Here is a 57,671-nt window from a genome sequence, read left to right as displayed (position 1 = left end):
CCGCCTCCTCGAGGAGTTCGCCGCCGCCGCCCGCCACCGCGGGGCGGTGGTCGCACTCGGCGGCTGCGTGGAGATCGGCGCCGACGGGTTGCCCTTCGCCCCCTTCTCCACCGCCCTGCGCGCCCTGCGCCGCGAACTTCCCGGCGAGCTGGCCGCGGCGGCCGCCGGCCAGGAGGAGGAACTGGCCCGGCTGCTGCCCGAGCTGGGCGAGTCGAGGGCCGGGCGGCACGACGAGGACGGCATGGCCCGCCTCTTCGAGCTCACCGCACGCCTGCTGGAGCGCGTCACCGCCGAGCACACCGTCGTCCTCGCCCTGGAGGACCTGCACTGGGCCGACGCCTCCACCCGCCATCTCCTCTCCTACCTCTTCCGCACCCTGCGCACCGGCCGCCTGGTCGTCCTCGCCACCTACCGCTCCGACGACATCCACCGGCGCCACCCGCTCCGGCCCCTGCTCGCCGAACTCGACCGGCTCCGCACGATCCGCCGCCTCGAACTCGCCCGCTTCACCCGCGACGAGGTGGGCCGCCAGGTCGCCGGGATCCTCGCCCACGAACCCGAGCCGGACCGGATCGACGCGATCTTCGAACGCTCCGACGGCAACGCCTTCTTCGTCGAGGAACTCGCCGTCGCCGCCCACGAGGGCTGCCGGACCGGCCTGACCGACTCCCTGCGCGACCTGCTGCTCGTCCGCGTGGAAGGACTGCCGGAGACCGCCCAGCAGATCGCCCGGATCGTCGCCGAGGGCGGCTCCACCGTCGAGTACCGGCTGCTGGCCGCCGTCGCCCGCCTCGCCGAGGACGATCTCATCGAGGCGTTGCGGGCCGCCGTGAACGCGAACATCCTCACCCCCGCACCCGGCGGCGACGGTTACCGCTTCCGCCACTCCCTGGTCCGCGAGGCGGTCAGCGACGACCTGCTCCCCGGCGAACGCTCCCGCCTCAACCGCCGCTACGCCGAAGCCCTGGAGAGCGACCCGGCCCTCGTCCCCGCCGACCAGCGGGCGACCCGCCTGGCCAGCTACTGGTACCACGCCCACGACGCCGCCAAGGCCCTGCCCGCCGTCCTCGAAGCCTCCGTCGAGGCCCGCCGCCGCCACGCCTACTCCGAGCAACTCCGCCTCCTGGAGCGGGCGATGGAACTGTGGGACGCCGCCCCCGACGCCGTCCGCCGCACCCTGCGCCCCGTGGACGACGCCGAGGTCTACCCGCCCTGCGGCTGCGACCCGGCCACCACCGCGCTGCGCTACCTGGACCTGCTGGCCGAGGCGGCCGTCGCCGGGCGGCTCTGCGGGGAGCGCGAGCGCGCCCTGAAGATCACCAAGCGGGCGCTGCGTCTGCTGGAGGACGAGGACGACCACCTGCGCACCGCCTGGTTCTGGATCCAGCGCTCCCGGCTGGTGCAGGGACTGGCCCGGGGCGACGGCTGGAAGGAGATCGCCACCGCCCAGGAACTGGTCCGTGGCCTGCCGCCGTCGGAGGTGCACGCGGAGGTGCTGGCCACGGCCGCCCACTGGTCGATGCTGCACGAACCGGGCCCGGACGCCCTGACCGCCGCCGAGCGGGCCGTCGAGTACGCGCGCATGGTCGGCGCCGACGACATCGAGTCCAACGCCCGTCTCACCCTCGGCGGGCTCATGGTCGACGCCGGGCAGATCGACGCCGGGCTCGGCCACATGTACGACGTCAGGGACGAGGTGATCGCCCGCGGCCTCGCCGCCGTCGTGGGCCGCAGCCATGTGAACCTGCCCTCCGTCCTCGAAGGTGTCGGCCGCTCCGAGGAATCCGTCGGCATCCTGCGTGAGGGCCTGCGGCTGACGGGGAGGATGGGCCTGCGGGACGCCGAGGCCTGGATCTGGAGCAACCTCGCCGAGTCGCTCATCTCCCTCGGCCGCTGGGACGAGGCCGCCGACGCCGCCGGCAACGCCCAGCGGCGCGGCCAGACGGCAGGTCCGCACGGGTCCGGCGCCAACTGCCTGGCCTACCTGGCGCTCGCGCGCGGGCAGGTGCCCGAGGCGGCCCGGCATCTCGCCCAGGGCCGCGCCGCCTACGGCTCGCACGACCCCATGCCGCAGCACGACCTGCCGATCTCCTGGCTCACCATCGCGCTCGCCGCCGCCGAGGGCCGCCTGGCCGACGCCCGCGCCGAACTGGCCCGCACCCTGGAGCCCGGCTTCCCGCTCGGCACCCAGCGCTACGCCTGGCCGCTGCTGCTCCAGGCGGCCACCGCCGAGGCCGACGCCCGGGCGCTGCCCGCCGCCCGCGACGGCCGCGAGCAGGTCCTGGACGGCATACGCTCCACCGCCAAGCGCCTCACCACCCACGCCCCCGTCTGGCTCGCCCACGAGCGGTGGGTCCGCGCCGAACTCCACCGTGCGGAGGGCCGGAGCACCCCGGACACCTGGTCGGAGGTGGTCACCGCCTTCGAACCCCTGGGCCGTCCCTACGACCTCGCCCGCGTCCGGCACCGCCTGGCCGAGTCCCTGCTGACGGGCGCCGGCGAGGACGATCGCGAGCGCGCCACGGAACTGCTCCGCCTCGCCCACACCGTCGCCCGTCACCTCGGCGCCCGGCCGCTCGCCGACGCCGCCACCGCGCTCGGCCGACGCGCCCGCCTCCCGATCACCCCCGCCCCGGAACCCGGCCCCGCGCCCGCCGACCCCGCCGATGCCCTCGGCCTCACCAGCCGGGAACGGGACGTACTGCGCCTGGTCGCCGCCGGCCACACCAACCGCCGCATCGCCCAGGAGCTGTTCATCTCCCCGAAGACGGCGAGCGTGCACGTCTCCAACATCCTGGGCAAGCTCGGCGTCTCCGGGCGGGGCGAGGCGGCGGCGGTGGCGCACCGGCTGGGGCTGTTCCCGGCCGAAATGCTCATGCCCGGTCCGGCGGGCTGAGGCATACGCTGTAAGGGACGTCGCGGATGCCATGAACCCCGCGGCCCAGGGAGGCACCAGTTGTTCAACGTGTTCGAGGAACTGTTCTCGCCCGGGCGCAAGCACACCCGCGACGAGCAGAACCGTCTGGAGCTGACCCGCGAGGACGTCGGGGACGGCGATCCCGGACGCGGGCCGATAGATCTCGCGTCCGGAAAGGTCGTCGTACGCCCGCCCGACGAGGAGTCCGAGAACCCCGGCAGTTAGGGGCCGTTACGTCACCCGCAGTTCCAGGATCCGGTCGTCCCCGGCCTTCGGGCCGCCCCGGCCATCCGTGTTGCTGGTCACCAGCCACAGCCGGTCGCCGCCCGCCGCCACCACCGTGCGCAGCCGGCCGTACTCGCCCTCCAGGAAGGCCTGCGGTTCGGCCGAGGCCTCCGTGCCGTTCAGCGGGATGCGCCAGAGCCGCTTGCCGCGCAGGCCCGCCATCCAGATCGAGCCCTCGGCGTAGGCGATGCCGCTGGGGGAGGCCTCCGCCGTCGTCCACTGGTCGATCGGGTTGTGGAACCCCTTGGCGTCGGACCGGCCCTCGGCCTCCGGCCAGCCGTAGTTGTCGCCCGGCTTGATCGCGTTGAGCTCGTCCCAGGTGTCCTGCCCGAACTCCGAGGCGAACAGCCGCTGCTTGCCGTCCCAGGCCAGGCCCTGCACGTTGCGGTGGCCGTACGAGTACACCGGCGAGTCCGGGAAGGGGTTGCCCGGCGCCGGCTCGCCCTCCGGCGTCAGGCGCAGGATCTTGCCACCCACGGAGTCCTTGTCCTGGGACAGACCGGTGTCGCCGCTCTCGCCCGTGCCCACGAAGAGCATCTTGTCGGGGCCGAACTGGATGCGGCCGCCGTTGTGGATGAAGCCCTTGGGGATGCCCTTGTAGACGGTGTCGGGCGCGCCGAGCTGCTCGCCGGCCGGCTTCTGCTCGTCGTAGATCATGCGGACGATGCGGTTGTCGGACGCCGAGGTGAAGTACGCGTAGACCATGTGGTCCGAGGCGTAGTCGGGGGAGAGTGCGATCCCGAGGAGGCCGCCCTCGCCGGCCGCCGAGACCCCCGGCACCTCGCCCAGTTCGGTCTTCTTGCCGGTCTTCTCGTCGACCCGGACGATCGTCGCGTCGTCCCGGGAGGAGACGAGCAGACCGCCGCCCGGCAGCGGAGCGAGTCCCCAGGGGGAGTCCAGGCCCTCGGCGACGGTGCGTACCACCTTCACCGACCCCTGGGCGGGAGGCGTCTCCTCGGCGGCCTGCCCCGGCGGCGCGGACGACCCGGCTGCCGTACGACTCGGGGTGGTGCTCGCCTGCGTGCCGGACGAGCCTCCGCTGTCGGAGGAACAGCCGGCCGTCAGCAGGAGCGCGGCGGCGGCCAGCACGGCCGGGACGGCTCGACGTTGCACGATCATGGTCCCTTCGACGGGGCGGATCCTCTCCCTGTCATACACCGCCGGCGGCTCCCAGGTTCCCGATCACGGAACCCCGGACCGGGAAGGACGGGGTTTGCCCGAAACGCACCGGAGGCGGAACCGGGCCTCAGTCCCAGGACCCCTGGGCCGGCGGCAACCCGGCTATCTCCTTGAGATCGTCGGGGGTCAGGCGCACCGCCGTCGCGGCCGTGTTCTCCGTGACCCAGCGCTCCTGCTTCGTGCCCGGCACCGGGACCACGTGCGGGCCCTGGGCCAGCACCCACGCGAGGGCGACCTGGCCGGGCGTCACGTCCGTGCCGTGCCGGCGGGCGACGCGGCGCAGGCCCGCGACGACCGGCTGGTTCGCGGCCATCATCTCGGCCGTGAAGCGGGGGTGCCAGGCGCGCGGGTCGTCCGCCTCGAAGCCGGCGCCGGGCCGCAGCCTGCCGGTCAGGAAGCCGTTGCCGAGCGGCATCGCGGCGAGGAAACCGACGCCCCGCGTCCGGCACCAGGGCAGCAGGGTCTCCAGTGCCTCCGGTGACCACACCGACAGCTCCGCCTCGACAGCGCTCACCGGGAAGACCTGCTGCACCCGCTCCAGCTGGCGGATCGTTCCGTCGTGCAGCCCGGCCCCGGACCGGCGCCCGGCCCGCGCGCCCACCGCGCACAGGCCCAGCGCCCGCACCTTCCCGGCCTGGACCAGCTCCGCCATCGCGCCCCAGGTCTCCTCGACCGGCACCTCGGGGTCGGCCCGGTGCAGCTGGTAGAGGTCGATGACGTCCGTCTGGAGCCGTCGCAGCGACGCGTCGCAGGCGCGCTTCACGTACCCGGGGCGGCCGTTGGCGACGATGTGCTGGTCGCCCACGAGCAGCCCGACCTTCGTCGACACGAACGCGTCGGACCGTCGCTCCTTCAACGCCCGCCCCAGCAACAGCTCGTTGGTGAAGGGCCCGTACATGTCGGCCGTGTCCAGCAGGGACGCGCCCAGGTCCAGCGCCCGGTGCACCGCCCTCAGCGACTCGTCTCCGCGCCGCCTCGACGCGCTGTAGGCCCAGCTCATCGGCATGCACCCGAGTCCGACGGCCCCCACCGCGAGCGCCGCCGCGCCGATCGTCCTGCGCTCCACCTGGTCGTGACCCTCCCTGTTCGAGCCACCCCAACCTAACCTCTGCCGTCGCACGCTCCTGACATAGCCTCCAGAGCATGACTGCTGACGTGTGGCTGCCCATCCCGCCGGACGAGATCGAGGGTCTCCCCGAGGGCCCGGACTACCGCTTCTGGAACGGGGGGGAGGACTTCCCCGCGGACCCCGCCGACTGCGCCTTCTACGTCGTCCCCTACATGAAGCCCAGTCCGCTGTGCGTACGTCCCATGGGACGGATGGGCAACGTCCGGGTCGTACAGACCCTCTCCGCCGGGATCGACCACGTGGAGCCCGGACTCGGGCAGCTGCCGGCGGGCGTGCGGCTGTGCAATGCGCGCGGGGTGCACGAGGCCAGTACCGGCGAGCTCACCCTCGCGCTGATCCTGGCCTCGCTGCGCGGGATCCCCGACTTCGTCCGCGCGCAGGACCGGGGGGAGTGGCTCGGCGGGTTCCGCCCGGCGCTCGCCGACAAGAACGTCCTCATCGTGGGATACGGCTCGATCGGCGAGGCCATCGAGGACCGGCTCGTTCCGTTCGAGGTGGCGCGGGTGGCGCGCGTCGCGCGCTCCGCGCGCACCACGGCGCGCGGTCCGGTGCATCCGCTCACCGAACTCCCCGCGCTGCTGCCGGAGGCGGACGTCGTCATCCTCTCCACCCCGCTCAACGAAACCACCCGTGGCCTGGCCGGAGCCGACTTCCTGTCCCGGATGAAGGACGGCGCGCTCCTCGTCAACGTCGCCCGCGGCCCGGTCGTCGACACCAAGGCCCTGCTCGCCGAGCTCGAGACCGGCCGCATCACCGCCGCCCTCGACGTCACCGACCCGGAGCCGCTGGCGCGCGAACACCCCCTGTGGCGTGCGCCGGGGGTACTCATCAGCCCGCACGTCGGCGGACCCACCTCCGCGTTCCTTCCGCGCGCCAAGCGGCTCCTGGTGGACCAGTTGAACCGTTATGTGAACCGGGAGCCGCTCCGCAACGTGATCCTTACGACGGGTGCATCAACCGACTGAGAGACCTTCGAGTACCGTCCGCAATCCTTCGGGTGCGGTGGGTACTCATATATCTGTTGATCGTCACGGAGCGTAGAGAACCTATGTCCCTGAGTGACGAGACTGGTGTATCGTCCCGACAGGGGCTGCGCCGGGGACTGTTCGGCGCCGGGGACGGACACTTGGGACTGTGAGGGGGGCGACAGGCGATGCACGGCCTTTGGACGAGCGATCCGACGGGGCGGGGCTGCCGGCGGCGACCCTGGCGGACGGCCGCGGGCAGACGCGGTCAGCACGCCGATCACGTCGGCCACCACACCCACCACGGCGAACACCGCGCCGAGCGCGGCCATCACCACCTCAGGCCCGGCAGCCGCAGAAGGCATGACCAGCCGGTCCACCGGGACCCGCGGGACCCGGGAGTGGCGCGGACCGGGAGGGCCCGGTGACCGCGCCCTCCACCCCCACGCTGGACGGAGCGCTGCGGGCACAGCCTCCGTCCCCGGGCGCGCTGCTGCCTCGTACGCCGGCCCCCGGCCACCGGCCGAGCCTGGCCCTCCAACTCGTCCTCGCCCTGGCCTGCGCGGGCTACGTCGTCGGTTCCGCGTTCGGCTGGGGGTCGTACGAAGTGGCCCTGTTCATGGGCGACTTCGGGTTGAGCGCCGCGGCCGGCACCGCCGCCGTCTCGTGCTTCCTCTACGCCCGCAGCCGCCGCACCCGCTTTCGACCCGCCTGGCTGCTGTTCGGACTCTCCTCGACCATGGCCTCCCTGGGCAACCTGGTCTGGGGATGGTACGAGGTGGTCCTCGGACTGCCCGTGCCCAGCCCCAGCTACGCCGACCTGTTCTTCCTCTGCTTCGCGCCGCCCGCGATCGTCGGACTGCTCGTGCTCGCCAAGCGGCCGGTGACCAAGGCCGGCTGGGTCTGCCTCGGGCTGGACGCCTGGCTGATCGGCGGCTCGCTGCTGACGCTGGCGTGGAGCCTCGCCCTCGCCCAGGCCGCGAAGTCGGAAGGCCCCGGGGTGGCGCACATCGCGCTGTCGCTGGCGTATCCGCTGCTCGACATCGCGCTGGTCAGCATGGTGCTCGCCCTGCACTTCAGGCGGTCCGCGGTGAACCGCTCCGCGGTCAACACCGCCATCGGCGCGCTCGCGCTGACCGTGATGTGCGACGCCCTGTTCACCTCGCCGCTGCTGCACCACGACTACCGCTCCGGGCAGCTGCTCGACGCGGGCTGGTTCGCGGGCTCGCTGCTCCTGGCGTACGCCCCGTGGGCGGCGCCCCGCGCGGAAGGCGACCGGCACGGCCCCGACCGGCACGTCGGCACGGGCCGCACCCGCGTGGTGCACGAGCACGTGCCGGGGCAGCGCAGCGGACCCCACCACCAGGCCCTGCCCGGAGCCGAGCACAGCCGGTACCCGGCCGCCCGGCCCATCGCCGGCTCCCTGGCCGCCCTCACGCCGTACCTCGCGGCCGCCGTGTGCACGCTGGGGATCCTCTACAACGTCCTCAACGGCCGCAGCGTCGACCGCGTGGTCCTGCTGACCGGAGGCACGGTGGTGCTCGCGCTCGTCGTGCGCCAGGGCATCATGCTGCTCGACAACATCACCCTCACCCAGGAACTGGCGCAGAAGGAGAACCACTTCCGCTCCCTGGTGCAGGGCTCCAGCGACGTCATCATGATCGCCGCGCCCAGCGGTGTCCTGAGGTACGTCTCCCCGGCCGCCGCAGGCGTGTACGGCCGCTCGGCGGAGGAGCTGGTGGGTACGGAACTGGCCAACCTCATCCACCCCGAGGACCTGGGCTGCGTCGTGCACGAGGTGCGCAGGTTCCTCGCCGCCAACCCGGTCGAGGAACCCACCACCCGCATCGAGTGCCGCTTCCGCTCGGGCGACGGCGGCTGGCTGAACGTCGAGTCGACCGTCAACCGGCATCACGGCGGCCTCATCTTCAACAGCCGCGACGTGACCGAACGGGTGCGGCTCCAGGCCCAGTTGCAGCACAACGCCGAGCACGACCCGCTCACCGACCTGCCCAACCGCGCCCTGTTCACCAAGCGCGTCCAGCACGCCCTCTCGGGCCGCCGCGCCTCCGACCGGGGCGTGGCCCTGCGGAACACGGCCGTGCTGTTCATCGATCTCGACGGCTTCAAGGCCGTCAACGACACCATCGGACACCAGGCCGGGGACGAACTGCTCGTCCAGGCCGCCCGCAGGCTCCAGGACTCCGTCCGGCACGGCGACACCGCGTCCCGGCTCGGCGGGGACGAGTTCGCGGCCCTGATCGCCGGGGACAACACCCGCGACCGGGACGCCCGGGAGCGGCACATACTGGAGCTCGCCGACCGGCTCAGGACGACGCTGTCCCAGCCCTACCTCATCGACGGCAACGATGTCCGGGTCAACGCCTCCATCGGCGTGGCCTTCGCGGAATCCGGCCTCGGCGCGGGCGAACTGCTGCGCAACGCCGACCTGGCCATGTACCGCGCCAAGGCCGGCGGCAAGGGCCGCGTCGAGCTGTACAAGCCTCAGATGCAGCAGGACGTCGTCCGCAAGGCGGAGCTCGCCACCCGCCTGCGGGCCGCGCTGCACGACGGGGAGTTCGCCCTGCTGCACCAGCCGGTGGTGTCCCTGGGGGACGGCCGGATCGCGTCGGTGTCCGCGCAGGCCCGCTGGCGTTCCTCGCAGGGGGTGCTCTTCACCCCGGCGGAGTTCCTGCGGGTGGCCGAGGACAGCGACAAGGCCGCCGAGCTGGGCCGGTGGATGATCGAGGAGGCCGTCGAGCAGGCCGCCGAGCGGCACGCGGCCGGGCTGTCCGTGCCGGTCGTCGTGCGGATGAGCGCCCGCAGGCTGCTGGACCGCTCCATGCCGCTCGGCACGATCGAGGCGCTGCTCACGCGGCACGGGCTGCCGTCCGGGTCGCTGATCATCGAGCTGTCGGACGCCGACCCCAGGGTCTCCCTGGACGAGCTGGAGCGGCGTCTGGGCGCCCTGCGGCGGGTCGGCGTACGGATCGCGCTCGACGGGTTCGGCAGCGGCTACGCGGCGATCACGGCGCTCCGGCGCCTCCCCGTCGACGTCCTGAAGCTCGACCGCGGTCTGGTCGAGGGCGTCGTCGAGTCCGCCCGCCTGCACAAGATCACCAGCGGGCTGCTGCGCATCGCGGGCGACCTCGGGCTGAAGTCCGTGGCCGAAGGGGTGGATCTGCCCGAGCAGGTCATCGCCCTGCGCGCGATGGGCTGCACACACGGACAGGGCATGGCGTTCTCCGGGCCGCTCGACGAGTACCGGCTGCGCCGGGCGCTCGCCACCGGCCGGTACCCGGTGCCGAACGGACCGGCCGAACCGGCGTTCGCGGGCGGCTCCCCGCGGCTGTACAGCTCGGGGGTCTCCGCCGTCATCGGAGGCGGGACGGTCCTCCGCTCACATAATGAGACTCCCGTCCCACCCACTTGACAGTGGGTGCGTGCCGGGGGGAGGGTCAGTGCCATGCGCACCCGAATTCTCGTACTTGGAAAGCGCGTCGGCTGACGCTGAGCCTCGACCGCTCAGCGACCCCACCCGGCGCGCTCCCCTCGCTTGCCTTATGGCACGAGGGGTTTTTTGTTGCACAGGCACCCCTGGTGCAGCAGCCGCAGACCGTACAAACCTCGCAAAAACCCTCAGCATCTGAGAAGAGAATGCCGATGACCGAGCAGGCCACCGGGGCCCACCACCCGCAGCCCCGGCCCCGATCCGGAGGACACTCCGCCCCCGAGCAGGTGACGGGCGCGCAGTCCCTCATCCGCTCTCTCGAGGAGGTCGGCGCCGACACGGTATTCGGCATTCCCGGCGGTGCGATCCTCCCGGCCTACGACCCGCTGATGGACTCGACCCGGGTGCGCCACGTCCTGGTCCGGCACGAGCAGGGAGCCGGTCACGCCGCCACCGGCTACGCGCAGGCCACCGGCAAGGTCGGCGTCTGCATGGCCACCTCGGGCCCCGGCGCCACCAACCTGGTCACCCCGATCGCCGACGCGCACATGGACTCGGTGCCGATGGTCGCGATCACCGGCCAGGTGGCGTCCAAGGCGATCGGCACGGACGCCTTCCAGGAGGCGGACATCGTCGGCATCACCATGCCGATCACCAAGCACAACTTCCTCGTCACCAAGGCCGAGGACATCCCGCGGATCATCGCCCAGGCGTTCCACATCGCCTCCACCGGCCGCCCCGGCCCGGTGCTGGTCGACATCGCCAAGGACGCCCTCCAGGCGAAGACCACCTTCTCCTGGCCGCCCGCCATGGACCTGCCCGGCTACCGCCCGGTGACCAAGCCGCACGCCAAGCAGATCCGCGAGGCCGCCAAGCTGATCACCCAGGCCAAGCGGCCCGTCCTCTACGTCGGCGGCGGTGTCATCAAGGCACACGCCACCGCAGAGCTCAAGGTTCTCGCCGAGCTCACCGGAGCGCCCGTCACCACCACCCTGATGGCGCTCGGCGCATTCCCCGACAGCCACCCGCTGCACGTGGGAATGCCGGGCATGCACGGTGCGGTCACCGCCGTCACCGCGCTGCAGAAGGCCGACCTGATCGTCGCCCTCGGAGCCCGCTTCGACGACCGCGTCACCGGCAAGCTGGACAGCTTCGCCCCGTTCGCCAAGATCGTCCACGCGGACATCGACCCGGCCGAGATCGGCAAGAACCGTGCCGCCGACGTGCCGATCGTCGGTGACGCCCGCGAGGTCATCGCCGACCTGATCCAGGCCGTCCAGAAGGAGCACAGCGAGGGTCACCAGGGCGACTACAGCGCCTGGTGGAAGGACCTGAGCCGCTGGCGCGACACCTACCCGCTCGGCTACGACCAGCCCGAGGACGGCTCGCTCTCCCCGCAGCAGGTCATCGAGCGCATCGGACAGCTCGCCCCCGAGGGCACGATCTTCGCGGCGGGTGTCGGCCAGCACCAGATGTGGTCCGCGCACTTCATCCAGTACGAGAAGCCCGCGACCTGGCTGAACTCCGGCGGCGCCGGAACGATGGGCTACGCCGTGCCGGCCGCCATGGGTGCCAAGGCCGGCGCCCCGGACAAGGCGGTCTGGGCGATCGACGGCGACGGCTGCTTCCAGATGACCAACCAGGAGCTCACCACCTGCGCCCTGAACAACATCCCGATCAAGGTGGCCGTCATCAACAACGGCGCCCTCGGGATGGTCCGCCAGTGGCAGACCCTCTTCTACAACCAGCGGTACTCCAACACCGTCCTGCACTCCGGCCCGGACGACGTCAACCCGACGGCCCGCGGCACCCGCGTCCCCGACTTCGTGAAGCTGTCTGAGGCCATGGGCTGCTACGCGATCCGCTGCGAGTCCCCGGACGACCTCGACAAGGTCATCGAGGAGGCGAACTCGATCAACGACCGCCCGGTCGTCGTCGACTTCATCGTCCATGAGGACGCGATGGTGTGGCCGATGGTCGCCGCCGGCACCTCCAACGACGAGATCATGGCCGCCCGGGACGTCCGCCCCGACTTCGGCGACAACGAAGACGACTGAGAGCCGTAAAGGAAGCAGATCATGTCCAAGCACACGCTCTCCGTCCTGGTGGAGAACACCCCCGGCATCCTGGCCCGGATCGCCGCCCTGTTCTCCCGCCGCGGCTTCAACATCGACTCGCTCGCGGTCGGTGTCACCGAGCACCCCGACATCTCCCGCATCACCATCGTCGTCGGCGTGGAGGACCTGCCGCTGGAGCAGGTCACCAAGCAGCTCAACAAGCTCGTCAACGTGCTGAAGATCGTCGAGCTGGAGCCGTCGCAGGCGGTGCAGCGCGAACTCGTCCTGGTGAAGGTGCGCGCCGACAACGAGACGCGCTCCCAGATCGTCGAGATCGTCCAGCTGTTCCGCGCCAAGACCGTCGACGTCTCCCCGGAGGCCGTCACCATCGAGGCCACCGGGTCCGGCGAGAAGCTGACCGCGATGCTCAAGATGCTGGAGCCGTACGGCATCAAGGAGCTCGTCCAGTCCGGCACGATCGCGATCGGCCGCGGTGCCCGATCCATCACGGACCGGTCGCTGCGCGCCCTGGACCGGTCGGCGTAAGACCTGAAGCGGGCGGTCGGCGCGCCGTCGGCCGCCCGTATTCCGAGACCCTGAGACTTCCCTTCCGCCCCCCGTCATACGGTGGGACGCAACACCTGCACTCCCGAGGAGAGAACCCAAAGTGGCCGAGCTGTTCTACGACGCCGACGCCGACCTGTCCATCATCCAGGGCCGCAAGGTCGCGGTCATCGGGTACGGCAGCCAGGGCCACGCCCACGCGCTGTCGCTCCGTGACTCGGGTGTCGACGTCCGCGTCGGTCTGCACGAGGGCTCCAAGTCCAAGGCCAAGGCCGAGGAGCAGGGCCTGCGCGTGGTGAGCCCGTCGGAGGCCGCCGCCGAGGCCGACGTCATCATGATCCTCGTCCCGGACCCCATCCAGGCCGAGGTCTACGAGAAGCACATCAAGGACAACCTGAAGGACGGCGACGCCCTGTTCTTCGGCCACGGCCTGAACATCCGCTACGGCTTCATCAAGCCCCCGGCCGGCGTCGACGTCTGCATGGTCGCCCCGAAGGGCCCGGGCCACCTGGTCCGCCGCCAGTACGAGGAGGGCCGCGGCGTTCCCTGCATCGCCGCCGTCGAGCAGGACGCCACGGGCAACGGCTTCGCGCTGGCCCTGTCGTACGCCAAGGGCATCGGCGGCACCCGCGCCGGCGTCATCAAGACGACCTTCACCGAGGAGACCGAGACCGACCTGTTCGGTGAGCAGGCCGTCCTCTGCGGTGGCACCGCGGCGCTGGTCAAGGCGGGCTTCGAGACCCTGACCGAGGCCGGCTACCAGCCGGAGATCGCCTACTTCGAGTGCCTGCACGAGCTGAAGCTGATCGTGGACCTCATGTACGAGGGCGGCCTGGAGAAGATGCGCTGGTCGATCTCCGAGACCGCCGAGTGGGGCGACTACGTCACCGGCCCGCGGATCATCACGGACGCCACCAAGGCCGAGATGAAGAAGGTCCTCGCCGAGATCCAGGACGGCACCTTCGCGCAGCAGTGGATGGACGAGTACCACGGCGGCCTGAAGAAGTACAACGAGTACAAGAAGCAGGACTCCGAGCACCTGCTGGAGACCACCGGCAAGGAGCTGCGCAAGCTCATGAGCTGGGTCGACGAGGAGGCGTAAGCCGCCTGCCCGAGGGGCCGGAGCATCCCCGCTCCGGCCCCTTCGGCGAACCCCGGGTAACGTCGGGCAGTGAGGCGTTGTCCATCCCGTCCGGCCACGGACGGGTGATCCTTCCGCAGCGGCACAGGACGACGCCCCATGCGCCACTAGACTGCTGCACACATACGCGTCAGGCCCACAGCGTCGTGCGTCTCCAACGCGGCCAAGCGACACCGGAGAAGTGCAGGCACGCCCCCACGCCGCCCGGCACGCACTCTCGCGGCACCGGCCGAAGGCCCTGGTAGCTCTGCTACGAGGACCTCCAGCCGGCACGCCGAGAGCACGCACCGAACGCCGCGGGAACGCACCCGAACCTCTCCGGCGCCGCTCCACCCCTCCACCGCCTGCGGCCGTCGGGACGGCCGTCCGCAGCACTGGACTTGTGAGGACTCACGTGAGCTCGAAACCCGTCGTACTCATCGCTGAAGAGCTGTCGCCCGCCACCGTCGACGCCCTGGGCCCGGACTTCGAGATCCGGCACTGCAACGGCGCGGACCGGGCCGAACTGCTCCCGGCCATCGCCGACGTGGACGCGATCCTGGTCCGTTCGGCCACCAAGGTCGACGCCGAGGCGATCGCCGCCGCGAACAAGCTGAAGGTCGTCGCACGAGCCGGCGTCGGCCTGGACAACGTGGACGTCTCCGCCGCCACCAAGGCCGGCGTGATGGTCGTCAACGCCCCGACCTCCAACATCGTGACCGCGGCCGAGCTGGCCTGTGGTCTGCTCGTCGCCACCGCCCGCCACATCCCGCAGGCCAACGCCGCGCTGAAGAACGGCGAGTGGAAGCGCAGCAAGTACACGGGTGTGGAGCTGGCCGAGAAGACCCTCGGTGTCGTCGGCCTCGGGCGCATCGGTGCGCTCGTCGCCCAGCGCATGTCCGGGTTCGGCATGAAGGTCGTGGCCTACGACCCCTACATCCAGCCCGCCCGCGCCGCGCAGATGGGCGTCAAGGTGCTGTCGCTGGACGAGCTGCTCGAGGTCTCCGACTTCATCACCGTCCACCTGCCCAAGACCCCCGAGACCGTCGGCCTCATCGGCGACGAGGCGCTGCGCAAGGTCAAGCCGAGCGTGCGGATCGTCAACGCCGCCCGTGGCGGGATCGTCGACGAGGAGGCGCTGTACTCCGCCCTCAAGGAGGGCCGGGTCGCCGGTGCCGGTCTCGACGTGTACGCGAAGGAGCCCTGCACGGACTCCCCGCTCTTCGAGTTCGACCAGGTCGTCTGCACCCCGCACCTCGGTGCCTCCACCGACGAGGCGCAGGAGAAGGCCGGTATCGCCGTGGCCCGCTCCGTGCGGCTCGCCCTCGCCGGTGAGCTCGTGCCGGACGCGGTGAACGTGCAGGGCGGCGTCATCGCCGAGGACGTCAAGCCGGGTCTGCCGCTCGCCGAGCGCCTGGGCCGGATCTTCACCGCGCTCGCCGGTGAGGTCGCCGTCCGCCTCGACGTCGAGGTCTACGGCGAGATCACCCAGCACGACGTGAAGGTGCTGGAGCTGTCCGCGCTCAAGGGTGTCTTCGAGGACGTCGTCGACGAGACGGTGTCGTACGTCAACGCCCCGCTGTTCGCGCAGGAGCGCGGCGTCGAGGTGCGTCTCACCACCAGCTCCGAGGCGACCGAGCACCGCAACGTCGTCACGGTGCGCGGCACCCTCGCCGACGGCGAGGAGGTGTCGGTGTCCGGCACGCTGGCCGGCCCGAAGCACATCCAGAAGATCGTCGCCGTCGGTGACTACGACGTGGACCTCGCGCTCGCCGACCACATGATCGTGCTGAAGTACGAGGACCGCCCCGGTGTCGTCGGCACGGTGGGCCGCATCCTCGGTGAGGCGGGTCTCAACATCGCCGGCATGCAGGTGTCGCGGGCGGTGGCCGGCGGCGAGGCGCTGGCGGTGCTGACCGTGGACGACACGGTGACCGCGACCGTGCTGGCCGAGGTGGCCGAGGAGATCGGGGCGACCTCGGCTCGCTCCGTCAACCTGGCCTGACGTGCCGCCGGGGGCTCGCGCCCCCGGGAACCCCCCCGTTCACTCTGAACGGTCTCGTGCTCACACGCCGGACGGGCTGAGCTCATCAGCCTGTCCGGCGTTTTCGCGTACCCGCACCCGCCGCAGGGTCACCGCCGCCGCTGCCGCCGCACCGGCCAGCAGCACCGCGCCCGTGACCGCCGCCGTGTGCATGCCGCTGGTGAAGGCCTCGCGTGCCGCCGTGGCCAGGGCGTCCCCCGCGCGCCCCGGGAGCCGGTCGGCCACGGCCAGGGCGCCGCCCAGGGTCTCGCGGGCCGCGGCGGGCGCCGAGTCCGGGATCTCGTGGCGGTAGACGGCCGTACCGATGGAGCCGAGGAACGCCATGCTCAACGCGCCGCCGAACTCCGTGCCGGTCTCCAGCAGGGACGACGCCGCGCCCGCCTTCTCCACCGGGGCGGCGCTCAGTGCCAGGTCGGCCACCTGGGACATGACGGTGACGATCCCGCAGGCCAGCACGGCGCACGCGGCCAGCAGCAGCCACAGGGAGTCGGTGCCGGCCAGGGCCAGCATCACGTAGCCGCACGACGAGACGGCGAAGCCTCCGCCGACGACGTACGCGCGGGGAACGCCCCGCCGCACGAGGTGGGCGCCGGCCGGGGCCGCGAGTCCGATGGGCACCGACGGCAGCAGACTCCACAGCGCGGCCTCGAGAGGGCTGTTGTCAAGGACCGACTGGATGTACTGGGTCGTGAAGTAGGCCGAGCCCATCATGCCGAAGGCCGCGACGAGGTTGAGGACGACGGCCGGGCTGAAGCCGCGGCCCCGGAACAGCTCCGGCGAGATCAGCGGGGAGGCCGCCGTGCGCTGGCGGTGGACGAACAGCGCGGCGAAGAGCAGACCGGCGCTCACCGACATCGCGTACCGCACGTTCCAGCCCTCGGACGCGAGGTCCTTCAGACCGTAGATCACGGGGAGCACCGCCGCCATCGACAGGGGGACGCTCAGCAGGTCGAAGCGGCCGGGGCGGGGGTTGCGCGACTCGGGCAGCAGGACCGGGCCGAGCAGCAGGAGCAGCAGCATCGCGGGCAGGTTGACCAGGAAGACCGAGCCCCACCAGAAGTGCTCGACGAGCACCCCGCTCATCACCGAGCCGAGCGCGATGCCGGCCGTCATCACGCCCGACCAGATACCGATCGCCTTGGTGCGCTGGGCGGGGTCGGTGAACATCGTGCGCACGAGCGCCATCGTGGACGGCATCAGCGTCGCGCCGCCGATGCCGAGGACCGCGCGGGCTGCGATGAGGGTCTCGGCGCTGGTGGCGTAGGCCGCGACCAGGGAGGCCGTACCGAAGGCGGCGGCGCCGATCAGCAGGAGCCTGCGACGGCCGACGCGGTCGCCGAGCGAGCCCATCGTCATCAGCAGGCCGGCCAGCACGAAACCGTAGATGTCGAAGATCCACAGCTGCTGGGTGGCGCTCGGCTCCAGGTCGGCGCTGATCGCGGGGATCGCGAAGTAGAGGACGGACACGTCCATGGAGACCAGCAGCAGCGGAAGCATCAGCACGCCGAGAGCCGTCCATTCACGGCGGCCGGCGCGGGCGGGAGGGTGCGGGTTCGTCGTCATGGGCAGGACTGTACGAGCGTACTAAACGCTTGTCTAGTACGATTGTTTAATACGTCTGTCTGGATCCTGCGTTAGGGTGGCATGCCATGGGACACCGTGAGGATCTGCTCGAGGGCGCCAAGCGCTGCCTGCTGGCGAAGGGCTTCCTGCGCACCACCGCGCGCGACATCGTCAAGGAGTCGGGCACCAACCTGGCGTCGATCGGCTACCACTACGGCTCGAAGGACGCGCTGCTCGCGCAGGCGTACGTCGAGATGGTGGAGGGCATGTCCGACGCGTTCGAGGGGGGTGGTGAACTGCGGGGCGAGCCGGGGTCGTTGGAGCGGTTCGCGGAGGTGTGGGCGAACATCATCGCGACCATGCGTGATCCCGGGTCCATGTGGCGGCTCAGCATGGAGATCGTGGCCATGGGGGACCAGCTGCCGGAGGTGCGGGACCATCTCGCGCGGGCCCAGCGGGAGGGGGCGCGCGGCATCATCACGCTCTTCCACGGCGGGAACGAGGAGGACGTCCCTGAGGAGCAGGTCGACACCCTCGGCGCCTTCTACCTGACCCTGATGATGGGCGTCATGGCGCAGTGGATCTTCGATCCGAAGACCGCGCCCGAGGCCGGGCAGCTCGCCGAGGGGCTCCGCCAGGTGATCGAGGCCGCTACGCCGAAGTGACGCCGACGCGGCCCTCGCGCATCTCGACGACCCGGTCCGCGAAGTGCCGTACCACCGACCGGTCGTGGCAGATGAACAGGTGGCCGAGGCCCAGGTCGTCCTGGAGGTCGGCGAGCAGGTTCAGCACACCCGCGCGTACCGACGGGTCGAGCGATGACACCGGTTCGTCGAGCACCAGCAGGCGCGGGTCGGACGCCAGGGCGCGGGCGATGCCGGCGCGCTGGCACTGGCCGCCGGAGAGCTCGTGCGGGTACCGGTCGCCGTACGCGGGATCCAGGCCCACCCGGTCGAGGAGTTCGGCGACCCGGGCCGGCCCGTCGGCGGGATGCCAGCGGCCCTGGACCTTCAGGGGTTCGGTGACGGCGTCGCGGATGCGGTGGCGGGGGCTCAGCGAGCCGTACGGGTCCTGGAAGACGGGCTGCATGCGGGGCCGCAGCGGGCGCAGCTCGCGCTCGCTGAGAGACGTCAACTCCCGCCCCTCGAAATGACACCGCGACCGGTGGCGTTGCCCACCGCGTCGGCCGCGCGGGTGTGGATCCCGCCCCGGACTCGGCCCGGCGGCCACGGTGCGCCGGTCTGTCCTCAAACCGCCCTTTCGGGCGACGGGCTCACCCGGAGGGCCCGATGTCCTGCCCGTGTGCGAGCCGGGCCCCCTTCAACGCCATGTGCAGCAGCAGGCGGTCCTCGCCGTCGTCCAAGTCCAGGCCGGTGAGCTTCTCGATCCGGGACAGGCGGTAGTACAGGGTCTGGCGGTGGATGCCCAGCTCGGCGGCGGCCCGGGCGGCCTGACCGGCGCAGTCGAGGTAGACCTCGGCCGTACGGGCGAGTTCCCGGTGGACGGGGAAGAGCAGGGAGTGCACCGCCGGGTCGCGTGCCACCTCCGGTGGCAGCGCGGTGAGCAGCCGGAACGGCCCGATCGACGCCCACTGGGCGACGGGCCCCAGCCGGGGCTCGGCCGACGCGGCCCGAGCGGCTGCCGAGGCCTCCCGCCACGCTGTTCCCAGCTCGGCGAGGCCGGAGCGGGGCGTTGCGATGCCGGCGGCGGGGCTGGCCGCTCCGCGCGGGGGCCCGCCGGCCGGTCCGGTGGAAGAAGCCCCGGGTTGTCCGGCCCGGGCACCGGCGGCGCTGCGGGGGCCGTCGGCCGGTCCGTGAGGGGGCGAGCCGGTTGCTCCGGGCGCTGCGGTTGCTCCGGGTGCCCCGGGCGACGGAGTGCCGATGGCCGGTCTGCCCGAGGCGCCGGCGGTTGCTCCCCTCGAAGCGCTGCCCGTCGCTCCGTGCGAGGTGCTGCTGGTCGTTCCGCCCAGGGTGCTGCCGGCCGCTCCGCGGGAAAAGTTGCCGGTCGCCCCGCCCGGGGTGTTGCCGGTTGCTGCGCCCGAGGCGCTGCCGCTCACCCCTCGCGAGGCCGTGCCGCTCGCGGGCGGCGCGGTGGCGCTGCCCGGGCCGCGTGCCCCGCCCGCCCGTTCCAGCAGGCGGGCTGCCGCTGTCGTCGCCGGAGTCAGTACGTCCGAGGAGCGCAGGCGGATCAGGACGGCCACGCACTGGGACGCGGCCCCCCAGGGCAGCGTGCACAGGGCTGTCGCGCCCGGCATCGTGCGGACCGACGGGGCGTCGTCGGGGTCGGCTGTGGGCCAGGGGGCGACGCAGAGCACCGTGTGGAGGTCGTCGGCGCGGGGGCCGAGAGCGGTGCGGAGCTCGGCGACGGCCATGTCGCTCTGCCAGCCGCGCTCGGCGGTGAGCACGGCCCGGAGCTCGCGGCTGAGGTCGGCGCCGTGCTGGGCCTCGTCCGCGAGCAGGGCGCCGATGCGGGCCGTGACCCGCATGGCGGCGGTGAGCTGGCGCTCGCTCGGGCCGGGATCGTCGTCCAGGAGCCAGATGTAGCCGTGCACCACGCCCCGGTGGCGGACGGGCAGACAGATCCGGCCCCGGTAGACCCCGGCCTCCGGTGTCGGGGGGATGCGGACCGGGCCCGTCGCCCGGGTGATGCCGAAGCCCTCGAACCACGCCCGGACCGCCGCCGTCGAGCGGCGGGTCAGGATCGAGCGGGTGCGCACCGGGTCCAGGGCCGACGGATCGAGGTCGCCCTCACTGTCGTAGGCGCCGAAGGCGATCAGCTCGAAGTCCCGGTTCTCCAGGGTCGCGGGCGCGCCGAGCAGCTCCGAGATCTCGTCGACCAGCTCCTCGTAGTCGCCCCTGTGTTCCGACGTCACCCGGGCATTGTCGCGCACTTCTCCGAGCCCCTCATACATCTGTCTGAGATCTGCGGCACGAATGCGTGACAGCTGTCGATGGCCGACGATCGGAGGGATCCTTAGGTTTCACGGTGGTTCTCCGTGCCGTACCCGACGCGCCATCCGCGAGGGGTCCGGCCTTCACGTTGCTTGTGCTCTGGAGGTGCCCCGTGCTGGGTCCCGTGATTCTCGCCGCGTCCCGCAGCGACCGGATGCGACGCCTGATCTCGGCGGCACCGGTGACCAAGCAGGTCGTCGACCGCTTCATCCCGGGCGAGGACGTCGACGACATCGTCCCCGTCGTCCGGGACCTCGCCGAGCACGGCCTCGAACTGACGATGGACGTCGTCGGCGAGGACATCACCAACCCCGCGCAGGCCGCCGCCGCCCGGGACGCCTACCTGGAACTCGTCGACCGGCTCAAGCCGCTGGAGCTCGGCACCCGCGCCGAGATGTCGGTGAAGCTGTCGATGTTCGGGCAGACACTGGAGGGCGGCCACGAGCTGGCCCTGAGCAACGTCCGCCCGGTCGTCGAGGCCGCCGCCGAGATCGGCACCACGGTCACGCTCGACGCCGAGGACCACACCACCCTCGACTCGATGTTCGCCATCCACGAGGAGCTGCGGAAGGACTTCCCGCAGACCGGCTGCGTCATCCAGGCGTACCTGTTCCGCACCGAGGCCGACGCCCGCCGCCTGGCCGCGAGCGGCAGCCGGGTCCGTCTGGTCAAGGGTGCGTACAAGGAGCCCGCCTCGGTCGCGTACCAGGACAAACACGAGATCGACCGGGCATACGTCCGTATTCTGCGCACGTTGATGGAGGGGGAGGGGTACCCGATGATCGGGTCCCACGACCCGCGCCTGATCGCGATCGGCCAGGAGCTCGCCCACCAGGCCGGGCGCAAGCTCGACGAGTACGAGTTCCAGATGCTCTACGGCATCCGCACCGACGAGCACCTGCGGCTGGCCGCCGAGGGCCACCGGATGCGCGTGTACACCGCGTACGGCACCGACTGGTACGGCTACTTCATGCGCCGACTCGCGGAGAAGCCGGCCAACCTGCGCTTCTTCGCCCGGAGCATGCTCACCAAGGGCTGACAGCCCTTCGAGGGGCGAGAGCCCTTGAAGGGCCTGGAGCCCGTCAAGGGCCGAGACCGAATCACCGCTCAGTAAGGAGTTACGGAAAACATGGACGCTGTGACCCAGGTCCCCACCCCCGTCAACGAGCCGGTGCACGGCTACGCCCCCGGCTCGCCCGAGCGGGCCCGCCTGGAGGCCCGGCTGAAGGAGCTGGCCGACAACCCCGTCGACCTGCCCTGCACCATCGGCGGCGAGAAGCGGATGGGCGGCGGCGAGGCCTTCCAGGTCGTCCAGCCGCACAACCACCAGGCCGTGCTCGGCACGTACCGCAACGCCACGCAAGCGGATGCCCAGGACGCCATCGACGCGGCCCTGGCCGCCGCGCCCGCCTGGCGTGCGATGGCCTTCGACGACCGCGCGGCGATCATCCTGCGCGCCGCCGAGCTGCTGTCCGGCCCCTGGCGCGAGACGCTCGCCGCCTCCACCATGCTCGGCCAGTCAAAGACCGCCCAGCAGGCCGAGATCGACACGCCCTGCGAGCTGATCGACTTCTGGCGGTTCAACGTCTCCTACGCCCGCAAGCTGCTGGCCGAGCAGCCGCCGGCCAACTCCCCGGGCGTCTGGAACCGTCTGGACCACCGCCCGCTCGAGGGCTTCGTCTACGCGATCACGCCCTTCAACTTCACCGCCATCGCGGGCAACCTCCCGACGGCCCCGGCCCTGATGGGCAACGTCGTCGTCTGGAAGCCGTCCCCGACGCAGACCCACGCCGCCGTGCTGCTGATGCAGCTGCTGGAGGAGGCCGGTCTGCCCAAGGGCGTCATCAACCTCGTCACCGGTGACGGCATCGAGGTCTCCAAGGTCGCCCTGGAGCACCGCGACCTCGCCGGCATCCACTTCACCGGCTCGACCCCCACCTTCCAGTACCTGTGGAAGACGGTCGGCAACAACATCGAGAAGTACCGCACCTACCCGCGCCTCGTCGGCGAGACCGGCGGCAAGGACTTCCTCGTCGCCCACCCGTCGGCCGACCCGGCGATCCTGAAGACGGCGTTCACCCGCGGCGCCTTCGAGTTCCAGGGCCAGAAGTGCAGCGCCACGTCCCGGGCGTACATCCCCGCCTCGATCTGGAACTCCGGCTTCAAGGAGGAGCTGGCCGCCGAGGTCGACGGCATCAAGATGGGTGACGTCACCGACCTGTCGAACTTCATCGGCGCCGTCATCGACGAGCGTGCCTTTGCCAAGAACAAGGCCGCCATCGACCGCGCCAAGGAGGACCCGACCTGCACGATCGTCGCGGGAGGCACCTACGACGACTCGGTGGGCTACTTCGTGCGCCCGACCGTCATCGAGTGCACCGACCCGGAGAACGAGGTCTTCCGCACCGAGTACTTCGGCCCGATCATCGCCGTGCACGTCTACGAGGACGACAAGTACGACGAGATGCTGACCCAGATGGAGTCCGTCTCCGACTACGCCCTGACCGGCTCGGTCATCGCGAACGACCGCGCGGCGGCGGCCTACACGGCCGACAAGCTCCGCTACGCGGCCGGCAACTTCTACATCAACGACAAGTCCACCGGTGCCGTCGTCGGCCAGCAGCCCTTCGGCGGCGGCCGCGCCTCCGGCACCAACGACAAGGCCGGCGCCCCGCAGAACCTGATGCGCTGGACCCTGACCCGCGCCATCAAGGAGACGCTGGTCCCGCCGACGGACTACACGTACCCGCACATGGGCTGACACCCCGCGGCGCCCGACGGGCCAGGCCGAAAAGGCCTGGCCCGTCGGCATGCCCGGCGGAAACACTGGGGCCATGACCAAGACGGAGACCGTGACCACCGGGGACGGCGTACGACTGTGGGCCCAGCGCTCCGGCCGGGGCGCCACGCCCCTGGTGCTCTGCCACGGCGGCCCCGGACTGTGGGACATGTTCGACGACGTCGCCGGACTGCTCGGCGACCTCGCCACGGTGATCCGCTGGGACCAGCGCGGCTGCGGGCGCTCGGAACCCTGCGACGGGCCGTGGACCGTCGAACGCTTCGTGGCCGATCTCGACGCCGTACGACGGCACTTCGGGCTGGACCGTACGGCGCTGCTCGGCCACTCCTGGGGCGCGCAACTGGCGTTGCACTACACACTGGCCCACCCGGACAGGGTCGGCACGCTGGTCTACGTCAGCGGTACAGGCATCGGCCCGGACAGCGACTGGCACGGCGCGTACAAGGAGAACCAGCGGGCCCGGCTCGGAGAGCGGCTCGAACGTCTGGTCCTCCGGCGGGAGCTGACGGACACGCCGAAGCGCGACGAGGCCCGGGAGCGGGAATGGGCGGTCCTGCACTGGTCGGCCGAGTTCCCGGACGCCGACCGGGCGACGGAGCACGCCGAGCGGATGGCCGACCCCTGGCTCGGGATCAACTCCGCGTGCAACAAGCGGCTGAACGCCGCGGCGAGGAGGGTCTGCGGCACTCCCGGCCTGTACGCCGCCTGCGCGGGCCTGGAGGTGCCCGTGCTCATCGTCGACGGGGCCGAGGACATCCGGCCGCGCTCGGCGGTGGACTCGCTGGAGCGGGCCCTGCCGCACGTGACGCGGGTGACGTTCCCGCAGGCCGGTCACCTGCCGTGGGTGGAGGATCCACAGGGTTTCCGGGAGGCGGTGGGCGCGGGCCTCGGGCCCGGATAACCGGTCGAGAGCCGCCCGGTCCCTTCACATACTGGTGCGATGACCACCCGAGTGCGCACCACCCACACCGCCGATCTGACCCCCGCCGAACTCGACGCCGTGCGCGGCCTGCTGGACGCCGCGTTCGAGGGGGACTTCGGTGACGAGGACTGGGATCACGGTCTCGGCGGCGTGCATGCCCTCGTGCACGACGAATCCGGGCTCGCCGCGCACGGTGCTGTCGTGATGCGCCGGGTGCGGCACGGCGGGCGGTGGATGCGGGCCGGGTACGTCGAGAACGTCGCCGTCCGTGCCGACGTCCGCCGCGGCGGCCTCGGCGGACGGGTCATGGCGGAGTTGGAACGCGTCGTCGACCGCGCCTACGACCTCGGCGCCCTCTCCGCGAGCGACGACGGGGCCCGGCTCTACGCCTCCCGCGGCTGGGAGTCGTGGACCGGTCGGGTGCACGCACTCAGCCCGCGGGACGGCATCGTCCGGCTGCCGGAGGAGGAGGGCAGCACGTACGTCCGGGCCGCCCTGGCCGGGTCCCTCGACCCCGCGCACGAGCTGGTCTTCGACTGGCGCGACGGCGACGTGCTCTAGAAATCACCGCAGGTCAGCACGGTGTGACCCAGTCCACCGTCTCAGATAGTAGGAAGTCCGAGTAATTGTGGAGACAGACGCTCCGCGCTCCCTTAGCTTTGTAGGAGCCGAACGTCTCGCTCGACCAAGCGAATGGCGGTCGTGAGCCGGGCCCCGTGCAGGCAACCCCTGCGGCACCGCTCCCCGCCCCCTCCGGCGTCTCGTATCCCTCCCTGTGCACTCCGTGCTGTCGAAGGAGTCGATTTCCCATGGCCGAGACGACCGTCCGCCGCCGAGTCCGTCACCTCTCCCGTACGACCGAGTCCGACCGGAAGAACGCCGCCGCCGCGCTCCAGCGCGCCCTCGACCGCAGGGACAACGGCGGATCCAGCGGCCACTGAGCCGCGCACCGCACACAGGACCGGGAGCCGCCCGACGAGGCGCGGTGCGGGGCCTCACGCCCCGCGCCGCACCTCGAAGTGGTCGATCCGCTCACCGCTCGACGCCAGCGCCGACACCTTCAGTCGCGGCCTGGCGCCACTCTCCGCCTCCACCGAGAGGAACGAGAAGCCCCGGTAGCGCACCCGTGACCACTGCGCCGACTCCGCCTTGGTGTCCCGGGACTTGGTCCACCGGAACGTGCTGACCGGCTCGTGGTCGGCGGCGTTCCCCTCGTAGCTCTCCTTCACGCCGTCGGGGAAGCCGTACAGCTCCTTGCCGCCCCCGCCCGCGGTGACGTACACGATCCCGTCCCGCCGCGGATCCGTCGTTCCGCCGACCGGCACCGGCCGGCCCACCTCGCCGTTCCGGATGGCGTCCGTCCGCTCGTAGACGTGGTTGTGCCCGTTGATCACCAGGTCCACCTCGTGCCGGGCGAACAGCGGCAGCCACTCGGCGCGCACCCCGCCGTCGGAGGCGTGCGTGGACGTCGAGTACGCGCAGTGGTGGAAGAAGACGACGATGAAGTCGACGTCCTTCGAGGACCGCAGCTCGCCGAGCTTGCCGTCCAGCCACTTCGTCTGCCGCCCCTCCGTGTAGCCGAGGTTGGCGGGGATCTCGTACGACACGTCGTTCGCGTCCAGCGCGACCACGCCCACATTGCCGTACGTGAACGCGTACACACCCGGTGCCGTACGCGCGTCGAAGCCGCTGTCCGGCAGGGAGAACCGGGCGAGCTGGCCGCCGTAGCCGTCGGGTGAGTACCAGGCTTCCATGTCGTGGTTGCCGGTGGTCACCATCCACGGCACCGCCCTAGCCACCGGCTCGGTCTGCTTCAGGAACCGGTCCCACTGGCTCGCGTCGAAGACGTCCGACTCCTTGCCCTTGCCGGTCGGGTCGGCGTAGCAGATGTCGCCCGCGTGCAGATGGAAGGCGGGCTTCCGGCGCAGCAGCGTGCGGTCGTTGAGGGCCGCCTCGTCACCGACGCCCTGATCGCCGAACGCGGTGAACACGAACCGCCCGGGCGGGCTCGCCGGTGCCGTGCGGAAGGACGTGACGGTCGACCGATGCCGTGGGGAGGCCGGGTCGAAGCCCTCGTGGCCGACGCCGTAGTAGTACGTCGTGCCCGGACGGAGGCCGTCCAGCGCGGCGTGCAGGTAGTACTGGTCCACCGCCGCCCGGATGCCCTTCAGCTCCGGGGTGTGCAGATCGCGCAGCTCCGCCTCCACCTTGCGGCCGAGGTCGTCGGGACGCAGCCCCACCCGCACGTACGGCTTCCGCACCGCGAGCGGCACCTGCCAGGAGATCCGCATCTGCGTCCTGGGGTCGGCGCCGAAGGCGAGATGGCGGCCGAAGGGAGTGACGAGGGAGCCGGGTGCCTGCGACGTGCTCGGGGACGGGCTGCCCGTCGCCGTGGCGCCGGCCTGCCCGGAACGGGAGCCGGAGGAGGAGCCGGAGCAGCCGGTCAGCAGTCCGCTCGCCACCGCGCCCGCCGTCACCAGCGTGCGCCGCCGCGACAGCCGGGTCCGCAAGTACTCGTGCTGCTCCGCCATGCTCATCCGGCCGGCGAGCTCGGGCGGGATGCCGAAGTGGGGGATCTCCATGTCCAGTGAACTTCCCAGCAGAGGCCAACGGCCGCACCACAAACGGGTGAACGGCACCCGACGGACGCGTGCCGTCACCCGGCCGGACGCCTCCCGCCTGTCCGCATCACGGACACCGAATGTCATCCCATGGGACGAGGAGTAGGGTGCCCGCATGTCTCGCAGCATCAATCTCGCAGTGATCCCCGGTGACGGCATCGGCCAGGAGGTCGTGACCGAAGGCCTGAAGGTCCTCTCCGCCGTCCTTCCGCAGGATGTGAAGCTGGAGACGGAGGAGTACGACTTCGGCGCCCGGCGCTACCACGCCACCGGTGAGACCCTCACCGACGCCGACCTCGACGCCCTGAAGCGGCACGACGCCATCCTGCTCGGCGCGATCGGCGACCCGTCCGTGCCGTCCGGCGTTCTGGAGCGCGGCTTCCTGCTCAAGCTCCGCTTCGCCTTCGACCACCACGTCAACCTGCGTCCGTCGAAGCTCCTCCCGGGTGTCGCCACCCCGCTCGCCGGCGAGCCGCAGATCGACTTCGTCGTGGTCCGCGAGGGCACCGAGGGCCCGTACACCGGCAACGGCGGCACGATCCGCAAGGGCACCGAGCACGAGGTCGCCACCGAGGTCTCCGTGAACACGGCCTTCGGTGTCGAGCGCGTGGTCCGCGACGCCTTCGCCCGTGCCCAGGCCCGTCCCCGCAAGAAGCTGGCACTGATCCACAAGAACAACGTGCTGACCTTCGCCGGTCACCTGTGGACGAACGTCTTCAACAAGGTGGCCGAGGAGTTCCCCGAGGTCACCACCGAGTACATGCACGTGGACGCGGCGACGATCTACCTCGTCACGCAGCCCGAGCGCTTCGACGTGATCGTCACGGACAACCTCTTCGGCGACATCGTCACCGACCTCGCCGCGGCCGTCTCCGGCGGCATCGGCGTCGCCGCCAGCGGGAACATCAACCCCTCCGGCGACTTCCCCTCGATGTTCGAGCCCGTGCACGGCTCGGCCCCGGACATCGCCGGCCAGGGCAAGGCCGACCCGACCGCCACCGTGCTGTCCGTCGCCCTGCTCCTGCGCCACCTCGGCTACGAGGCCGAGGCCGCCCGCATCGACGACGCGGTCGCCGCCGACCTCGCGGAGCGCACCGGCAAGCCCGCCCGCTCCACCTCGGAGATCGGCGACGCGCTCGCCGTACGCGTAGCCGGCTGACCCGCCGCTGCACACCGCAAGCCGCCGGGTCGCATCAGCGCCCGGCGGCTTCCGCATGTTCCCGCCGGGTGCCACCATCGACCACCGGGCCGCAATCACCCCGTTCCTTCCGCCGCCGCCCCCGGGCGATAATCGAACGCGAGGCCGCGGAATGAGGGAATGCTCGGACGTCCTAGCACTGGTCACCATCAGAGCAGTACCGAGCGCGGCCCGTCACTACAACCGGTGAAGGACATCAACCCATGACGACGCCCACGATCGAGCTCAAGCCCTCCGCCAACCCGCTCTCCGCCGCGGAACGCGAGGGGATCCTGGCCAACCCCGGGTTCGGCCGCCACTTCACCGACCACATGGTGACGATCAAGTGGACGGAGGGCCGCGGCTGGCACGACGGGCAGCTCGTGCCGTACGCGCCGATCTCCCTCGACCCCGCCACCACGGTCCTGCACTACGCGCAGGAGATCTTCGAGGGCCTGAAGGCCTACCGCCAGCCCGACGGGTCCGTCGCCACCTTCCGCCCCGAGAAGAACGCCGAGCGTTTCCAGCGCTCCGCCCGCCGGCTCGCGATGCCCGAGCTGCCGGTCGAGACGTTCATCGAGGCGTGCGACGCCCTGGTGAAGCAGGACAAGGCATGGGTGCCGGCGCACGGCGGCGAGGAGTCCCTCTACCTGCGCCCGTTCATGATCGCCACCGAGGTCGGGCTGGGTGTGAAGCCGGCCAACGAGTACCTGTTCCTGGTGATCGCCTCCCCGGCCGGGGCGTACTTCCCCGGTGGTGTGAAGCCGGTGTCCATCTGGGTCTCCGAGGACCGCGTCCGCGCCGTCCCCGGCGGCATGGGCGACGCGAAGACCGGCGGCAACTACGCGGCGTCCCTGCTCGCGCAGGCCGAGGCCGCGACGAAGGGCTGCGACCAGGTCTGCTACCTCGACGCCGTGGAGCACACGTGGGTCGAGGAGCTGGGCGGCATGAACCTGTACTTCGTGTACGGCGACAAGATCGTCACGCCGTCGCTGACCGGGTCGATCCTGGAGGGCGTCACGCGCGACTCCCTGCTCGCCGTCGCCCGTGACCTCGGGTACGAGGCCGAGGAGGGCCGGGTCTCGGTCGACCAGTGGCAGCGGGACTCGGAGAACGGCTCGCTGACGGAGGTCTTCGCCTGCGGTACGGCCGCGGTCATCACTCCGGTCGGTACGGTGAAGCGGGCCACGGCGGAGTGGAAGCAGAGCGGGGGAGAGCCGGGCGAGGTCACGCTGCGGCTGCGCCAGGCGCTGCTGGACATTCAGCGGGGTACGGCCTCGGACGCCCACGGCTGGATGCACCGCCTGGGCTGAGCGCTCCCGGTCCCGGGGGCTCCGCTCCCGGACCCCCTTGCCTATGCCCACCCACCACCCGAATCGGTTGGGCGGGAAGCTGGTCCGTCGGCCGTGTCGAATCGGTCAGGCAGGAGGCCGGGCTCTTGCCCGGGTTGAGCCGGTCGGGCCGTCAGCCGTGTCGAGGCCGGGCGGCCAGGGAGCCGGGCTCCTGCCCGCGTGACGCCGGGCCATCAAGAAGCTGGGCGCGAATCGACCGGGCGAGAAGCGGGCGTCGCCTCACCGGCCCCGGGCTCCTCTGCGGGTGAGCCCGGGGCCGTCAGCGCGTACGCCACCCCTCCGACCACCCCCGACAGCAGGAAACTGCAGTCCACCCCGCCGGTCATCGCCAGCAGCGGCCCCTCGTACGACGGCAGGGACACCGCGAGGACACCCACTGTCGCCCCGGCCGCCCACGAGAGCGCCGCCGGGACGTTCCAGCCGGCGCGGTACCAGTAGACGCCGCCCCGGGCACGGCGGTTGAAGACCTGGAGGGCGTCCGCGTCGTAGACCCCGCCGCAGCGGGCGAAGCCGATGAGGGTGATGACCGCCCACGGCGTGCCGACGGCGGTCAGGAGCAGCACGAAGGACGTCATCGCGTCCTGCGCGGTCGAGTAGTAGTGCCCGGCGAAGACACAGGCCGTGGCGACGGCCGCGACCACGTACGTCGCCCGGGCCCGGGAGGCGCGCGGCAGGATCGCGTCCAGGTCGAGGCCCATCGAGTACAGCATCAGCCCCGCGTTGCCGACCGAACCGGCCGAGGCCGCCAGGAGCAACGGCACGAGGTACCAGGACGGGGCCGCGTCGACCAGCGGGCCCGCGTAGTCCAGGGCCGCCCCGGCGGCGTACGCCGTGAACGTGCCGAAGAGCTGCGGCACCAGCAGGCCCAGCATCAGCCCCAGCCAGGTCGCGTGCAGCACCCGGCGGGAGGAGTGGCGGGCCGGGGAGATGTAGCGGGTGTAGTCGCCGAGCAGCGTGATGAACGCGACCGGCCCGGACAGCCCGGCGGCCACGGCCGCGAGCAGCCAGGTCGGCCAGAACCCGCCCAGCAGATAGCCGCCCGCCTCCGGCAGCGCCGCGGTGGTGAAGCCCGGGGCGTAGGCGATCACGCCCAGCGCCAGCAGGGCCGTCATGCCGAACGCCAGCACCCGTGACATCGCGAGCAGCACCCGGTAGCCGTACACCGCACCGGCGACGGTGGCCGCGGCGAGCAGCCCGTAGACGACGCCGTACGCCACCCCGCCCTGCGGCAGTCCGGCCAGCCGGCCCAGGACGCCGACCATCACGTCTCCGCCGATCCATACGGTCAGCGCGGTGTAGCCGAGGGCCAGCAGCAGCCCGACCACCGAGCCGACCAACCGCCCGCGGACCCCGAACTGGGCGCCGGAGGAGGTCGACAGATTGGTGCCGGTGCGCAGCGAGACCAGTGCCAGTGGGGCCGTGAACAGCACGCCCACCACCGTGCCCGCGAGCACCGCGCTCACCGACGACCACCAGTCGAGGCCGAAGGACGGCGGCAGCCAGCCGAAGACGATCACGCCCAGGCAGAGGTTGGAGCCGAGCAGGATCGACACGAGGTCGCGCGGCCCGCTGGTGCGCTCCTCCTCGGGGATGGTGTCGACTCCGCGCTGTTCGATCGGCATGCTGGTCTCCCTTGGTTAGAGCGACGTTCAATGTGATGTGTGCATTGCTTCACCGTCAACCTTTCAGGCAAGGTAATTTCTTGTTTAGAGTGATGCTCTAAACGAAGGGAGTGACATGCGGCTGACCCCGACCGAACGCGACCGGCTGCTGCTCTTCGGCGCCGCCGAGCTGGCCCGGGCCCGCAGGGCCAGGGGACTGAGGCTCAACGTCCCCGAGGCGACCGCGCTCATCGCCGACACGGTGTGCGAGGCCGCCCGGGACGGCGCCCGGCTCACCGAGGCGATCGAGCGGGCGCGGGCGGTGCTCGGACCGGACGACGTGCTGCCCGGTGTCGCCGACGTCGTCACCGAGGTGCACGTCGAGGCCGTCTTCGACGACGGCTCGCGACTCGCGGTCGTCTCCGACCCCGTCGGCGGCGGCTCGGGGCCGGACGCCCCGGGCGCACTGCTGCCCGGGCCGCAGGATGCCGAGTCCGAGCCGGCCGAGCGGCTCACGGTCACCAACACCGCGACCGTGCCCGTGTCGGTGACCTCCCACTTCCACTTCTTCGAGGCCAATCCGCGGCTCGACTTCGACCGCGGCCGGGCCTACGGCATGCGGCTGGCCGTGCCCGCGGGGTCGTCCGTGCGGTTCGGGCCGGGGGAGAGCGCCGGGGTCGGGCTGGTGCCCATCGGGGGCGAGCGGATCGCCATCGGGTTCGCCGGGCTCGTCGACGGGCCGCTGGACGCGCCGGGCGCCAAGGAGGAGGCCCTGAGGCGGGCCGCCGCCTGCGGCTACCTCGGCGTACCGGAAGCAGCGACTGATCAGGAGGTCGAGCGATGAGCCGCCCAGGAGGCCACCCCGCCGAGGCGCGCCGCCTCACCCCGTACGAGTACGCCGCCACGCACGGCCCCCGCGCCGGTGACCGCATCCGTCTCGGTGACTCGGGTCTTGTCGTCAAGGTCGAGTCCGACTCCCAGCGCCGGGGTGACGAGTTCCTCGCCGGGTTCGGCAAGACCGCCCGCGACGGGCTGCACCTCAAGGCGGCAGCGGTCCGGGAGACCTGTGACGTCGTGGTCAGCAACGTCGTGGTGATCGACGCCGTGCAGGGCGTCCGGAAGGTGTCCATCGGCATCCGCGAGGGCCGGATCTGCTCGATCGGGCGGGCCGGCAACCCCGACACCCTCGACGGGGTCGACGTCGTCGTCGGCACGGGCACCTCGATCGTCTCCGGCGAGGGCCTGATCGCCACCGCCGGGGCCGTCGACACCCACGTCCACCTGCTGTCGCCGCGCATCATGGAGGCCTCGCTCGCCTCCGGCGTCACCACGGTCATCGGGCAGGAGTTCGGGCCGGTGTGGGGCGTCGGCGTCAACTCGCCCTGGGCGCTGCGGCACGCCTTCGGCGCCTTCGACGCCTGGCCGGTCAACATCGGCTTCCTGGGCCGTGGTTCGTCGTCCCACGAGGCGCCCCTGGTCGAGGCCCTCGCCGAGGGTGGCGCCTCCGGCTTCAAGGTGCACGAGGACATGGGCGCCCACACCCGCGCCCTGGACACCGCCCTGCGGGTCGCCGAGGAGCACGACGTCCAGGTCGCCCTGCACAGCGACGGGCTGAACGAGTGCCTGTCGGTGGAGGACACCCTGCGCGTGCTGGAGGGCCGGACCATCCACGCCTTCCACATCGAGGGCTGCGGCGGCGGGCACGTTCCCAACGTTCTGAAGATGGCGGGCGTGCCGAACGTCATCGGCTCCTCCACCAACCCGACCCTGCCCTTCGGCCGGGACGCCGTCGCCGAGCACTACGGCATGATCGTCTCGGTCCACGACCTCAAGACCGACCTGCCCGGGGACGCCGCCATGGCCCGCGACCGCATCCGGTCCGGCACCATGGGCGCCGAGGACGTCCTGCACGACCTGGGCGCCATCGGCATCACCTCGTCGGACGCGCAGGGCATGGGACGCGCGGGCGAGACGGTCCGTCGGACGTTCGCCATGGCCGGGAAGATGAAGGCCGAGTTCGGTGCCCCCGACGAGGAGCACGACAACGAGCGCGTCCTGCGCTACCTGGCCAAGCTGACCATCAACCCGGCCCTCGCACACGGGCTGTCCCACGAGGTCGGGTCCATCGAGACCGGCAAGCTCGCCGACATCGTGCTGTGGCGGCCCGAGTACTTCGGCGCCAAGCCGCAGCTGGTGCTGAAGGCCGGCTTCCCGGCGTACGGCGTGGTCGGCGACCCGAACGCGGCGACCGACACCTGCGAACCGCTCGTCCTCGGACCGCAGTTCGGCGCGCACGGGGCGACACCGGCCGAGATATCGGTGGCGTTCGTCGCGCGGGCCGCGCTCGACCAGGGGCACGACACCATGCCGACCCGGCGCCGCAGGGTCGCCGTGCGCGGCACCCGCGGCATCGGCCCGGCCGACCTGCGCCTCAACTCCCGTACCGGAGCGGTCGACGTCGACCAGCGCACCGGTCTGGTCACCCTCGACGGCGAGCCGCTGCGCTCCGGACCCGCCGAGTCCGTCTCCCTCAACCGTCTCTACTTCCTCTGAGGATCAACGATGTCCGCAGCCGCCGACGGCTTCCGCATGCCCGCCGAGTGGGTTCCGCACGAGCGGACCTGGATGGCCTGGCCGGGCCCGAACGAGACCTTCGACGACCCCGGGGAGCTGGCCGCCGCCCGGGTCGCCTGGGCCGCGGTCGCCCGGGCCGTGCGCCGCTTCGAGCCGGTGACGGTGGTGTGCGGCCCGGGCAGCTCGGCCGAGGCACGTGCGCTGCTGGGCGAGGGCGTCGACACGGTCGAGAGGGACCTGAACGATGCCTGGATGCGTGACATCGGCCCCACCTTCCTGACCAACGGCAGCGGTGAACTGGCCGCCGTCGACTGGACGTTCAACGGCTGGGGCGCGCAGGAGTGGGCCCGCTGGGAGCACGACGCCGAGGTCGCCGCGCACGTCGCCGAGCTCGCCGGGGCACGGACGTACGCCTCGAAGCTCGTCAACGAGGGCGGGGCGATCCATGTCGACGGGGAGGGCACGGTCCTGCTGACCGAGACCGTCCAGCTCGGCCCGGAGCGCAACCCGGGCTGGTCCCGCGAGCAGGTCGAGGCCGAGATCCACGCCCAGCTCGGCACCCGCAAGGCGATCTGGCTGCCGCGCGGCCTGACCGGCGACTACCCTCCCCACGGCTTCGGCACCCTCGGCCACGTCGACATCGTCGCGGCCTTCGCCCGCCCGGGCGTCGTCGTGGCCCACTCCCAGCCGGACCCCGCCCACCCCGACCACGAGGTGACGAGGGAGGTCATCGGCCTGCTGCGGTCGCAGACGGACGCGCGCGGACGGCGCCTGGAGGTCGTCGAGGTCCCAGCCCCGACCGTCCTGGAGGCCGACGGCCACTGGGCCGACTACTCCTACATCAACCACTACCTCTGCAACGGCGGCGTGGTCCTGTGCGGCTTCGACGACCCGCGTGACGAGATCGCCGCCGGCATCTTCCGCCGCCTGTTCCCCGAGCGCACCGTCACCCTGGTGGACGCCCGTACGATCTTCGCGGGCGGTGGCGGCATCCACTGCATCACGCAGCAGCAACCGAGGACCTAGGAGTGCACATGGCCGGTGGGCGACGGCAGGCCCCGCCCCGCGAGGACGTCCTCGCCGCGGCCATGGAGATGATCGCCGAGCGCGGCCTGGAGAAGCTCACCATGGCCGCGCTCGGCCGCGAGGTCGGCATGAGCAGCGGCCATCTGCTCTACTACTTCGGCTCCAAGGACGAACTGCTGCTGCGCACCCTGGAGTGGAGCGAGGGCCGCCTCGGCGCCGAGCGCGGCCGGCTGCTGACCCGGACCGCGCCCGCCCTCGAACGCCTCGACGCCTACGTCGACCTGTACGTCCCCGACGGCCACCGCGACCCGCACTGGACGCTGTGGCTGGAGGTCTGGAACCGCTCGCAGAACGCCGACGCCGACGCCCGCGACCGGCAGGCCGCCATCGAGGGCGCCTGGCACCGCGACCTGGTCGCCCTGCTCGCCGAGGGCATCTCGCGGGGCGAGTTCCGGCGCGTCGACCCGGACCGGTTCGCCGCCCGCCTGCGCGCGCTGCTCGACGGTTTCTCGATCCATGTGGCGATCGGCCTGCGCGGCACCGACCGGGCCCAGATCTTGCGCCACGTGCACGAGTTCCTCGCCGACAGCCTGCTCGCGGACGCCTGAACGTACGCCCGGGTTGTACTCAATACGTCGGATTGACCCTCTGGCCCGTCGTGATGTTGGCTCTGAGCAGCCCTCGGCGCGGGGCCGGGGGAGAAGCGTCCACGGGGAACACCGGGGCTCAGGCCCCGGGAACAACAGGGGGAAACAGCACATGACCAGCACCAGGAGGGCCACGTCCGGCACGCTCGGCGTCGCCCTGGCCGTCGCGCTCGCCGCCGTCGCCGCACTGCCCGCGACGGCGGCGCCCGTACCCGCGCCGCGGACCGAGAAGGCGAGCGTGGCCCCGGACGGCACCGACGGCAACGCGCCCTCCGGCGGGCCGAGCCTGAGCGCCGACGGCCGCTCCGTCGCCTTCGTCTCCAGCGCCGACAACCTCGTCGCCGGTGACACCGACGGCACCGCCGACGCCTTCGTCCGCGACCTGAGGACCGGCACGACCAGGATGGCCGGCCGCACGGTGGACGGCTCCGTCGATGACGTCGCGCTGAGCGGCAACGGCCGGTACCTGGCCTTCAGCGCCACGGCCGCGGCCGACGGCCTGAGCCACATCTGGGTCGAGGACCTCGGAACCGGCGCCCTGCAGCGCGTCGAGGACACCGTCGACTCCGGCTACGACACCGGCCGCCGGCCCGCCATCAGCGCCGACGGCCGCTACGTCGCCTTCATCGCGGAGCGCTCCGGCTTCTCGGAGGGGGACGACCGCTGGGGTCGCGTCTACCGCGTCGACCGCACCAGCGGCACGGCCGTCCGCATCAGCCAGGTGCCCGCCGCCGGCGACCGCAAGACCGCCGCCACCAACCCGTCCATCAGCGCCGACGGCAAGCGCGTCGGCTACCAGTCCTTCGTGCCGCACCCCGCCTCGGGCGACTGGAGCGACGCCTGGGTGCGTGACGTCCCGAGCGGCGAGCTGATCCAGGCCGACCTGGCCCCGGACGGCCGGAAGTCCGACGGGCAGACCGAGTTCCCACAGGTCAGCGCGGACGGCCGGTACGCGGTCTTCAACTCCCTCGACTCACAGCTCAGCGCGGGCGACACCAATCAGGGCCACAACGTCTTCGTCCGCGACCTGAAGACGGGCGAGCTGCGCCGGATCGACGCCGCCGACCCGGCCGCCTTCACCGCCCATCCGCGGCTCAGCGCCGACAGCCGGCACCTGGCCTTCGTGTCCGCCGACCCGGGCGACACGAACCGTACGACCCGCGCGTACGTCCGCGATCTGAGCACCGGGCGCACGGTCCTCGCCAGCCCCGACGCCGCGGGCGGCCCGAACGACCAGAGCGTGTCCGCCCCGGTGATCGACCGCAAGGGCCGCACCGTCGCCTTCGGCAGTTCCGCACCCGACCTCGTGCCCGGCGACACCTACGACACCTCGCACGTCTACGTCCGTCACCTGAGGTGACCGACCGCATCCTGAGACGGCGGTGAGCGAAGCGCGGAGGTTGTGCCAGACTTCCTCCGTGCTCTCGTTCGCCATGATTATTGGCAGCAGGCGCGCCGGTCCGCAGTGACCGCCACGTACGACCAGGTACGGGCGGACACCGTCGTCCTCGACCCGCGCGCAGACCTCTCGCACCCGCGAGAGGTTTTTCGCATTTCTGGCCCACCCACAGCCGGAGGCGAGAGCGCGAGGGAGTATGAGAGGGCGGTGGAGCCGGTCATTCCGGTACGACCGAGATCCCATCCTCAGGAGCCTTGAGACCATGACCGACACCAGCGAGCTCGACGATTCGTTCCACGTCTTCGACACCACCCTGCGCGACGGCGCCCAGCGGGAGGGCATCAACCTCACCGTCGCCGACAAGCTGGCCATCGCACGGCACCTGGACGACTTCGGCGTGGGCTTCATCGAGGGCGGCTGGCCGGGCGCCAACCCCCGGGACACCGAGTTCTTCGCCCGCGCCCAGCAGGAGATCGACTTCCGGCACGCCCAGCTCGTCGCGTTCGGCTCCACCCGCCGCGCCGGCACCACCGCCGCCGAGGACCCGCAGGTCAGGGCGCTCCTGGAAGCCGGCGCACCGGTGATCACGCTGGTCGCCAAGTCGCACGACCGCCATGTCGAACTCGCGCTGCGCACCACCCTGGACGAGAACCTGGCGATGGTCCGCGACACCGTGTCCTACCTCAAGGAGCAGGGCCGCCGCGTCTTCATCGACTGCGAGCACTTCTTCGACGGCTACCGCGCCAACCCCGAGTACGCCAAGGCGGTCGTCCGTACCGCGTCGGAGGCCGGCGCGGACGTCGTCGTCCTGTGCGACACCAACGGCGGCATGCTCCCGGCCCAGATCCAGGCCGTCGTCTCCACGGTCCTCGCCGACACCGGCGCCCGGCTCGGCATCCACGCCCAGGACGACACGGGCTGCGCGGTCGCCAACACCCTGGCCGCCGTCGACGCGGGCGCGACCCACGTGCAGTGCACGGCCAACGGCTACGGCGAACGCGTCGGCAACGCCAACCTGTTCCCGGTCGTGGCGGCACTGGAGCTGAAGTACGGCAAGAAGGTCCTGCCCGAGGGGCACCTGCGCGAGATGACCCGCATCTCGCACGCGATCGCCGAGGTCGTCAACCTCACCCCCTCCACGCACCAGCCCTACGTCGGGCTCTCGGCCTTCGCCCACAAGGCCGGACTGCACGCCTCGGCGATCAAGGTCGACCCGGACCTCTACCAGCACATCGACCCCGAGCAGGTCGGCAACACCATGCGCATGCTGGTCTCCGACATGGCCGGACGCGCCTCCATCGAGCTCAAGGGCAAGGAACTCGGCATCGACCTCGGTGGCGACCGCGAACTGGTCGGCCGGGTGGTCGAGCGGGTGAAGGAGCGCGAGCTCGAGGGCTACACGTACGAGGCGGCCGACGCGAGCTTCGAACTGCTCCTGCGCGCCGAGGTGCAGGGCGTGCCGCTGCGCTACTTCGAGGTCGAGTCCTGGCGCGCCATCGTCGAGGACCGGCCCGACGGCTCCCACGCCAACGAGGCCACGGTCAAGCTGTGGGCCAAGGGCGAGCGCATCGTCGCAACCGCCGAGGGCAACGGCCCGGTCAACGCCCTGGACCGGTCCCTGCGCGTGGGCCTGGAGAAGATCTACCCGCAGCTCGCCAAGCTGGAGCTGGTGGACTACAAGGTCCGCATCCTGGAGGGCAAGCACGGCACCAACTCCACGACCCGCGTACTGATCTCCACCTCCGACGGCACGGGCGAGTGGTCGACGGTCGGCGTCGCCGAGAACGTCATCGCCGCGAGCTGGCAGGCTCTGGAGGACGCGTACACCTACGGGCTGCTGCGCGCGGGGGTCGCTCCGGCGGAGTAGTCGTGGCCCGGGTCCGGCCGGGTCGCGGCCCCAGGGGCGGAGTCGGATCGCCGTGTCCCGGGGCCGCGGCCCCGGGCCGGTGTCACATCGCCGTGTCCCTGGACCGCGGCACCGGGACCTCGCCGCCCCGGTCGCGGCCGGGGGTCCGGTCGAGCCGGAAGAGGCCCGCGGTGTGGGAGCGCTGGCCGGTGGCGGTGGCGGTGGAGCGGGTCAGTTCCTCGACGCCGTCGGCCAGGTAGCCGACCCACGCCGTGCCCTCGTCCTCGATGATCCGCTGCGCGTCGGTCCGCAGCCGCTCGATCACCCCGAGCAATGTGGCCTGCTCCTTGTCGCTGGGGGAGTCGGTGGTCCTCAGGAACGCCTGCGCCCAGTCGGACTGCGCCTTCTTGAGGATGTGCTGCAACGCCAGTTCCGCACGGATGTAGCGGGTCCAGGACGCCGAGAACCCGAAGATCCGGTCGAAGAGGACGCACCCCGCCCCGCCGGCCAGGAACACGAAACCCCATTCGGGCTGCACCGTCGTGGGCGAGGCCGCGTGCACCAGTGGCGTGATCGTGCCGACGATGCCCAGCAGCGTGGCGAGCGCCCGCAGCGAACGCGACCACAGCGACGGCCCCCGTCGCCGGGCCAGATACCAGCCGATCGCCGACGTCACCTCCGCCTCGGCATGCCGGAACAGCTCCCACAGCAGATCGGCCCGCGTGCGCGAGCGGTCCAGCTCGGTCAGTTCGGACACCGTCATGTCCGCAGCTCTACGTCGTCCGAACATGCCCCTGCTCCCGCCCGTCCTGGATGGCCAGAGGCATCCTAGGCGCAGCCGCGGCAGCAAGTCCCTGCCCCGACGGATAACCCTTTCTGTGGTATTTCGGGTAGCTTCGAACATATGAAGGCCGTGCTGGTGCGTACCGTCGTACGTCTGCTGATCGTGCCGTTCGCCGCCGTACTGGCGGTGCTGCTGGCCGGTGCGCCGGGCGCGCACGCGGCCACCGACCTCTCCGCCGTCGCCCGGGAACTGCGGGAGAGCCCCGTCTACGTCGATCCGGCCGCCTCCGGACAGCTCGCGGCGTCGGACGCGGAGGCGCTCGCCGACAAGATCAAGGACGCCGGCAAGCCCGTCTTCGTGGCCGTCCTCCCGGCCGGCTACCCCACGCAGGACCTCTTCCGGAACCTGCGCACCGAGACCGGCATCACCGGCCTGTACGGCATCCGTCTCGGCGACCGGTTCGACGCCCGCGCCGACAGCTCCGTGATGAGCCGGCAGGCGGTGTCCAACCTGGTCACGGCCGTGCAGGACGCGGGCGACACCAAGGCCCAGCTGAACGACTTCGTCGACGACGCCCTGCGCAACGTGGGCGGCTCGGCGCCGAGCAGCTGGAGCGACGGCGCGGGCACCGACGTGCCGGTCGGCGGCCTGATCACGATCGGCGCCCTGGTCGCGGCCGGCGGCGCGGGCGCCTACGCCCTGGTCCGCCGCAACCGGCGCCGCCACGAGGAGGAGCAGCGGGCCGCACTGGAGAAGCTGCGGGTGGTCGTCGACGAGGACATCACCGCGTTCGGCGAGGAACTCGACCGGCTCGACTTCCATCCCTCGGAACCCGGCGCCGACGACGCGATGCGCACCGACTACGAGCGTGCCCTGGACTGCTACGACCAGGCCAAGTCCACGATGGCGGCCGCGACGAAACCGGAGGACGTCCGGGCCGTCACCCAGGCCGTGGAGGACGGCCGGTTCTCCCTGGCCCGGCTCGCGGCCCGCCGCGAGGGCGGAGCCCTGCCGGAGCGCCGTCCGCCCTGCTTCTTCGATCCGCGCCACGGGCCCTCGGTCGCCGACGCCACCTGGACGCCCCCGGGCGGCGCCGCCCGCGAGGTCCCCGTCTGCGCGGCCGACGGCAGGCGCCTGGCCGAGGGCCGCGACCCGGTGATCCGCGAGGTCGACACCGACTACGGCCGCCGCCCCTACTGGGAGGCCGGACCGGCGTACGGCCCCTGGGCCGGCGGCTACTTCGGCGGAGGCCTCCTGCCCGGCCTCCTCGTCGGCACCATGCTCGGCAGCATGATGGCCGGCCCCGCCTACGCGGCCGACTACGGCTCCGGCTACGGCGACTTCGGCGGCTACGAGGGCGGCGACGTCTCCGGCGCGGACTTCAACTCGGGCGACTTCGGAGGAGGCTTCGGAGGAGGAGACTTCGGTGGCGGCGGGGACTTCGGGGGAGGGTTCTGACCAGGCCACGGGTTCCAGGGCCCGCAGAGTCAGCGCCGTAGCGGCGTCTTCGTCCCCGCGGCCCGCTCCCGTCGCCGCAGCGTCGTCGCGGCGACCGCCGGCGCCATGGCCACCAGGCCCGCGCTGACCCACACCGGTGCCCGGTATCCGAACCCCGCGTCGATCACCGCGCCTCCGGCCCAAGGGCCCACCGCCGCACCCACGTTGAAAGCCGCCGTCGCGAAACCGCCGGCCAGGGTCGGCGCGCCCTGCGCCGCGTACAGCGCCCGGGTGATCAGCGTGGAGCCGACGCCGAAGGACAGGGCACCCTGGGCGAAGACGAGCGCGAGTACCGGGACCGGCTGCCCGGCACCGAGGGCGAGGGCGCACCAGCCCACCCCCAGCGCGAGGCCCCCGCCGGAGAGCACCGGTCCGGGACGCCGGTCGGCGAGGCGTCCGGCGACGGTCACCCCCGCGAAGGCTCCGGCCCCGAACAGGGCCAGGACCCCCGGGATCCAGGCGTCGCCCAGCCCGGACACCTCGGTGACCAGTGGCGCGAGATAGGTGAAGGTGCAGAACGTCGCGCCGTTCACCAGAGCGCCCAGCAGAAGGGTGACGAGCAGCCGGGGGTCACGCAGCGACCGCAGTTCACCGCGCAGCGCGGGCGGCGGACCCCCGGCCGCACCGCCCGGCACGGAAGACGCCACCGCGACCAGCGCGGGCACCGACAGCAGCGCCACGGCCCAGAACGCCGCACGCCAGCCCCACAGTTCGCCCAGCACGGCCCCGGCCGGCACCCCGGCCACACACGCCAGTGTCACCCCGCCCAGCAGCGTGGACGTCGCCCGCCCCTTCGCGTCGCCCGGGACCATGTCCACGGCGGCGACCAGGGCGACCGCGAGGAACCCGGCGTTGGCGAACGCCCCCACCACCCGGGTGGCGAGCAGGACGGCGAAGCTGCCGGTGAGCGCGCCGACGACATGGACGGCGAGAAAGACGACGAGGAACGCCAGCAGCGCGCCCCGCCTGGGCCAGCGCCGCGCGAGCCCCGCCACGAGCGGCGCCCCGACGACCATCCCGGCCGCGAAGGCCGAGGTCAGGGCGCCCGCCGCAGGGACGGACACCCCCAGATCCCGTGCGATGTCCGGCACCAGCCCGGACAGCATGAACTCGGACGTGCCTTGCGCGAACACGGCAAGGCCCAGCAGAAGAAGAGCGAACGGCATGAGGAAACTCCGCACCGAGGAGTCGACGTCGGACACGACAGGTCGGACGGCAAACCGGCGGCGGAACGGAGCGGGCGGCCTCAGCGGCCCGGCATCGGCGTCACGAACAGCCACCGGAGAGCCGGTGGCCACACTCTGGACGCCTCGGGGCCGGACATGGACGGCACGCTAGGTGGAGCCGGGGGACCGGGTCCACCGGTTTTCCTCCCGCTCCGACCGGGCGGCGGTCAGGCTCGTGCCGCTCCGGCCGCCGCCGCGATGGACGACGACGACCGCCACGAGGCAGACGGTCAGCCCGAGAGCGGTCTGCACGCCGAACGGCTCACCGAACATCAGCGCGCCCCAGACCGCGGTGACCGGGGCCATCAGGAACATCAGCGTGTTGACCTCGGTGACCCCGGAGCGCTTCAGGATGAGCCAGTACAGCCCGTACCCGCCGAACGTGGACAGCCCCACGAGCCAGGCGACCGCCACCCAGAAATCCCCGCGAGCGGGCGGTGCGGCCGATCCGCTGCCGAGGGCCAGTACCGAGAAGAGGACCGCACTGGTGACGCAGTGGACGGTCAGCGACACCGACGGCGCGACCCGGGAGCGGGCCCGGCTCTCCAGGAACGTCGCCGCGACCAGGGACAGCATGCCGAGCAGCGGGATGCCGTACGCCCACCACGCCACGTCGCCGCCCGCGGCCGCGTCGGCCAGTGTGACCACGGCGACGCCGCCCAGCCCCAGGCCCAGGCCGAGCCACTGCCGGCCCGAGACGTACTGCCCGAGCAGCGGCCCCGCGAGGGCCCCGGCGACCAGGGGCTGGACCCCGTCGATGAGGGCCGTCGTACCGCTGGAGACGCCGAGCTGGATGGCGTGATAGACGCTGAGCAGATAGCCGCTCTGCGACAGCACGCCGACCACGGCCTGCCGGGCGAGATCCCGGGCGGTGAGGCCCCGCCAGGCCGATCGCATGACGACGGCGACGGCGACGAGGACGACGGCCAGCGGCAGGAACCGCCACATCAGAACCGTGAGCGCGGACGCGCTGCCGGCGCCGAGCTTGGCCCCGATGAAGCCGGAACTCCAGCACAGGACGAAGGCGAGGGACAAGAGGATGTTCACGACATCACGACCAGTAGACAGATCGGTATACCCGTTCCCCGGTCACTATACAGATCGGTATAGTCGGGTGTCATGGGTACCGCCGAGCCGAAGCCGCGCCGCATCACGATGACGCCCGCCGCCCGCCGCGTTCTGGCGGCCGCCGCCCGGCTGTTCTACGAGCGCGGCATCCACGCCGTCGGCGTCGACCTCATCTCCGCCGAGGCCGGCGTCACGAAGAAGACGCTCTACGACCGGTTCGGTTCCAAGGAGCAGATCGTCGTGGAGTACCTCGCGGACCGCGACGAGCGCTGGCGGGCCTTCCTCGCCGAGCACCTCGACGCGGCGGGACAGGCCCCGCGCGAGCGCGTCCTGGCGGTGTTCGACGCCTCGCGCGCGTGGGCCGAGGAGTTCGGCCCACGGGGGTGCAGCATGGTCAACGCCCACGCGGAGATCGGCGACCCCGCCCATCCGGCCCACCCGATCATCACCGGCCAGAAGCGGTGGATGCTCGCCCTGTTCACGGGTCTCGCCGCGGAGATCGCGCCCGAGACGGCCGACTCGACGGCCCGGACGCTGATGCTCCTGCACGAGGGCGCCCTGGTCGCCCACGGCCTGGGCGTCTTCCCGGACGCCATCGCCCAGGCCCGCGAACAGGCCCGCGCGCTCCTGGCATAGCGGACAGAATCCGTCCTGCTTCCTCCCTACGGTGAGGCCATGACCCCTTTCGACGACGGCACCTGTTCCCTCCCCTTCGGCACCACGGCCGACCTGGACTCCTGGCTGACCGCCCACCCGGCCCCGCACTCCGGCCTCTGGGTCAGGGTCGCGAAGAAGGGTTCGGGCATCCCGTCCGTCAGCGCCGCCGACGTCAACGACGTGGCGCTGTGTCACGGGTGGATCACCGGGCAGCGCAAGGGACTCGACGCGTCGTACTACCTCCAGCGGATCACCCCCCGGCGCCCCGGCAGCCTGTGGTCCCTGGTCAACGTCCGCCGGATCGAGGAGCTGACAGCCGCCGGACGAATGCGGCCCGGCGGCCTCGCGGAGGTGTCGGCCGCGCGGGCGGACGGCCGCTGGGAGGCGGCCTACGCGTCGCAGGCGGAGGCCGAGGTCCCGGCGGACCTGGTGGAGGCGCTGAACGGGAGCCCCCGCGCGGCCGCGGCCTTCGAGGCGCTGGGCCGCACGGACCGGTACCTGGCGATGCTCGGCGTCCTCCGCGCCCGGACCGCGGGGAGCAGGGCTGCCCAGGTGGCGGCGGCGGTGGCGAAGCTGGAGTCGGCGGAGCGGGAGACGCGGTGACTCCACCGGGCGGAGGCCGTCGCACTCCTGAAGAACGGGCCCGGCACCTGTCGGCGCCGGGCCCTGGAGCCGTGGGTCAGAGGGTCGACGCCGCCGAAGCGATGGCGGAGGCGAACGTGGACACCTCCGTGTAGACGCCGGGAGCCTCGGGACGGGCGCAGCCCTCGCCCCAGCTGACGATGCCGACCTGGATCCAGCCGCCGGCGTTGTCCTTGCGGAACATCGGGCCGCCGGAGTCGCCCTGGCAGGTGTCGACCCCGCCCGCGTCGAAGCCGGCGCAGATCTCCTCGTTCGCGACGAGGCCGCTGTAGAGACCGCCGTAGGCCTTGCACGCGGCGTCGCTGACGAACGGCACGGTCGCCTTCAGGAGGTAGCGCTGCTGGGAGCCGCCCTCACGGTTCGCGCCCCACCCGGCGACGGTGAAGTCCCCGGTGTTGTACTGCGCGGTGGTGGCGATCTTCAGGGTCGGCAGGTTGATGGGCTGCGCGAGTTTGATGAGCGCCCAGTCCTTGCCGGTGCCGTTGTAGCCCGGGGCGCGCAGCACCTTGGTGGAGCGGACCTGGACCCGGCCGTTGGAGGACTGGAGGTCGACGACCCCCGCGGTGGCGGTGATGCCGGTGTTGTTGCCGGAACTGCCCACGCAGTGCGCGGCCGTGAGCACGATCTGCTGGGTGTAGAGCGCGCCGCCACAGCCCATGGAGAGCCGGACCATGAACGGGAACTCGCCCTGCGCGGCCCGGGTCCCGCCGACGACGGGAGAGGGGGCGGCCTGGGCGGCGGAGACGGGCTGAAGGCTGGCGATCGCGAGGGCGGCGGCGCCGAGTGCCGCGCATCTCTTGAGGGCCGTGAGGAGTCTCTTCAACGTGATGCCTTCCGTGGGGGGTTGACTGGGGAGGTGCAACCGAAGCATCAGATTGACGAGCGCATGACAGCAGCAAGGTCAAAAGAAACGTCCATGTGCTGGCATGGACTGGTCAAAATATTGCTGCTGGATTATGGGAACGCCGGGAGTCTTCGCACAAGGGGCGGGAACCGGCCAGACCGGCCCGGGTGATGTCACCGGGCCGGTCCCGCGGGGCTCACGCGTTCCTGATGGCCGAGATGTCGAAGTTGAGCTTGATCTTGTCGGAGACCAGGACGCCGCCGGTCTCCAGCGTGGCGTTCCAGGTCAGGCCCCACTCGGAGCGCAGGATCTCCGCCTTGCCCTCGAAGCCGACGCGCTCGTTGCCGAAGGGGTCCTTCGCGGCGCCGTTGAACTCGAGGTCGATGGCGAGCTGCCGGGTGGTGCCGAGGATCGTCAGGTCGCCGGTGATCCGGTAGTCGTCACCGCCGAGCGCCTCCGCCTTGGTGGAGCGGAACGTCATGGCCGGGAACTCGTCCGCCTTGAAGAAGTCCGCGCTCTTGAGGTGGCCGTCACGGTCTGCGTTGCCCGTGTCGATGCTGTCCATCACGACGTCCAGCGAGGCCGTCGACCGCGACGGGTCGGTGCCGTCGAGGTGGAGCGTGCCGGTGAAGTCCTGGAAGCCGCCCTTGACGTTGGTGACCATGGCGTGCCGAGCGACGAAGCCGATCGTCGAGTGCGCGGGGTCGATCGTGTAGTCGCCGGTCAGGGCGGCCAGCTCGGGGCTCACGGCGGCACCGGTGGTGGCGGCGGTCTTGGTGTCGTGGCGGCTGAAGATGCTCATGGGGTACGCCTCCTGCGTGGATGTTGAATCTTTAACTACTCCAACGCGACCCACCGTAGACCTATTCCGTTCAATGTTCAACATCTTTGGTGGGTGTGTCCGCATCACGTCCGCGGCACCCCTCCCGGGTCCTCCCACCCCCTCCCGTACCCCCGCTCGGCCTAATCGCGCGGCCCACGCGAGTGATTCTGCCGACGGCGGTGTGCGGTGGCCCGGCACGCGGGCGGGCCACCGGACCGGGGCCCCGGAGGCCGTCACGCTGGGCCCCGGCGGCCCGCCGTGCGGTGGCGGTGTCCGGCGAGACGGGGTTCCGTTTCCAGTGACCGTATGGAGACAGACGAGACCACGGCGGACGCACAGCGCAGGGGAGAGCGACTCGTGACACTCACCGGCTCCGGCTCGGCCTACGACCCACCGGCGGACCCCGTCCCGCGGCGCGCCACGGCCCCCGTCCCCGCCCGGGTGAACCAGTACGGGCCACCGCGGCGGCTCGACCGGCGCGTGGCCCTGGTCACCGGCGCCTCCTCGGGCATCGGCGCGGCCACGGCACGGCGTTTCGCCATGGACGGCTGGCAGCTGCTGCTGAACGGACGCGACCGGCACCGCCTGGAGCAGACGGCGTCCGGCACCTCCGCCGTCGTACTGCCCGCCGACCTCGCCGCCCCGGGCGGCCCGCGCCTGCTCGCCCAGTCCGCGCTGCACACCACCGGCCGGATCGACGTCCTGGTCGCCGGGGCGGGCATGGGATGGACGGGCCCCTTCACCGCCATGCCGCACACCGACATCGACCGCGTACTGACCCTGGACCTCAACGCCACGCTCCACCTCGTGCGCGAGGTGCTGCCCACCATGATCGCGGCCGGGAAGGGCCGCGTGGTGCTGCTCGGAGCGGTCGCGGGCTGCGTGGGTCTGCGGGAGGAGGCGGTGTACTCCGCCGCCAAGGCCGGTCTGGCCGCTTTCGCCGAGGCGCTCCGGCAGGAACTGCGCGGCACGGGCGTGGGCGTGACCTTCGTCGTGCCCGGCGCCGTCGACACGGCCTTCCACACCCGCCGCGGCAGGCCCTACGACGGCACCCGCGCCGGTCTCCTCTCGCCCGGCTGCGTCGCCGGCGCCATCTGGGACGCCGTCCGGCAGAACCGCGACGAGGCCTACATCCCCACCTGGCTGACCGTCCCGGGCCGGGTCCGCGGCCTCGCTCCGGGCCTGTACCGCCGCCTGCTGAACCGCTTCGGCTGACCTGCGCCGGCCGTGCCCGGTTGGGGGCGCGTGCCGGCTGTGCCTGGTGGGGGCGCGTCGTGCCGTGCCCGGTGCGGGTCTCATGTCGGCCGTGCCCGGTGCGGGGGTCTCGCGTCGGCCGTGCCCGATGCGGGTGGCCCGGTCCGCCCCAGCCGTTCCGTTCCCCCGTTCCGGTCACTCCGGCCGGATCGGCCGGATCCACCGTTCAGGTGAGCCTCTCCCCGTGGTAGGGCATGGGCATGACTCCCCAGCGTCGACCCGTCCCCCGCCGCGCGGCCGGGGCAGCCACCCCGCTCCGGCCCAGCCGCCGCGCCCTGATGCTGGCGGTCGCGGCCCTCGCGGCGACCGGGGGCGCGGCGCCCGGGGGCCGGGACGCCGACGCGCCGGGCGATCCGTACGACACCCTCCGACGCCGCTGGCTCGGCATTTCGCTCGGCACCGGCTACGACCCCACGGCCGAGCCCTACGCCGCCCGGCTCGCCGAGACCGGCGCACTCGCCCGCGACCTGCACGCGAGCATGGCCCCGGCGGCGGACTCCCTCTGGCCCGGGCGCGCCTTCGACCCGCCGGCCGGCATCACCCTCAGCTACGGCCGCCTGTGGACCATGACCCAGGCCTACGTCCAGCAGGGCACCGGCTCCACCGCCGACCCCGCCCTCCTGACCGGCATCCTGCGCGGCCTCGACCACCTCTCCGCCACCGTCTACAACCCCTCCACCACCCGCTACGGCAACTGGTGGGAGTGGCAGATCGGCAGCCCTCGCCTGCTCACCGACATCACGGCCGCCCTGTACGAGGAGCTGGGGGAGGCCCGCGTCCGTGCCGTCTGCGCCGCGGTCGACCATTTCGTCCCCGACTCGGCCCTCGGCGACTACAGCGGCACCTCCACCGGCGCCAACCGTGTCGACCTGTGCCGTTCCGTGGCCCTGCGCGGGATCCTCGGCCGCGACCCCGCCAAGATCGCCCTCGCCCGGGACGCCCTCTCCCCGGTCTTCCCGTACGTCACCCGGGGCGACGGCCTCCACGCCGACGGCTCCTTCGTCCAGCACACCTGGGTCGCCTACTCGGGCACCTACGGCCAGGTCATGCTCGACGGCCTCGGCCGGCTCTTCGCCCTGCTCGCCGGATCCGACTGGGAGGTCACCGACCCGAACCGGCAGATCGTCCTCGACAGCGTCGAGCGGGCCTACGCGCCGCTCATCCACGACGGACTGGTCATGGACAGCGTCAACGGCCGGGCCATCAGCCGCGGTTACCTCAGCACCGACGACCGCAGGATCCTGCGCGGCGACCACTACCACGGCGGGCAGCTCATCGCCGCGATCGCCCTGCTCGCGGCCGGTGCGAGCCCCGCGGAACGCGAGCGCTGGCACGCCCGCGTGAAGGGCTGGATCGAACGCGACACCGTGAGCCCGATCCTGACGGCACCCCAGTTCGGCGTCGCCGACCTGGCCCGGCTGCACGCCATCGCCGCCTCACCCGCCCCGGCCGCCCCCGAACCCACCGGGCACCACCTCTTCGCCGCCATGGACCGAGCCGTCCACCGCGGCCCCCGCTTCACGGTGAACATCGCCATGGCCAGCGACCGCATCGCCCACTACGAATGCGGCAACGGCGAGAACCCCCGCGGCTGGCACACCGGCGCGGGCATGGTCGGGTGGTGGGCCGAGGGCACCGGCGACCAGTACACGGACTGGTTCTGGCCGACCGTCGACTGGTACCGCCTGCCCGGCACCACCGTCTCCACCAGGCGGCTCGCCGACCGCGAGGGCGGCGAGTGGGGCACGGCCCGCCCGGACGCGCGCTGGGTCGGCGGCACCACCGACGGCACCCACGCGGCCCTCGGTCAGCACCTCAAGGGCCTCGGCTCCACCCTCGAAGCCCGCAAGTCCTGGTTCTGCGTCGAGGACGCGGTGATCTGCCTGGGCGCCGGGATCACCTGCTCCGACGGCGTCCCGGTCGAGACGATCGTCGACAACCGCAACCTCGGCGCGTCCGGCACCCAGCGCTTCGTCAAGGGTCCGCACTGGGCCCACCTGGAGGGCCACGGCGGCTGGGTCCTGTTCGGCCGCGAGCCGAAGGCGTTGCGCGAGGACCGCACCGGCGCCTGGTCCGACATCAACACCGGCAGCACACCGGAGCGGCGCACTCGCCGCTGGCAGACCCTCTGGCTCGACCACGGCACCGACCCCGAGGACGCCACGTACACCTATGTCCTCATGCCCGGGGCGTCCCGCAGGGCGGTCGCACGCCGGGCCGCCGACCGCCACTGGATGTCGGTCCTCGCCAACGACGCCGGCCGCCAGGCGGTCACCGTGCCCTCCCTCGGCTGCACCGCCGCGAACTTCTGGCACGCGGGGACGGCGGGCCCGCTCTCCGCCACCGGCGGCGCGAGCGTGCTGATCGTCCGCCGGGGCCGTAGCGCTACCCTCTGCGTGAGCGAGCCGCCCCGTACGGGCGAACCGCTGGAGATCGTCTGGGACCACCCGGTCCGCCGGGTCGACCGCGCGGACGAGACGGTCGAGGTGCTCTCCACGGGCCGCCGACTGCGCGTGCGCGTCACCCCGGAGAAGGTATGCGCCACCCACGTATGTGAGGTGACTCTCTCCTGAGCGCTTTGTGCGACCCATACAAGCGACACGCCCCCTGACCAGTCGGAAAGGCTCAACTCCGCCACGGTTCTGTTCAGGGGTACCAGGAAAACACGCCGGAGACTGTGAGGAGTCGACGGCCCGCATTCCTCGGTCGGCTTCGTAAGGTCACTACATGACCGTTTTGGATGAGGCGCCGGGTGAGCCGACCGACGCGCGTGGACGCGTGGCCGAACTGCACGAGATCCGTGCGCAGGCGGTGGCCGGACCGAGCGAGAAGGCGACCAACGCGCAGCACGCCAAGGGCAAGCTGACCGCGCGGGAGCGCATCGAACTCCTCCTCGACCCGGAGTCCTTCCGGGAGGTCGAGCAGCTGCGCCGGCACCGGGCCACGGGCTTCGGCCTGGAGGCCAAGAAGCCGTACACCGACGGTGTGATCACCGGCTGGGGCACGGTGGAAGGCCGCACGGTCTTCGTCTACGCGCACGACTTCCGCATCTTCGGCGGCGCCCTGGGCGAGGCCCACGCCACGAAGATCCACAAGATCATGGACATGGCCATCGCGGCCGGTGCCCCGCTCGTCTCGCTCAACGACGGCGCCGGCGCCCGCATCCAGGAGGGCGTCTCGGCCCTCGCCGGCTACGGCGGCATCTTCCAGCGCAACACCAGGGCCTCGGGGGTGATCCCGCAGATCTCGGTGATGCTCGGCCCGTGCGCCGGCGGCGCGGCCTACAGCCCCGCCCTCACCGACTTCGTCTTCATGGTCCGCGAGACCTCGCAGATGTTCATCACCGGCCCCGACGTCGTCAAGGCGGTCACCGGCGAGGAGATCACCCAGAACGGCCTGGGCGGCGCGGACGTGCATGCCGAGACCTCCGGTGTCTGCCACTTCGCCTACGACGACGAAGAGACCTGCATCGCCGAGGTCCGCTACCTCCTCTCGCTGCTCCCGCAGAACAACCGCGAGAACCCGCCCCGCACCGAGGCCTCGGACGCGGCCGACCGCCGCTCGGACGTCCTCCTGGACCTGGTCCCGGCGGACGGCAACCGTCCGTACGACATGGCCAAGGTCATCGAGGAGATCGTCGACGACGGCGAGTACCTGGAGGTCCACGAGCGCTGGGCCCGCAACATCATCTGCGCGCTGGGCCGGATGGACGGCCAGGTCGTCGGCATCGTGGCGAACCAGCCGCAGGCCCTGGCGGGCGTGCTGGACATCGAGGCCTCCGAGAAGGCGGCCCGTTTCGTTCAGATGTGCGATGCGTTCAACATCCCGATCATCACTCTTCTGGACGTCCCCGGCTTCCTCCCGGGCGTCGACCAGGAGCACGGTGGCATCATCCGCCACGGCGCGAAGCTCCTCTACGCCTACTGCAACGCGACCGTACCGAGGATCTCCCTGATCCTGCGCAAGGCCTACGGAGGTGCGTACATCGTCATGGACAGCCAGTCCATCGGTGCCGACCTCACCTACGCCTGGCCGACCAACGAGATCGCCGTCATGGGCGCCGAGGGTGCGGCCAACGTCATCTTCCGCCGCCAGATCGCCGAGGCCGAGGACCCCGAGGCCATGCGGGCCCGCATGGTCAAGGAGTACAAGTCCGAGCTGATGCACCCCTACTACGCGGCCGAGCGCGGCCTGGTCGACGACGTCATCGACCCCGCCGAGACCCGCGAGGTGCTGATCAAGTCCCTCGCCATGCTCCAGACCAAGCACGCGGACCTGCCGTCCCGCAAGCACGGCAACCCGCCGCAGTAACCCTGCGGACATCTTCCTGACGGAGACTGACACCCATGGAATCGCCTGACATCCGCGTCGAGAAGGGCCACGCCGAGCCCGAGGAAGTCGCCGCCATCACGGCCATCCTCCTGGCCCGCGCCGCCGCCCGCCCCACGGACCCGACCCCGGCCCACCGCGGCCGCATCAAGGCCGGCTGGCGCCGCCTGGAGCGCGAGCCGGGCTTCCGCGCCCCGCACAGCTGGCGCTGAGCACAGGACCCCAGAAAGCAGGCCCCTCCTGAAGGGGCCTGCTTTGTTTGTGGGCGCGGGGAACTGCGCGACAAGCCCCCACACACCCGCACCCGGCAACGCGACAGCCCCCGGCAGCCCAGAGGCCGCCGGGGGCTGTCCCACAGCAGGAGAACTAACGCAGCCGCGCCATCAGAGCGTGCTCCACCAGCGTGATCAGCGCCGACTTCGCGTCGGCCCGGTGGCGGGCGTCGGTCGTGATGATGGGCGTGTCCGGGCCGATCTGGAGCGCCTCGCGCACCTCGTCCGGGGTGTACGGCTGCTGTCCGTCGAAGCCGTTCAGCGCGATGACGAACGGCAGGCCCGAGTTCTCGAAGTAGTCGACGGCGGGGAAGCAGTCGGCGAGCCTCCTCGTGTCGACCAGCACGATCGCGCCGATGGCGCCGCGGACCAGGTCGTCCCACATGAACCAGAAGCGGTCCTGACCGGGCGTACCGAAGAGGTACAGGATCAGGTCCTGGTCCAGGGTGATACGGCCGAAGTCCATGGCCACCGTGGTGGTGGTCTTGTCCCCGGTGTGGGTGAGGTCGTCGATGCCGGCCGAAGCGGACGTCATCACGGCCTCGGTGCGCAGCGGGTTGATCTCCGAGACGGCACCCACGAACGTGGTCTTGCCCACGCCGAAGCCGCCAGCCACCACGATCTTCGCGGACGTGGTGGAGCGGGAAGGCCCTCCGCTAGAGCTTGCGAAGTCCACTGAGCACCCTTTCGAGCAGTGTCACGTCTGGCTGGCCGCCGGCGTTCTCGTCGCCGCCGGGCTGATGGATGGCGACCAGTCCCGCTTCCGCCAAGTCGGCGACGAGGATCCTGGCCACGCCGAGAGGGATCGTGAGGAGCGCCGAGATCTCGGCGACCGACTTGATTTCCCGGCAGAGGTTGCAGATCCGCTGATGCTCGGGCAACTGGCCCTGCATCTGGTGCGGCTGCGCAGTGGTGTGCACCAGCGCCTCGATGGCGAGCTGGTAGCGCGGGCGGGTCCGGCCGCCGGTCATGGCGTACGGACGCACCAGCGGATTGTGATTGTTCGACCCTCCGCCGGGCGCCGGCTCGGGGTTGCGGCGCTGCGGCTGCACAGGCTGGATACGCGGGGCCGGCGGCTGGTCGTACGGCGACGGGCCGGGGCCCTGCGGCGCGTACGGCTGCCGGTGGCTCGGTGCGGAGGGGAAGTTGTAACGGTTCGGGTTCTGACCACCGTCGCCCTGGCCCTGGGCAGGGCCGTACGACCAGTTGCCCGAAGACGGACCGCCTGGGGGTGTTGCCACTTTCTCCTCCTCCGACTGTGCCTGGCACCCATCGCTGTGGAGCCGCGTCCCGAAACCTTACGGCCACGGGACGCCAAAACGCACCGTCCGTCTGTTAGTTGAGCAGGCTCCCCTGGAGCTCTGCACGAAGGTCCGGTGTCAGGACCGTACCGGCTCGGTCGACCAGCAGTGCCATCTCGTACCCGATGAGGCCGATGTCCGCCTCCGGGTGTGCGAGGACGGCGAGCGACGAGCCGTCGGATACGGACATGATGAAGAGGAATCCCCGCTCCATCTCCACAACCGTCTGGTTCACCGCGCCTCCCTCGAAGATCCGGGAGGCGCCTGCCGTCAGAGACGTCAGACCGGAGGCGACGGCCGCGAGCTGGTCGGCGCGGTCGCGGGGGAACCCTTCGGACATCGCCAGAAGGAGTCCGTCGGCGGAGACCACCACCGTGTGGGACACCCCCGGGGTGTTGTCCACGAAGTTGGTGATCAACCAGTTCAGGTTCTGTGCCGCCTGGCTCATCGGGCTCACACTAACGCTCCTGGTTGTAGGTGCTGTCAGGACCGAAGCCCTGGCCGTTCGTTTCACTGCCTGCGCTGCGTCCGCGCTGGACGCCCCGACGCAGGTTGCTCAGCCTGCCCCGGACGTCCTCCGGAGCGCGGGAGACCTGTGGGCCTCCCTGGGGGGTGCTTTCGGCGGCACCCTCGATCAGGTTGGCCTTGGGTACCCGCCTCGGCAGGCCGGAGGAGGTGACCCCGCCCGCCTTCGGCTTCCGGAGCTGCGAGGCCTGCTGCCACCGCTCGTCGTTGGCCGAGCGCCAGTTGCTGTCGCCGTTGCTCTCCGGGGTGGAGGCCGGAGGCTCCTGGCTCGCGTGCCGCGCGCCGCCCGAGCCGTTCGCACCGCTCGCGGTGGCTCCGCGGCGGGGAAGCCCGGCGTCGGTGAGCGACGGGGCGGCGGACTGGGTCGGTCCCGGACGGTCGAAGCCTACGCGGTCCTGCTCACCCGCGTCAGCGGCCTGCGCAGATTCCGTTTCCGGGGTCTGAGAAGGGTACTGGCTCGGGTAGCCGTTCTGGTAACCGTCCTGCTGGGGCCAGTCGTCCTGGTGACGCCGCTGCTCGAACGCCGCGAAACCACCCTGCCCGCCCGCATTCGGCGCCGCGGGCTCCTCCTGGGCCGGCTCCGCATAGGAGGGCTCCGGGTAGCCGCCGTTCGGCGAGAAGGTGTCGTTCTGGGGCAGACCGCCGTTGGGTGCGTAGTACTGCTCGTCGTACGCGGTGCGCTGCGGCTCCTCGTACGCCGTGTGGCGCTGCTCGTCGTACGAGGGCTGCTGCTGCTCGTACGGCGTCTGCCGGTCGTAGGAGGGCTGCTGCTGCTCCGGGTAGCCGCTCTGGCCGGTGTCGTAGCCCTGGCCGGTGTCGTAACCCTGCTGCCCGTTGTACTCGTCGCGGTACCCGGTCGCCTGGTCGCTCTGCTGGTTGCCCTGCCCGGGCAGCGCGGGCTGCTCGGGCGACTGGGCCTCCAGGGCCGCGCGGCGCTCCTCACGCATCAGGGAGCGGCCGACGGGGTCGAGCTCCCGTATGTCGTCGGGGACGTCGGAGTAGCGGCTGTCGTCGAAGCCGAGCTCCGCGGCCGTGCGCATGGCCGGCTGGTTGAAGCTCTCGCCGCCGAAGTTCTGCTCCGGGATGATCTGCGAGACGGTGAACTCGTCGCGGTCCACGTGCTGCTCGCCGCCACCACCGTGGGTGATCGCGTCCGGCAGCATGACCAGCGAGGTGGTGCCGGCCTGCTCGCCCGAGGGGCGCAGCTGGACGCGGATGCCGTGCCGGTCGGACAGCCGGCCGACCACGAACAGGCCCATGCGCTGCGAGATCGCGGCGTCCACGGTCGGCGGGTTGGCCAGCTTGTGGTTGATGTCCGCGAAGTCCTCGGCGGTCAGGCCGATGCCCTTGTCGTGGATCTCGATCATCACGCGGCCGTCGGGGAGACGGGTCGCGGTCACGCGCACCTTGGTCTGCGGGGAGGAGAACGTCGTGGCGTTCTCCAGCAGCTCGGCCAGCAGGTGCACGAGGTCGGTCACGGCGCGGCCGTGGATCTCGGCCTCCGGGACGCCCGACAGCTCGATGCGCTCGTACTGCTCCACCTCGGAGGAGGCGGCGCGCAGCACGTCGACCAGCGGCACCGGCTGGTCCCAGCGGCGTCCGGGCTCCTCGCCGGCGAGGACGAGGAGGTTCTCGCCGTTGCGGCGCATACGGGTCGCCAGGTGGTCCAGCTTGAAGAGGTTCTCCAGCTGGTCCGGGTCGGCCTCGTTGTTCTCCAGGTCGGTGATCAGGGTCAGCTGGCCCTCGATCAGTGACTGGTTGCGGCGCGACAGGTTGGTGAAGATCGCGTTGATGTTGCCCCGCAGCAGGGCCTGCTCGGCGGCGAGCCGGACGGCCTCGCGGTGGACCTGGTCGAAGGCGCGGGCGACTTCGCCGATCTCGTCGGTGGTGGTGATCGGGATGGCCTGGACGCGGGTGTCGACGCGACCGGGGTCGGTGCGGGAGAGCTGGTCGACCAGCATCGGCAGACGCTGCTCGGCGATGCCGAAGGCGGCGTTGCGCAGCTGGCGCATCGAGCGGCTCATCTGGCGGGCGACCGCGCCGGCCAGGATGAAGGCCAGGAGCAGGGCGACCACGACGGCGGCACCGGTGATGTAGGCGTCACGCTGGGCGTCGTCGGCGATGTCGGACGCTTCGCTCACGGCCTTGTCGGCCATGTCCGTCTCGATCTTTTCGTACGCGTTGAACTTGAGCGTGTTGACCGCCCACCAGTTCTCGGCGGTGACGCCCTTCTCGGCGAGTGCGGCACGGGCGCTCGGGTCCGTGCTCGGCAGCGTCGCCACGGCCGAGATCATCGTCGTCGGGTTGGCGGGCGGCGGCACGTAGTCCGGGTTCTTGCCCTTGGCCTCCCGGGCCATCGCGGCACCGTCGGCCTTGATCTTGGCCTCGGCCGCCTTGAGCTTGTCCGCGTCCTGCTGGGTTCCACCGCCGATGTACTCCTGCACGGCGATGCGCTCGAGATAGGCGTACGACGAGAGGGCGATGCGCTGGCTGGCGAGGTTGCCGTCGTCGGGACCCGGCTTGACCAGGATGTGCATGCCGATGGAGCGCTGCAGCGACAGGGCCGCCTTGGTCAGCTCGATGGCGTACACGGTCCGGCCGTAGCTGGTGATGTTGCCGGTGCCGAGGCCGAGCTCGTTGGCGAACTCCGTCAGCGGGTGGGCGACCTCGACATAGCCCTCTTCGGTCTGGACGCCCTTGAGCTTGGAGGTGTAGGCGACCTGGCGCAGGGTGGCCAGCTTGGGCTCCGCCTCGCGGAACAGCTTCAGCCGGCGCTCCAGGCCGGGCTTGGCCGGCATGTTCTGCGCCGCGGCGTCGAAGGCGTCCGCCGCCTCGTCGGTGGTCTTGCGGACCTGGGTGACGGTCGCCTTGTCCTGGGCGTTCTGGGCGCTGCCCTTCAGCAGGGGCGCCGCCGAGGCGTCACGTTCGTTGTAGAGGGCGTTGGCGTAGAGCAGCGAGGCACGGACCAGGCGCGCGGTGTTCTCCGCGTCCTCGGCCTCCTGCCAGGTGTCGATCGAGCTCTTCACCTGGAAGCCGCCCATGACGAGGCCGACCACCACGGGTATGAGCAGGATCGCGTTGAGCCTGGTCGCCACGCGCCAGTTGCGCGGGGAGAGACGGCCGCCGTTCTCGGCGGGCGCGGCCGCCGGTTCCGAACCGGGCACGGGGGCGGGCGCCGCTGTGCGCGGCGGCGGGGTGAAGTTGCCCCGGGCCGACGGCTCGGGACTGTTCTTGCTTCGCCTCACTCGACCAACAACCTCTCGGCGGTCGGCACCAACGTTGTGCCGCAGTGTTCAGAGCCCACGTCGCCGGTGACGGACGCGTACGTCATTGACTATTGGGCAGTTCAGGCATTCCAGCACGACGACCTGCGCTCTTCCAAACAGTCCGAGGTGGGGAATCGACGTGATGTAAGCCCCAGATAAAACGGTCATAAAGAACGAGCCCCGCCAAAAGGCGGGGCGATTGTGAGCGCAGCGAGACCGGATGTGCGCGACGAGTGGCCATACCACTCGATTCCTCTGCCGAAACGTTATGAACACCTTGGCCGACCGTGTCAAAGGACACAGCCGGCTCCGGTGTATCTACGACAACTGCCGTATGGCACTTCTGAATTGGGTGCTACCTCAGCCGTGCCATCAGAGCGTGCTCGACCAGCGTGATCAGGGCACTCTTCGCATCGGACCGATGCCGGGCGTCGGTGGTGATGATCGGGGTGTCCGGACCGATCTGCAGCGCCTCGCGCACCTCTTCGGGCTGGTAGGGCTGCTGTCCGTCGAAGCCGTTCAGCGCGACGACGAACGGCAGGCCCGAGTTCTCGAAGTAGTCGACGGCGGGGAAGCAGTCGGCCAGACGCCGGGTGTCCACGAGCACCACCGCGCCGATGGCGCCGCGGACCAGGTCGTCCCACATGAACCAGAAGCGGTCCTGACCGGGCGTACCGAAGAGGTACAGGATCAGGTCCTGGTCCAGGGTGATACGGCCGAAGTCCATGGCCACCGTGGTGGTGGTCTTGTCCCCGGTGTGGGTGAGGTCGTCGATGCCGGCCGAAGCGGACGTCATCACGGCCTCGGTGCGCAGCGGGTTGATCTCCGAGACGGCACCCACGAACGTGGTCTTGCCCACGCCGAAGCCGCCCGCCACCACTATCTTCGCGGAGGTGGTCGATCGACCCGTGTCAGAGCTTGCGAAGTCCACTGAGCACCCTTTCGAGCAGTGTCACGTCCGGTGCACCGGTGGCGTCGTCGCCGCCCGGCTGG

The 57,671-nt window shown here is 71.6% G+C and carries 46 protein-coding genes and 1 pseudogene (2 of these 47 cut by a window edge); 29 read left to right on the top strand and 18 right to left on the bottom strand.

Annotated elements, in window-relative coordinates:
• Together BJ965_RS11385 and BJ965_RS11380 are read left to right on the top strand one after the other, a co-directional pair.
• Positions 1–2,896 carry the 3' portion of a helix-turn-helix transcriptional regulator gene (locus BJ965_RS11385; RefSeq protein ID WP_184917060.1) on the top strand. It extends 149 nt beyond the left edge of the window, so the window shows 2,896 of its 3,045 coding nt (coding positions 150–3,045); the start codon falls outside the window, past its left edge; it ends in the stop codon at positions 2,894–2,896.
• Between the two features lie 60 nt (positions 2,897–2,956).
• Entirely contained in the window at positions 2,957–3,142 is a 186-nt protein-coding gene (locus tag BJ965_RS11380; protein WP_184908546.1) for a DUF6191 domain-containing protein, read from the top strand.
• Positions 3,143–3,148: 6 nt separating this feature from the next.
• On the opposite strand, the gene BJ965_RS11375 is transcribed toward BJ965_RS11380, so the two are convergent.
• On the bottom strand, positions 3,149–4,321 hold the full coding sequence (locus tag BJ965_RS11375) for a PQQ-dependent sugar dehydrogenase (protein WP_184908545.1): 1,173 nt from the start codon (positions 4,319–4,321) through the stop codon (positions 3,149–3,151).
• 127 nt (positions 4,322–4,448) lie between these two features.
• The gene (locus BJ965_RS11370; RefSeq protein ID WP_184908544.1) at positions 4,449–5,447 is read right to left on the bottom strand and encodes an aldo/keto reductase; all 999 of its coding nucleotides are present in this window, start codon (positions 5,445–5,447) and stop codon (positions 4,449–4,451) included.
• Between the two features lie 77 nt (positions 5,448–5,524).
• Here BJ965_RS11370 and BJ965_RS11365 point away from each other — a divergent pair, with 77 nt between their 5' ends.
• The 6 genes from BJ965_RS11365 (at position 5,525) to serA (ending at position 15,672) form a co-directional block, all read left to right on the top strand.
• Entirely contained in the window at positions 5,525–6,475 is a 951-nt protein-coding gene (locus BJ965_RS11365) for a 2-hydroxyacid dehydrogenase (protein ID WP_184908543.1), read from the top strand.
• A 424-nt stretch (positions 6,476–6,899) separates the two neighbouring features.
• Entirely contained in the window at positions 6,900–9,908 is a 3,009-nt protein-coding gene (locus tag BJ965_RS11360; RefSeq protein ID WP_184908542.1) for a putative bifunctional diguanylate cyclase/phosphodiesterase, read from the top strand.
• A gap of 224 nt (positions 9,909–10,132) precedes the next feature.
• The gene (locus BJ965_RS11355) at positions 10,133–11,983 is read left to right on the top strand and encodes an acetolactate synthase large subunit (RefSeq protein WP_184908541.1); all 1,851 of its coding nucleotides are present in this window, start codon (positions 10,133–10,135) and stop codon (positions 11,981–11,983) included.
• A gap of 21 nt (positions 11,984–12,004) precedes the next feature.
• Positions 12,005–12,529, top strand: coding sequence for an acetolactate synthase small subunit (ilvN, locus tag BJ965_RS11350; RefSeq protein ID WP_003993148.1), 525 nt, complete (start codon positions 12,005–12,007; stop codon positions 12,527–12,529).
• 121 nt (positions 12,530–12,650) lie between these two features.
• Entirely contained in the window at positions 12,651–13,649 is a 999-nt protein-coding gene (ilvC, locus tag BJ965_RS11345) for a ketol-acid reductoisomerase (RefSeq protein WP_030851456.1), read from the top strand.
• 433 nt (positions 13,650–14,082) lie between these two features.
• Entirely contained in the window at positions 14,083–15,672 is a 1,590-nt protein-coding gene (gene serA, locus BJ965_RS11340) for a phosphoglycerate dehydrogenase (RefSeq protein ID WP_184908540.1), read from the top strand.
• Positions 15,673–15,732: 60 nt separating this feature from the next.
• Here serA and BJ965_RS11335 read toward each other — a convergent pair whose 3' ends face one another.
• Positions 15,733–17,274, bottom strand: a complete 1,542-nt coding sequence (locus BJ965_RS11335) for an MFS transporter (RefSeq protein WP_184908539.1) — start codon at positions 17,272–17,274, stop codon at positions 15,733–15,735.
• Between the two features lie 86 nt (positions 17,275–17,360).
• Here BJ965_RS11335 and BJ965_RS11330 point away from each other — a divergent pair, with 86 nt between their 5' ends.
• Positions 17,361–17,939, top strand: coding sequence for a TetR/AcrR family transcriptional regulator (locus BJ965_RS11330; RefSeq protein WP_184908538.1), 579 nt, complete (start codon positions 17,361–17,363; stop codon positions 17,937–17,939).
• On the opposite strand, the pseudogene BJ965_RS11325 reads toward BJ965_RS11330, so the two are convergent.
• Positions 17,926–18,423: pseudogene (locus tag BJ965_RS11325) on the bottom strand (ATP-binding cassette domain-containing protein); the annotation flags it as partial. The gene BJ965_RS11330 and the pseudogene BJ965_RS11325 overlap by 14 nt on opposite strands.
• 124 nt (positions 18,424–18,547) lie before the next feature.
• Positions 18,548–20,185 (bottom strand): helix-turn-helix domain-containing protein, encoded by a 1,638-nt coding sequence (locus tag BJ965_RS11320; protein ID WP_184908537.1) that lies wholly within the window; start codon positions 20,183–20,185, stop codon positions 18,548–18,550.
• Between the two features lie 152 nt (positions 20,186–20,337).
• Here BJ965_RS11320 and BJ965_RS11315 point away from each other — a divergent pair, with 152 nt between their 5' ends.
• The 5 genes from BJ965_RS11315 to BJ965_RS39905 all read left to right on the top strand — a co-directional run bounded on the left by BJ965_RS11315 (position 20,338) and on the right by BJ965_RS39905 (position 24,888).
• Positions 20,338–21,264: a proline dehydrogenase family protein gene (locus tag BJ965_RS11315; protein WP_184908536.1), complete on the top strand. Its 927-nt coding sequence runs from the start codon at positions 20,338–20,340 to the stop codon at positions 21,262–21,264.
• Between the two features lie 90 nt (positions 21,265–21,354).
• Positions 21,355–22,986: an L-glutamate gamma-semialdehyde dehydrogenase gene (gene pruA, locus BJ965_RS11310; protein ID WP_184908535.1), complete on the top strand. Its 1,632-nt coding sequence runs from the start codon at positions 21,355–21,357 to the stop codon at positions 22,984–22,986.
• 73 nt (positions 22,987–23,059) lie between these two features.
• Positions 23,060–23,926: an alpha/beta fold hydrolase gene (locus BJ965_RS11305; RefSeq protein ID WP_184908534.1), complete on the top strand. Its 867-nt coding sequence runs from the start codon at positions 23,060–23,062 to the stop codon at positions 23,924–23,926.
• 39 nt (positions 23,927–23,965) lie between these two features.
• Positions 23,966–24,508 (top strand): GNAT family N-acetyltransferase, encoded by a 543-nt coding sequence (locus BJ965_RS11300; protein WP_184908533.1) that lies wholly within the window; start codon positions 23,966–23,968, stop codon positions 24,506–24,508.
• A 248-nt stretch (positions 24,509–24,756) separates the two neighbouring features.
• Positions 24,757–24,888, top strand: coding sequence for a hypothetical protein (locus BJ965_RS39905; protein WP_107051730.1), 132 nt, complete (start codon positions 24,757–24,759; stop codon positions 24,886–24,888).
• A 54-nt stretch (positions 24,889–24,942) separates the two neighbouring features.
• On the opposite strand, the gene BJ965_RS11295 is transcribed toward BJ965_RS39905, so the two are convergent.
• The gene (locus BJ965_RS11295) at positions 24,943–26,529 is read right to left on the bottom strand and encodes a purple acid phosphatase family protein (protein ID WP_184908532.1); all 1,587 of its coding nucleotides are present in this window, start codon (positions 26,527–26,529) and stop codon (positions 24,943–24,945) included.
• A 154-nt stretch (positions 26,530–26,683) separates the two neighbouring features.
• On the opposite strand from BJ965_RS11295, the gene BJ965_RS11290 reads away from it, so the two are divergent.
• Together BJ965_RS11290 and BJ965_RS11285 are read left to right on the top strand one after the other, a co-directional pair.
• Positions 26,684–27,727 carry a 3-isopropylmalate dehydrogenase gene (locus tag BJ965_RS11290; protein WP_184908531.1) on the top strand — a complete coding sequence of 348 codons (1,044 nt, stop codon included), beginning with the start codon at positions 26,684–26,686 and terminating at the stop codon, positions 27,725–27,727.
• Between the two features lie 242 nt (positions 27,728–27,969).
• Positions 27,970–29,058, top strand: coding sequence for a branched-chain amino acid aminotransferase (locus BJ965_RS11285; protein ID WP_184908530.1), 1,089 nt, complete (start codon positions 27,970–27,972; stop codon positions 29,056–29,058).
• A gap of 212 nt (positions 29,059–29,270) precedes the next feature.
• On the opposite strand, the gene BJ965_RS11280 is transcribed toward BJ965_RS11285, so the two are convergent.
• Complete coding sequence (locus tag BJ965_RS11280; protein WP_184908529.1) at positions 29,271–30,719, bottom strand: cytosine permease; 1,449 nt, start codon at positions 30,717–30,719, stop codon at positions 29,271–29,273.
• A gap of 115 nt (positions 30,720–30,834) precedes the next feature.
• Between BJ965_RS11280 and ureA the strand changes: the two genes are divergently transcribed.
• The 6 genes from ureA (at position 30,835) to cimA (ending at position 38,211) form a co-directional block, all read left to right on the top strand.
• A complete protein-coding gene (gene ureA, locus BJ965_RS11275) occupies positions 30,835–31,542 on the top strand; it encodes an urease subunit gamma (protein ID WP_184908528.1) in 708 nt (235 codons plus the stop codon).
• Positions 31,539–33,251, top strand: a complete 1,713-nt coding sequence (locus BJ965_RS11270) for an urease subunit alpha (RefSeq protein ID WP_184908527.1) — start codon at positions 31,539–31,541, stop codon at positions 33,249–33,251. The genes ureA and BJ965_RS11270 overlap by 4 nt, the downstream gene beginning before the upstream one ends.
• 9 nt (positions 33,252–33,260) lie before the next feature.
• Positions 33,261–34,298 (top strand): agmatine deiminase family protein, encoded by a 1,038-nt coding sequence (locus BJ965_RS11265; protein WP_184908526.1) that lies wholly within the window; start codon positions 33,261–33,263, stop codon positions 34,296–34,298.
• A gap of 8 nt (positions 34,299–34,306) precedes the next feature.
• A complete protein-coding gene (locus BJ965_RS11260) occupies positions 34,307–34,906 on the top strand; it encodes a TetR/AcrR family transcriptional regulator (RefSeq protein ID WP_184908525.1) in 600 nt (199 codons plus the stop codon).
• A gap of 151 nt (positions 34,907–35,057) precedes the next feature.
• Positions 35,058–36,305 carry a TolB family protein gene (locus tag BJ965_RS11255; protein ID WP_184908524.1) on the top strand — a complete coding sequence of 416 codons (1,248 nt, stop codon included), beginning with the start codon at positions 35,058–35,060 and terminating at the stop codon, positions 36,303–36,305.
• A 301-nt stretch (positions 36,306–36,606) separates the two neighbouring features.
• Positions 36,607–38,211: a citramalate synthase gene (cimA, locus tag BJ965_RS11250; RefSeq protein WP_184908523.1), complete on the top strand. Its 1,605-nt coding sequence runs from the start codon at positions 36,607–36,609 to the stop codon at positions 38,209–38,211.
• A gap of 82 nt (positions 38,212–38,293) precedes the next feature.
• Here the strand turns inward: cimA and BJ965_RS11245 are convergent, their stop codons facing one another.
• Positions 38,294–38,953: an SLATT domain-containing protein gene (locus BJ965_RS11245; protein WP_184908522.1), complete on the bottom strand. Its 660-nt coding sequence runs from the start codon at positions 38,951–38,953 to the stop codon at positions 38,294–38,296.
• 141 nt (positions 38,954–39,094) lie between these two features.
• On the opposite strand from BJ965_RS11245, the gene BJ965_RS11240 reads away from it, so the two are divergent.
• Positions 39,095–40,432 carry a hypothetical protein gene (locus tag BJ965_RS11240; RefSeq protein WP_184908521.1) on the top strand — a complete coding sequence of 446 codons (1,338 nt, stop codon included), beginning with the start codon at positions 39,095–39,097 and terminating at the stop codon, positions 40,430–40,432.
• A gap of 29 nt (positions 40,433–40,461) precedes the next feature.
• Here the strand turns inward: BJ965_RS11240 and BJ965_RS11235 are convergent, their stop codons facing one another.
• The gene (locus tag BJ965_RS11235; protein ID WP_184908520.1) at positions 40,462–41,637 is read right to left on the bottom strand and encodes a Cmx/CmrA family chloramphenicol efflux MFS transporter; all 1,176 of its coding nucleotides are present in this window, start codon (positions 41,635–41,637) and stop codon (positions 40,462–40,464) included.
• Between the two features lie 168 nt (positions 41,638–41,805).
• Complete coding sequence (locus tag BJ965_RS11230) at positions 41,806–42,744, bottom strand: DMT family transporter (protein ID WP_184908519.1); 939 nt, start codon at positions 42,742–42,744, stop codon at positions 41,806–41,808.
• A 72-nt stretch (positions 42,745–42,816) separates the two neighbouring features.
• On the opposite strand from BJ965_RS11230, the gene BJ965_RS11225 reads away from it, so the two are divergent.
• Positions 42,817–43,401, top strand: a complete 585-nt coding sequence (locus BJ965_RS11225; RefSeq protein WP_184908518.1) for a TetR/AcrR family transcriptional regulator — start codon at positions 42,817–42,819, stop codon at positions 43,399–43,401.
• Between the two features lie 39 nt (positions 43,402–43,440).
• Positions 43,441–44,025 carry a YdeI/OmpD-associated family protein gene (locus BJ965_RS11220; RefSeq protein WP_184908517.1) on the top strand — a complete coding sequence of 195 codons (585 nt, stop codon included), beginning with the start codon at positions 43,441–43,443 and terminating at the stop codon, positions 44,023–44,025.
• 76 nt (positions 44,026–44,101) lie between these two features.
• Here the strand turns inward: BJ965_RS11220 and BJ965_RS11215 are convergent, their stop codons facing one another.
• Positions 44,102–44,887, bottom strand: a complete 786-nt coding sequence (locus tag BJ965_RS11215) for a S1 family peptidase (RefSeq protein ID WP_184908516.1) — start codon at positions 44,885–44,887, stop codon at positions 44,102–44,104.
• Between the two features lie 217 nt (positions 44,888–45,104).
• Complete coding sequence (locus BJ965_RS11210) at positions 45,105–45,710, bottom strand: YceI family protein (protein ID WP_184908515.1); 606 nt, start codon at positions 45,708–45,710, stop codon at positions 45,105–45,107.
• A 378-nt stretch (positions 45,711–46,088) separates the two neighbouring features.
• Here BJ965_RS11210 and BJ965_RS11205 point away from each other — a divergent pair, with 378 nt between their 5' ends.
• The 4 genes from BJ965_RS11205 (at position 46,089) to BJ965_RS11190 (ending at position 51,526) form a co-directional block, all read left to right on the top strand.
• The gene (locus BJ965_RS11205) at positions 46,089–46,946 is read left to right on the top strand and encodes an SDR family NAD(P)-dependent oxidoreductase (RefSeq protein ID WP_184917057.1); all 858 of its coding nucleotides are present in this window, start codon (positions 46,089–46,091) and stop codon (positions 46,944–46,946) included.
• Between the two features lie 239 nt (positions 46,947–47,185).
• Complete coding sequence (locus BJ965_RS11200; RefSeq protein ID WP_184908514.1) at positions 47,186–49,558, top strand: polysaccharide lyase 8 family protein; 2,373 nt, start codon at positions 47,186–47,188, stop codon at positions 49,556–49,558.
• Positions 49,559–49,712: 154 nt separating this feature from the next.
• Positions 49,713–51,296 carry an acyl-CoA carboxylase subunit beta gene (locus BJ965_RS11195; RefSeq protein WP_184908513.1) on the top strand — a complete coding sequence of 528 codons (1,584 nt, stop codon included), beginning with the start codon at positions 49,713–49,715 and terminating at the stop codon, positions 51,294–51,296.
• A 35-nt stretch (positions 51,297–51,331) separates the two neighbouring features.
• Positions 51,332–51,526 (top strand): acyl-CoA carboxylase subunit epsilon, encoded by a 195-nt coding sequence (locus BJ965_RS11190; protein ID WP_030851540.1) that lies wholly within the window; start codon positions 51,332–51,334, stop codon positions 51,524–51,526.
• Between the two features lie 154 nt (positions 51,527–51,680).
• On the opposite strand, the gene BJ965_RS11185 is transcribed toward BJ965_RS11190, so the two are convergent.
• The 6 genes from BJ965_RS11185 to BJ965_RS11160 all read right to left on the bottom strand — a co-directional run.
• On the bottom strand, positions 51,681–52,262 hold the full coding sequence (locus BJ965_RS11185) for a GTP-binding protein (RefSeq protein WP_014675207.1): 582 nt from the start codon (positions 52,260–52,262) through the stop codon (positions 51,681–51,683).
• Entirely contained in the window at positions 52,243–52,827 is a 585-nt protein-coding gene (locus BJ965_RS11180) for a DUF742 domain-containing protein (RefSeq protein WP_184908512.1), read from the bottom strand. The genes BJ965_RS11185 and BJ965_RS11180 overlap by 20 nt, the downstream gene beginning before the upstream one ends.
• 94 nt (positions 52,828–52,921) lie before the next feature.
• Positions 52,922–53,335 (bottom strand): roadblock/LC7 domain-containing protein, encoded by a 414-nt coding sequence (locus tag BJ965_RS11175; protein WP_003993185.1) that lies wholly within the window; start codon positions 53,333–53,335, stop codon positions 52,922–52,924.
• Positions 53,336–53,345: 10 nt separating this feature from the next.
• Positions 53,346–56,657, bottom strand: a complete 3,312-nt coding sequence (locus BJ965_RS11170) for a sensor histidine kinase (RefSeq protein WP_184908511.1) — start codon at positions 56,655–56,657, stop codon at positions 53,346–53,348.
• Positions 56,658–57,033: 376 nt separating this feature from the next.
• A complete protein-coding gene (locus tag BJ965_RS11165; RefSeq protein WP_184908510.1) occupies positions 57,034–57,609 on the bottom strand; it encodes a GTP-binding protein in 576 nt (191 codons plus the stop codon).
• On the bottom strand, positions 57,590–57,671 hold the 3' end of the coding sequence (locus BJ965_RS11160) for a DUF742 domain-containing protein (RefSeq protein ID WP_030851927.1). The gene runs 314 nt beyond the window's last position; 82 of the gene's 396 nt are visible here — the last part of the coding sequence; its start codon lies off the right edge, out of view — the gene reads right to left on this strand; its stop codon occupies positions 57,590–57,592. Before BJ965_RS11160 ends, BJ965_RS11165 begins: the two co-directional genes overlap by 20 nt.

It is taken from the genome of Streptomyces luteogriseus (assembly GCF_014205055.1).
In the GTDB taxonomy this organism is placed as follows: Bacteria; Actinomycetota; Actinomycetes; order Streptomycetales; family Streptomycetaceae; genus Streptomyces; species Streptomyces luteogriseus.
The sequence above is the reverse complement of the archived record's forward strand: the minus strand, read 5'-3'. Positions and strand labels throughout refer to the sequence as shown.

Excerpts from the sequence above, each read along its gene's own strand:
- BJ965_RS11375 (WP_184908545.1), bottom strand. The coding sequence starts at position 4,321 with ATGATCGTGCAACGTCGAGCCGTCCCGGCCGTGCTGGCCGCCGCCGCG.
- BJ965_RS11365 (WP_184908543.1), top strand. The coding sequence starts at position 5,525 with ATGACTGCTGACGTGTGGCTGCCCATCCCGCCGGACGAGATCGAGGGT.
- BJ965_RS11355 (WP_184908541.1), top strand. The coding sequence starts at position 10,133 with ATGCCGATGACCGAGCAGGCCACCGGGGCCCACCACCCGCAGCCCCGG.
- ilvN (WP_003993148.1), top strand. The coding sequence starts at position 12,005 with ATGTCCAAGCACACGCTCTCCGTCCTGGTGGAGAACACCCCCGGCATC.
- BJ965_RS11335 (WP_184908539.1), bottom strand. The coding sequence starts at position 17,274 with ATGACGACGAACCCGCACCCTCCCGCCCGCGCCGGCCGCCGTGAATGG.
- BJ965_RS11330 (WP_184908538.1), top strand. The coding sequence starts at position 17,361 with ATGGGACACCGTGAGGATCTGCTCGAGGGCGCCAAGCGCTGCCTGCTG.
- BJ965_RS11320 (WP_184908537.1), bottom strand. The coding sequence starts at position 20,185 with ATGTATGAGGGGCTCGGAGAAGTGCGCGACAATGCCCGGGTGACGTCG.
- pruA (WP_184908535.1), top strand. The coding sequence starts at position 21,355 with ATGGACGCTGTGACCCAGGTCCCCACCCCCGTCAACGAGCCGGTGCAC.
- BJ965_RS11305 (WP_184908534.1), top strand. The coding sequence starts at position 23,060 with ATGACCAAGACGGAGACCGTGACCACCGGGGACGGCGTACGACTGTGG.
- BJ965_RS11300 (WP_184908533.1), top strand. The coding sequence starts at position 23,966 with ATGACCACCCGAGTGCGCACCACCCACACCGCCGATCTGACCCCCGCC.
- BJ965_RS39905 (WP_107051730.1), top strand. The coding sequence starts at position 24,757 with ATGGCCGAGACGACCGTCCGCCGCCGAGTCCGTCACCTCTCCCGTACG.
- BJ965_RS11295 (WP_184908532.1), bottom strand. The coding sequence starts at position 26,529 with ATGGAGATCCCCCACTTCGGCATCCCGCCCGAGCTCGCCGGCCGGATG.
- BJ965_RS11290 (WP_184908531.1), top strand. The coding sequence starts at position 26,684 with ATGTCTCGCAGCATCAATCTCGCAGTGATCCCCGGTGACGGCATCGGC.
- BJ965_RS11285 (WP_184908530.1), top strand. The coding sequence starts at position 27,970 with ATGACGACGCCCACGATCGAGCTCAAGCCCTCCGCCAACCCGCTCTCC.
- BJ965_RS11280 (WP_184908529.1), bottom strand. The coding sequence starts at position 30,719 with ATGCCGATCGAACAGCGCGGAGTCGACACCATCCCCGAGGAGGAGCGC.
- ureA (WP_184908528.1), top strand. The coding sequence starts at position 30,835 with ATGCGGCTGACCCCGACCGAACGCGACCGGCTGCTGCTCTTCGGCGCC.
- BJ965_RS11270 (WP_184908527.1), top strand. The coding sequence starts at position 31,539 with ATGAGCCGCCCAGGAGGCCACCCCGCCGAGGCGCGCCGCCTCACCCCG.
- BJ965_RS11265 (WP_184908526.1), top strand. The coding sequence starts at position 33,261 with ATGTCCGCAGCCGCCGACGGCTTCCGCATGCCCGCCGAGTGGGTTCCG.
- BJ965_RS11260 (WP_184908525.1), top strand. The coding sequence starts at position 34,307 with ATGGCCGGTGGGCGACGGCAGGCCCCGCCCCGCGAGGACGTCCTCGCC.
- BJ965_RS11255 (WP_184908524.1), top strand. The coding sequence starts at position 35,058 with ATGACCAGCACCAGGAGGGCCACGTCCGGCACGCTCGGCGTCGCCCTG.
- cimA (WP_184908523.1), top strand. The coding sequence starts at position 36,607 with ATGACCGACACCAGCGAGCTCGACGATTCGTTCCACGTCTTCGACACC.
- BJ965_RS11245 (WP_184908522.1), bottom strand. The coding sequence starts at position 38,953 with ATGACGGTGTCCGAACTGACCGAGCTGGACCGCTCGCGCACGCGGGCC.
- BJ965_RS11240 (WP_184908521.1), top strand. The coding sequence starts at position 39,095 with ATGAAGGCCGTGCTGGTGCGTACCGTCGTACGTCTGCTGATCGTGCCG.
- BJ965_RS11235 (WP_184908520.1), bottom strand. The coding sequence starts at position 41,637 with ATGCCGTTCGCTCTTCTTCTGCTGGGCCTTGCCGTGTTCGCGCAAGGC.
- BJ965_RS11225 (WP_184908518.1), top strand. The coding sequence starts at position 42,817 with ATGGGTACCGCCGAGCCGAAGCCGCGCCGCATCACGATGACGCCCGCC.
- BJ965_RS11220 (WP_184908517.1), top strand. The coding sequence starts at position 43,441 with ATGACCCCTTTCGACGACGGCACCTGTTCCCTCCCCTTCGGCACCACG.
- BJ965_RS11210 (WP_184908515.1), bottom strand. The coding sequence starts at position 45,710 with ATGAGCATCTTCAGCCGCCACGACACCAAGACCGCCGCCACCACCGGT.
- BJ965_RS11200 (WP_184908514.1), top strand. The coding sequence starts at position 47,186 with ATGACTCCCCAGCGTCGACCCGTCCCCCGCCGCGCGGCCGGGGCAGCC.
- BJ965_RS11195 (WP_184908513.1), top strand. The coding sequence starts at position 49,713 with ATGACCGTTTTGGATGAGGCGCCGGGTGAGCCGACCGACGCGCGTGGA.
- BJ965_RS11190 (WP_030851540.1), top strand. The coding sequence starts at position 51,332 with ATGGAATCGCCTGACATCCGCGTCGAGAAGGGCCACGCCGAGCCCGAG.
- BJ965_RS11175 (WP_003993185.1), bottom strand. The coding sequence starts at position 53,335 with ATGAGCCAGGCGGCACAGAACCTGAACTGGTTGATCACCAACTTCGTG.